This is a genomic window from Acinetobacter sp. YH12131 (assembly GCF_013418635.1).
GTDB lineage: Bacteria > Pseudomonadota > Gammaproteobacteria > Pseudomonadales > Moraxellaceae > Acinetobacter > Acinetobacter towneri.
This window is the reverse complement of sequence record NZ_VPBQ01000014.1, coordinates 1-57,671: the sequence shown is the minus strand read 5'-3', so window position 1 is coordinate 57,671 and position 57,671 is coordinate 1. Positions and strand designations below refer to the sequence as shown.

Below are 57,671 nucleotides of genomic sequence, written 5' to 3'. Positions count from 1 at the left end.
CTCAACCAACATCATCTGATGGTGCCATCAAGTTCTACCACCGCTAAGGCAATCAATTACACTCTAAAGCGCTGGCAAGCCTTAAGCCGCTATTCAGATGATGGTAATCTATCTATTTACAATGATTTGGTGGAGAACCAAATGCACCCTTGGGCTTTAAGTCGTAAGAACTGGTTGTATGTTGGATCACTGCGCAGTGGTCAGCGAGTTGCTAACATCATGACATTGATCCAGTCAGCAAAGTTGAATGGTCTAGATCTGTATGCCTATTTAAATGGTGTACTGCAAAAGTTGCCGACATACAAAGTGATCCAAATTAAAAGATTGGCATAGAGTTTAGAGGATACTTACAAATCAATGGTATCGCCAAGTTGATCGTCATCATCTTTAGCTAAAACGGTCTTTAGCTTATCATTTGTGGCTAGACGCAACAGCATCAAATATCTAGCTTAAGAAGCATCTCAGAGTAAATTTTTACAACAAAGCTAATAAGCTTAGGCTATTTTAATAGTTTTCATGATCCGCTGCTTTATACAAAGGCTATAAAAATATTTAGTAATTTTTTATCTAAATTACTCTATATACTTAAAACTTGGTTGATCTCCCTATCTTAACCACACCATTTTTTGAGCACTGAAAAACTTTTTTCTGCAAAAATATATGAGGAACAACAAAAGTGTAAAATCTAAAAATAATATCTATTCTTTTAACTATTTTTCATTCAGCTATACACACAGATATTTTGTATCCAATTTTCTTAGTACTTGAATTCTTCAGTGATACATTAAAAAATGTGTAGCAAGTTGCTACACTTTTCCTTAGACAAGCTCTTTACCAAAAATATCATTCAGCCTATCACGAATACTTTGTACAAATTCCGGATTATTTTTTAGTTTATGCTTCATATTACGTTTAAAGTCATTCAAGCTCATACCAACTTCAGCAAAATCCATTTGGAATAAAGTGTCATTAATAACAATATTTGCTTGAGAGTCAGTGAGACAACCAATTTTTTTAAACCACTTCTTGAACTGCGAATACTTTTCATCATTATTAAAAATGTACCAGGAACGTACATTCGTATCGAATTTTGCCCCCAATTCTTTTACTAATGCATTCTCTTCAAATGGAACATCAAGATAAATTTTTTCAATTACAGCAGTTTCATTTAGTGTTTTATCAGTAATACGCTGATGCAGTTTAAAATTCACCCCCACAATTGGGCGCCCTTTTTTTATGGTTTCATACTCTAGTTGTAGATCTGTATTTTCGTTAATTTCTGCAACTATTTTATCTAATACATAGCGTCTAAAATCTACCCAGCGATCATATTTAGTTTCATTAATATCAATCAGAGCTTTCAAGTTTTCTAAAAGCATTGGGACTTCATAACTCTTTTGGCTTGCGTACTTGAATTCATTTTTAATGAAATACGTATAAAGACTCATACTAGCAACAGAATCCAAGGCAAACAGATGTTTCAATTGATAGGTGGTGAAATTCCCCCCAGCCAACTGCGTGAAATACGGTAACACCTCACTGGTAAAACGAATCTGAATGGCATTTTTAGAATCATCTTCCCATCTTAACTCACGGATAATAGGAACGACAGAATGTACTTTTTTAGTCTTTCTCTTACCATCATCAGTAGGTTCCTCAATAATAAAATGAGCCACCCTAGATGAAAGTTCTTTATAAATCCGGTCTATTGCAACATTAATCGAATTGCGTTTATTCAATCCTAGTAAATCTGCCAAATCATCCTTATACAGATAAATATAGGTTTGTTCTGTGATTTCACCATTTACCCTATTTTTCTCACTATAATTTGCAACAGCCATTGCATATAGGAGCGCCTTATATTCATTGGCTGATAACTCAATTGGGCGAATTAAGCGGTTACTAGTGCTAACAACGCCATTATGACGAATATTGCCTATACAGTAAGGAATATGATTCAATTCTTCTTGCAATGATTCTGATTCTGTCATAACCGTGATATTTATATATTTAATTCTATTTTTATATACAAAAGTGGAAAAACTTTCAAGACTTTCACCACAAGAATCTAAGAGTGGAAGGCTTGTCATCAGAAATATGCATTTTTGACGATTTATTGTCCTTAAAGTGGAATGAAATATATTATTTCCACCATATAGTGACAGACCTTCCACCTTTAGCTCTAAACTAACAGTTCAAAATACCCATTTTCACTTATTTCTTCCAAATTTAGGTATGCTATGTCAGATAGAAACCTAGATGTGACAAGGCTTCCACCTTTCATTAGATTTGAAAGGTATAAATGAATAGATAATCATCAGGAAATATCCAATAAAAAAAATTTATCCACAGGGTGCTAACACATAGTGACAAACCTTCCACCCTTAAAGATTGTTTAGCCAACTTTATCAACAAATTAAGTATTTATTTTTGCAAGAGTTTTTTAAAAAATATAACCTTTTTAAAAATAGTAGTGACAAACCTTCCACTCTTGTGACAAACTTTCCACTTTACGGTGACAGACCTTCCACCTTTGAGTGACAGACCTTCCACCTTTGAGTGACAGACCTTCCACCTTTGAGTGACAAACCTTCCACTTTACGGTGACAAGCCCTCCACTTTTAAACTTATAAGCATTTGTTTTATATAGCAAAAAAACAGTCTTAATTATTAATTAGCTAAATAAATAATTATACTAATTATTAATTAAGCTAGCTTATTTAAAAATTAGTTTTTTAAGTTGTTTTACACCTAAATAAATAAGATTTATAAATTTAAAAACTATAGTATGATGAGTGAAAGTTATTTATATTGTTAAACATTCAAATACGGAAGCATCTGACACGTATGTCTGCAAAAATTATTACGGTTGCTAACCACAAAGGTGGATGTGGCAAAACAACGACCGTTGTACATCTAGCCTCTGAACTTGCAAATCTTGGCAATAAAGTTTTAGTCATTGATTTAGATCCTCAAGCAAACGCAAGTTTACACATTGGGATCCAACATCCAAGCGAAATTGTTGTTACTTCAGCAGAATTACTCGTTGGTGATATTTCATTATTAGCTGATGCATTACAAGAAGAAACAAACTTTGAAAAAGTATCATTAATTTATGGCTCATTAAATTTAGGAAAAACTGAAGACCAGCTTAAAGAAGAAGCTCCTCGTCCTTCAGAAGAATTAAGCATCAAGCTAGAACTGTTAAAAGATCTTTACGACTTCATATTAATTGATTGCCCACCTAGTCTTAAACTATTAACCAGTAATGCCTTAGCATCATCAACACATGTCATTATCCCTATCGAATCTGGATCACAATATGGACTGTATGGGGTAACAGATCTTTTAAACCATCTTGAAAAGATAAAACGTATTAATCCAGATTTAGAGCTTTTAGGCGCTTTACTGATTAAACATGATGAACGTCAGAATGTTTGTAAATTGATTCGGGATGAAGCTTTAAAACAGGTTGGAAAAATTTTACAAACTACCATTCCTCAAAGTACTAAAGTTAATCAAGCAGCAATTCTGCAACAGCCACTTTTGAAAGTAGAAAAAAATTCAAAAGTACGTAAGGCTTTTGAAAGCCTTGCTTATGAAATTGTAGCGAAAGTTTAAACCTGAGAGTATTATGGCAAGCACTAAAGAGCTTTTAGCTCAAAAATTGAAACAAAATACAGAAAAACATCAGCAAGCACAGAAAGACAATATTAAAGAGCTAAAAGAATTTAGACGTAATGTTCCTATTGAGGATATCAGTCGCAGTCCCAACCAACCGCGTAAAGTATTTGAAGATTCTCAATTAAAAGAACTGGCGGATTCTATTAATGAAATCGGCCTTTTGCAGCCCATTACAGTGCGTAAACTTGATAATCTGAAATATGAACTGATTGCAGGCGAGCGACGCTTACGGGCGCATCAATTACTCGGCAAGTCGGTGATTGAAGCCATTATCATTGATGCTAATGATGAAGAAGCATCTTTGTTAACCCTAGCTGAAAATTTAAAGCGTCAAGATCTGACAGATTATGAAATTTTTATTGGTTTGAACTCACTTGATGAAAAGTTGAAGAAGAACAAGCAACGTTTAGCTAATTCATTGGGTTTAAATCGCGAAGATATGTACAAATATCTATCGTATGAAAAGCTGCCTAAAGCAATGTTGAATGACCTGGATTTGGAGCCAGGTCTAGTCGGTCGTACTGCTGCAACAGCGTTCAAGAAATTTTTATCGGATCATATAGAGCAACTTTCGGAGGCGGAAACAGCTTTACTCGGTGCTTGGGAGAAATTAAAAGAAAAAAAACTGGAGCAAAGCAAAGTTACTTCTTATGCTGAAAAACTATTGAGTCAAGATCCAGAAAAAGTAACCACGACATCAGTGGTAAGAAAAATCGAATATGATGGTAAGGTTGCTGGAAATATCAAACTGAATCAAAAACAGCTCAATATCTCTCTTAAAATTTCAGAAATTGATGAAGCTAGTCTTTTACAACTAGAAGATTTTTTAAAACAGCTTATTCAGAAAAGTGAAAAAGTGTAGCAACTTGCTACACTTTTCAGTTTGCTCATAAAACTCTCACACTTACGTGAGAATTTTTTATAATTATCACATGCGAAAAATTATACCACCCAAACTGAAATTGATATGGTTACGCTAGAAGAGTTTATTCCTAAAAATTATCTTATACGTAAAATAGACAAAGCGATTGATCTCAATATCATTCATGAACGTGTCGCGCATCTATATTGTCCCGATAAGGAGACTGTTGAACGAATTTTGCCGTTGCAAAATAATTACAGGGTCTCTGTTATGCAAGTAACGCAGCAATGTTTACTGTCAGTTACAGCACAAAACTTGAAGAAAATCGCCTTGCACTTATCGAAGTTAATTTTTATTGTATTTTTTAGCCATCAATACGCTTAAAAATAAATCACTATGAATAAGCGATAGAAGTTTAGAAAATACCCCCACTTTAACGATCGCTAAAGTGGGGTTTGTGATTAGTCTGAAAAGTGTAGCAACTTGCTACACTTTTTTAATACTTAAATTGTACGACAAGAAATGACGTATCAATACTTACACACGAGCGTATTATTGGGTACTATTGGTTTAACTAAAACTAGATAACCTATTCATTGCAGGACAATTCCATGGCACGTACTCCAAAGCAAACCAAACAAGAACCCATTGAGGTCATTCTTTGGAAAGCTGCAGACAAACTTCGTAAGAACATTGATGCTGCTGAGTACAAGCATGTAGTCCTTGGTTTGATCTTCCTCAAGTACATCTCTGACTCATTTGAAGCTCACTACAACCTATTGGTTGAAGGTGAGGGAGAGTTTGCAGGAGCTGATCCTGAAGATCGTGATGAATACACTGCATACAACGTCTTCTTCGTTCCTGAGATCGCACGTTGGTCATACCTGTTAAACCAAGCAAAGCAAGTCACCATTGGTAAGATTGTAGACGATGCAATGGAAGCCATTGAGAATGAGAACCCTCAGCTCAAAGGTGTACTACCTAAAGTCTATGCACGTCAAAATCTCGATCCTACGAGCCTAGGTGAGCTGATAGACCTCATTGGTAACATTGCCCTAGGTGATGCAAAAGATCGCTCTGCCGACGTTTTAGGACACGTATTCGAGTACTTCCTAGGTGAGTTCGCTTTAGCTGAAGGTAAGCAAGGTGGGCAGTTCTACACGCCTAAATCCATCGTGAGCTTATTGGTTGAAATGCTAGAGCCATACAAAGGACGTGTATTCGATCCTTGCTGTGGTTCAGGTGGTATGTTCGTACAGTCTGAGAAATTCGTAGAATCGCATCAGGGTTTAGTGGACGACATCTCCATCTATGGTCAAGAAAGTAACCAGACAACTTGGCGTTTGGCCAAGATGAACTTAGCCATTCGTGGCATTAACTCAGAGCATGTGAAATGGAACTCTGAGGGTTCATTCCTGAATGATGCACACAAAGACCTGAAAGCGGATTACATCATTGCTAATCCACCATTCAACGTCTCTGATTGGAGCGGTGAGCAGTTAGTGGGTGATGCTCGTTGGTCTCTAGGTACACCACCTGCAGGCAATGCGAACTTCGCATGGATGCAACACTTCTTGTATCACATGAGTCCTAAAGGTCAGGCAGGCGTTGTGCTTGCTAAAGGTGCATTAACCTCTAAGACCAGTGGTGAAGGTGAGATTCGTAAAGCCTTGGTTTCAGAAGCCAATGTCATCGACTGTATTGTGAACCTACCTGCCAAGCTGTTCCTGAACACACAGATTCCTGCTGCTTTATGGTTTATGCGTCGTGACCGTGTTAACTCAAGCCAATACCAAGATCGTAGCAATGAGATTCTGTTCATTGATGCTCGTAACCTAGGTCATCTGATTAACCGCAGAACCAAAGTCTTGTCTGATGAAGATATTAAGCTCATCACAGACACTTACCACAATTGGCGTAACAAGGGTGGTGAGTATGAGGATGTTGCAGGCTTCTGTGCATCTGTACCACTTGAGAAAGTCGCTGAGCTTGATTATGTACTGACGCCAGGTCGTTATGTTGGTTTAGCTGATGATGAAGATGAGTTCGACTTCAAGGTACGCTTTACAAGCTTAAAGGCAGAGTTTGAAGCACAGCTTGCTGAGGAAGCCAAGCTAAACCAAGCCATTGCTGAGAACTTAGCAAAGGTGGTTGTATGAGTGAGTGGCAGGTTGGGCGATTAGATAGCTTCTTTACCCTAAAACGTGGTTATGACTTACCAAAGCAATCTCGTGTTTCTGGTAGTGTTCCCATCATTGCTTCTTCAGGTTTTGCTGATTTTCATAATGAAGCCAAAGTAAATGAATCAGGTGTTGTGACGGGCCGATATGGAACCATTGGTTCAGTTTTTTTCAGTGATGTACCATTTTGGCCATTAAACACATCTCTTTATGTAAACGACTTTAAGGGGAATGACAAAAAGTTCATCTACTACTTTTTGCAAACATTGGATTGGGAAAAATTTAGTGACAAAAGTGCGGTGCCTGGAGTTAACCGTAATGATGTTCATCAAGAAGAGATATGCTTTCCGTCTCTCCCTGAACAAAAAGCCATAGCCTCAATCCTTTCATCATTAGATGACAAGATCGACTTACTGCACTGTCAGAACAAGACTTTGGAAGCCATGGCTGAAACACTGTTTCGTCAATGGTTTATTGAGGAAGCGAAAGAGGATTGGGATGATTTACTAGTAAGTGATATAGCTACTCATATCAAAGACAATGTGAACCCATCAAAAGATCCTCTTAAGACATACTATCATTTTAGTTTGCCTGCTTTTGATTCAGGAGAAAAGCCTACTATTGAATTGGGTGCGGAAATTCTGAGTAATAAGTACAGAGTATGTGAGAACTCAATTTTAGTCTCAAAGCTGAATCCAAGAGTGCCTCGTATATGGTTATTAACTGATGTCAAAGATAATTATGTATGTTCAACAGAGTTTCAGAATTTGAAGCCTAAAGTAGGATCTCATTTAATGTTCTTGTATAGCTTATTCAATTCAAGAGATGTTATTGATGAATTAGCAATGAGTGCTTCGGGAACCAGTGGCAGTCATCAAAGGGTTAAGCCAGAAGATATGTTAAATATCTCTTTTAAGACTCCAAGTTTAGACTACCTTGAAGAGTATTCGCTGTTGATTACTCCTTCGATGCAAAAGGTTTCATCTAACAAGAAGCAAATCCAAACACTTGAACAACTACGAGATACCTTGCTTCCTAAGCTGATGAGCGGCGAAGTCAGAGTCCAATACCAAACAGAAGAAGTTGCATAACATTTGAGGTGAAGTCATTTGATGGCTTCACCTTTTTTACATTCAGGGGGCTGAATTGAATAAAAAAATTATAGGGGCAATCATTGCCTTAGTCGTAGTGATCTGTGGCTACTTGTATGCTTCGCCATACATTGCCATCAATAACATCAAGAATGCTGCACAAGTAGGTGATAGCGAAAAGGTGTCCAAGTACATCGACTATCCAAGTGTGCGTCAGAGCTTCAAAGATCAAATGAATGCCATGATGATGAAAGAGATGGCAACCCATAAAGATGATGGTTTCGCAGCACTAGGTGCCATGCTTGCATCTACCATGGTAGACAAGATGATTGATGGTTTTGTCACACCTGAAGGGATGACCATGATGATGCAAGGCAAAGACCTTAAAGATGCAGCACATTCATCACAGGGAGCATCAACAACAGAAACCAAAGAAGAAGATCAAGCAGAGTACAAAACTCGCTATACCTCATTCAGTGACTTTGAGGTTGTGATCCAACATCCAAATGATTCCAAAGCCGTCACTGTCAAAATGGTTCGTGATGGTTTGAGTTGGAAAGTGAATAAGATCGCTGTGCCGATGGATTAAGTAAAAGAGAACAAAGAGGAAAAACAGAATGATAAAGCGCATGATTCAAATGGGATTTGGCTTGATTGCTGTAGTTAGCTTTGCTGCAACCGTTCAAGCAGCACCGGCTAAATTCAATCATAGCGGCATACAAAAAGGTAAAGTCATAGAAACCTGTTATCACTCTCCTTGTTCAGTCGCCAAGTTTGTCTCTTACAAACAACTGAATAAGACAGCGACTGAATCCAAGATTCAAGTCACCTTGCTGGGCGGTAGTCGTGAGTGGGAAGCCAAGAAAATTGACTGGAATAGATCGCCACATAAAGTCACTGTGAATTGCTCATACCAACGACCAACAGTTCAGATTGGTTCACAAAAGACTCTGATTCCACTCAATGATGGTTTAGGTGTTCCTGGAGTACTGATGGTAGATGCTGAACTCTATCTATATGTTTGCCATAAGTTTGAGGGCGCTATTGAGAATGCTGTGCAGAAGTATGGCTATAACGTGCAGGACGATGAATAAGGTTTCTTAGCTTTACATCATATAAAAAATTAATGAGTCCAGGTTATATGGATAAGTTTAGGGGGAAATAATCAAGTGACTAAGATGACCGAATCAGACATTGAGCTGATGGCGATAGAGCAACTAGAGGGATTGGGCTATACCTATGTGTATGGACCTGAGATTGAATCGAAGGGCACTAACCCTCTACGAAGCTATAAGCAGGTCATCTTGGAAGACAAAGTGCTTGATGCATTACAACGCTTAAATCCTCATTTAAGCCAAGACAAATGTACTGAAGCACTAAAGCAAGTCACCAATATTCAATCCCCTGATCTACTCAGTAATAACCAAGCATTCCACCGACTGCTCACTGAGGGCATTAACATTGAGGTGAGCAAAGAGGGTAACACTCAAGGTGAGTATGCTTGGTTGATTGACTTTGAGAATCCAACCAATAACGAATTCCTTGTCGTCAATCAAGTAACCATCAAAGAAGATCGCTGGACAAGACGACCAGACATTATCTTGTATGTGAATGGCTTACCCTTGGTGGTCATTGAACTCAAGAATGCAACAGACGAGAATGCCACTGTAGAAGGCGCATACAAGCAAATACAGACCTATCAAAGCCAAATCCCTAGCTTGTTTACCTACAATGCTTTCAACGTCATCTCTGATGGTTTAGAGGCGAAAGCAGGTACTGTCTCAGCAGACTACAGTCGCTACATGGCGTGGAAGACAAACAATGGTCAAACCAAAGCCAAGAAGACACAAGCACAGCTAGAAGTCCTGATTCATGGTTTACTGAATCCAGTCACACTACTCGACATGATTCGACACTTCATTGTCTATGAATCAACGAAGCACGAGGATACCAATGGCTTAATCACCATTAAGACCATCAAGAAGATGGCTGCATATCATCAGTACTATGCAGTGAATGCAGCAGTCCTCTCGACTATTCGTGCGTCTGCAGTGAACTCGGACTCGAAATCAGCAGAAGTTGCCATGCAACATCAAGGTAGAAGTAAGCTCGAATTGGTACAGCAACAAGCAGTCGGTGACAAGAAAGCCGGTGTGGTATGGCATACCCAAGGCTCAGGTAAGTCTTTGTCTATGGTTTTCTACACAGGCAAGATTGTCTTGGCTTTGGATAATCCAACAGTCGTTGTGATCACAGATCGTAATGATCTAGATGATCAGCTCTTTGGTACATTCGCTGCATCAAGCCAACTCCTTAGACAAACACCACGACAAGCAGACAGCCGAGAAGAACTCAAAGAGTTACTCAAGGTGGGTTCAGGTGGCGTGATCTTCACCACCATCCAAAAGTTCCAACCGGATGATGGCACTAGCGTCTACGAGCAACTGTCAGACCGAACCAACATTGTCGTGATTGCAGATGAAGCACATCGTTCTCAGTATGGCTTTAATGCCAAGGAAGTCGATGTCAAAGATGAAGATGGCAAGGTTGTCGGTAAACGTACTGTCTATGGTTTTGCCAAGTACATGCGTGATGCACTTCCTAATGCTACTTACCTTGGTTTCACAGGAACACCAATTGAGAAGACGGATGTAAACACACCTGCAGTCTTCGGGAACTATGTAGATATCTATGACATCTCGCAAGCAGTGGAGGATGGTGCAACTGTTCGTATCTTCTATGAAAGCCGCCTAGCTAAGATTGCCATCAGTGAGGAAGGCAAAGAGCTGATTGAAGACTTTGATGACCAGTTTACTGAAGATGACTTAAACCAAACTCAAAAAGAACGTGCGAAGTGGGCAAGAGTCGAAGGTTTGATCGGCAGTAAAGAACGTATCAAAGCCATTGCAAAGGACATCGTAGAACACTTTGAGCAGCGTCTTAAAGCCAATGCAAACCAAGGCAAAGGCATGATCGTCAGCATGTCTCGCAGGATCGCTGTAGACCTTTACAACGAGATTGTAAAGATCAAACCAGAGTGGCACAGTGATGATCTGAATGATGGTGTAATCAAAGTTGTGATGACTGCCTCAGCTTCAGATGGTGAGGTGATTGCTAAACATCACACTACCAAGCAACAGCGCCAACGCTTAGCAGATCGTATGAAAGACAATGATGATAAGCTCAAACTCGTTATTGTTCGTGATATGTGGCTGACTGGTTTCGATGCCCCAAGTATGCACACCCTTTACATCGACAAACCAATGAAAGGTCACAACCTCATGCAAGCGATTGCACGAGTCAACCGTGTCTACAAAGACAAGGCTGGTGGCTTGGTTGTGGACTATCTTGGTATCGCATCTGACTTGAAAGAAGCCTTATCGTTTTACTCAGAAGCAGGTGGTAAAGGTGATCCTGCATTGGTGCAGGATGAAGCTGCAACGATCCTGCAAGAAAAGCTAGAAGTGCTTGATGGCATTTTGCATGGCTTCAACTACCAAGAGTACTTCACTGCAGATACTTCTCGTAAGCTCAACATCATTTTAGAAGCGGAAGAGCATATCCTTGGTGTAGATCAAGGAGAAGGGAAGACTCGCTTCCTGACAGCAGTCACAGCGATGTCACAGGCATTCGCATTAGCTGTACCTCATCCACATGCTATGGAAGCTGCACCAGTGGTGGCATTCTTCCAAGCAGTCAAAGCACGTCTTGCTAAGTTTAGTGATGGTACAGGCAAGATTTCTGGCTTAAGTAATGCTGAGCTTGAAGCCAAGGTAAAGCAAACCATTGACCAAGCTCTAGTCACAGAGCAAGTGGTAGATATCTTCGATGCTGCAGGGATTCAGAAACCAGATATCTCGATTCTCTCTGATGAGTTTATGCAGGAGATGAAAGACTATAAGCATAAGAACATTGCGCTTGAAACACTTAAGAAGTTACTTGGTGATGAGATTAAGGTACGAGAGCAACGCAGTGTCACCCAAGGTAAGAAGCTCATGGATATGTTGAGTTCAGCAATTAAGGGTTATCAGAACAAGGTACTTACTGCAGCAGAAGTCATTGATGAACTGATCAAGTTAGCTAAGACAATTCAGGAGTCAGACAAACTGGCTGAAGAACTCAACCTGACTGAATACGAATATGCGTTCTACTCAGCAGTAGCAGACAATGACAGTGCTCGAGAATTGATGCAGAAAGACATATTGAGAGAACTTGCAGTCGTACTCACTGATTCTATTCGTAAGAATGTGACTTTGGATTGGACGATCAAGGAAGCTGCTAGAGCAAAGTTAAGAGTCATCGTGAAGAGATTGCTGAAGAAGTATGGCTATCCACCTGATATGGCTTTATTGGCTACAGAAACTGTATTGGAACAGGCTGAGCAGTTGGCTGAAGAGCTTTCCAGTTCAAAAGAATAGGGTACAGATAGTGTTCAAAAAGACCGCTATATTAACCATAACCAAGGGGGCATTTTTACACTGCTGCTAACAAGGACAACCCTTCACTTATACTAGCTCAAAACTGATCTGACAGTTCCCCGTTTTTTATTGTGCCTGTCAGGTTAAATTTGGGCTAAATTCTTATCAGCCCAAATTCGTTTTCCATTAAGTAAAGTTTCAAATGGGCTTCCTGTTTGACATCTTTTGGGAATAGTTTCGGATATTTTGTTGTTCTAACTTTTCATGATGCTGTTGAATTTAGTCCAGATCTCATAAAACATTGTATAACTGAAACGCTGGAAAACCTATTTAGCAAATTTGGGGTGTAGTTTCCACTTGAAATAATTCAATTAAAAATAAATGTATGTATTTTATTTATTTTTTGATATATTTCAGTTTAACCTAAAAACGACTAGTGATAGTTATAAAAAGTTGTGCTTAGAAGAATCTTTATTATTTTCAGAGGTTTACTTATGAAAAAGTTAGTAATCTTATTATCAATGTCGACGGTTTTTTTATCAGCTTGTGGTAATAAACATGACAAAATGGTTGGCTACTGGCAATTAGAAAATGTGCAAGGAAAGCGCATTATGCAAATTTTTAAAGAGGGTAAAGATAGTTATATTCTTAAAGAAAATGTGGTTGCTCGTAGTAATGTGGTGAATGGTAAAGAGGGAAGTTCTCTCGTATTGGAAAAAAAAGATGATACTTTAGCGGTTAATAATGGTTTAGCTGCTATGCCCTTACATTTATCTGATGATGGTCAAACATTACGTATTTCTAAAAATCAGTACAAAAAAGTAGATGAAAATTTTGTCAATAAAACAATAGAAAATATTAAAGTGTGTCATGAAATTGAAACAGAATATCGGACTAAAGTTAAAGAACTACCTATTTTTACTCGTGACCCTGCAATTCAAGAGCAACGTAAAACGTTGGCTGAGTCAACTACTAAAAAAATGCAAGCCATTGAAGATTGTAAATTTGGTATCTACTGATAATTACACTATTTAATGAGGGTGTAAATAATTCTGTGTAAATGTGGTTTTAAAAATACTTGGTTACACGTTCATCAAACATGATACTAAAACGATTCATGGCAGCTTTCCAATTCTGAATGGGCATCGTCCATTTTTTGCTTGCTGCCATAATCGCTAAATATACCACTTTTTTCACAGATTCATCGGTTGGGAAGATTTTTCTTTTCTTGGTGGCATGGCGAATGACACTGTTCAAGGATTCAATTGCATTGGTGGTATAAATCGCCTTGCGAATGTCCATTGGATAGGCAAAGAACGTGTTGAGATTCGACCAGTTGGCAAGCCATGATTTACTGATTTGAGGATATTTATCGTCTCACTTTTGACCAAATTCATCCAGGGATGACATACAATCGATACAGCGCATCATTATTATTGAAAATGGTGCCATGATGAATAGGGTATTTGATTGGTATATGCAGTTGCCTCTTGAGTGGCAGTCGAGCCTGTTTGTCTATCGTGGGCATGGGGCCAACATTAAAACAGTAGTTAAATTATTAGAACAAGTATCGGATAACTGCTTGTTGGCATTTTATGGTGATCTTGATCCGTATGGGATTAATATTGCCTCTCATTTTTATAAAATACGTCCTTTAGCCCTGATTGTGCCTAGTATCTGGCAGGAGATCACAGTCACTCATATCGACAACAATGTGAATAAATTCTTGAAGCAGATCGTTCAGACTAGGGATATTGCATTTGATCAAGCTGAACCTTTGATTTTAAGAGAGCTATTTCATCATGTTGATCCTAGCCAAAATAATGGACAGTACTTCCCTCTAAAGATAACGTAACGTTAACTTTGGAGATCCAAGAAATGGCCAAACGTTTTAATCCCAAATTTAAACAGCAAGCAATTGATTATGCACTTTCAAACTCACACGAGCCTACAGCTGCAATCGCCCAGAAATTAGGTGTGGGTTATTCAACTTTAGACAAATGGATTCGTGAAGCCAATCCAGTGGGTTCAAGCAAACGTCAACTTTCACCAGAACAACAGCGGATATTGGAATTAGAGAAAGAAGTCAAACAGCTTAGGGAAGTCAATGACATCTTAAAAAAAGCGCATGTGTACTTTCTGACAGATCATGCCAAGAAAAGTACACGGTAATTCAAGATCTGGATGTGAATGAAGTCACTGTATCTTCTGTCTGTAAATGCCTGGGTGTCAGCACTTCAGGCTATTATGCCTGGCGAAAGCGCCAGACCAATCTAGCGCAGAAATATAATGATTTAAAAGCCGTATATTGGCAGCATCATGCACGATTGGGTGCACCTTCATTGGTACATGACATGCATGATTTAGGTTACAGCATGAGCGAACGAACCGTTGGAAGAATGCTTAAAAAGCTTGGTTTACGTAGCAGGATTGCACGTAAATACAAGCATACGACTGATTCAAACCATCGTTTGCCTACAGCACCTAACTTGTTAGATCGTCAATTTACGGTCAATGAACCCAATAAGATCTGGACAACAGATATTACCTATATCCGTACTAAGCAAGGTTGGCTGTATTTATGTGTGATGCTGGATCTATTCAGCCGTCGTATTGTCGGTTGGCAAACCAGCTATCGAATAGACCGTCAATTGGTATGTGATGCGTTTCATTATGCAATGGCTCGTCAGGGGTATCCAATGGGTGTCATGGTACATTCGGACCAAGGCTCACAGTACTGTAGTCGTGATTTTAGGGCGCTATTATTGACGAATAACTGCGTTCAAAGTATGTCACGCAGGGGAAACTGCTGGGATAATGCAGTGACCGAAAGCTTCTTTCATACATTGAAAGTTCATGTGGTCCATGGCAGTGTATTTGCCACTCGAAAAGAAGCGAATGCTGTCTTGTTTGACTATATTGAGATTTATTACAATCGAATCAGAAGACATTCTGCAAACGGCTGTTTAAGCCCAGAAGCCTTTGAACAGAAATATTTCAAGAATTTAGAGGGATTTGTTGTCCACGATACTGTCTAGGATCAAAAACTAGATCACCTACCTGTATATCTTCGATTTTTTTCCAAATTCTCCGTGGTAAATTTAGATCCCTCTGTACACGCACTAGAGTACCCGCAATAAAACACCCAGTAAGTGCTGGTATTTCTTTCAATTTATCACCCATAAAAAATGTCCCCTATTATTTGTTAATGATAATGTATGACTGTTAATTTTTTATCGTTCAAATTCTATTCTATTTAACATAATGGGCGTTATACGAAATTTTCAAAAAAATACAATAAAAATGCGAGCTTAAGGCTCCCATTTTTGATTTTTGTGTGTTATTCACCAATTAAAATGTCTATGCGATAAACCATTTAAAATGTCCTGTTTTTAACTGCAAGAGTCAAGAACAGGATTTAAATTTCTTTGTTCATTGCTAGCTTTCTGAGCTTTACGACTCGGCATACTTTTCTTGGCACGGGAACGTTTATTCTGTTTTTCCAACTCTTCATGCTGTTGTTGGATATGGGCCAGAACTGCGCCTAACCGTTTATTCTCAACCACTTCATTCTGCTGCAGTCCAGTCAGTTTATTGAAGATACTGTAGTTGATCTTCCGTCCTTCATACATGATCGCAACAGTGCCATCCGGGTACTCCAGAAATGAAATGTATTGTCCAACTAATTTCTGGTTCAATTCAGTCGGTTCAAGCATATAAATACATTTGTCATACGTCAGGGTTAGATTCTTGGTGACCTTACGTGGTTCCTGCCAGGTAAAAATATCATCCAGTTCAAGATCAGATTCGGTTAATGGTCGATGTAAATTCTTTGAGTTACGCGCACACTTGGCGAACTTCTGATTGAACTGCTCAATGAAGCAGGGTAGCCAAGCATTGGCTTCAGCAATCGAACTGATGCCTTCCAGACGCATCTCTTTGATCAGACGATCCTGAAGTGTCCTGTTAGCACGTTCCACACGTCCTTTGGCCTGTGGTGAGTTGGCAAAAATAATATCGATGTTTAACTCATTCAGAATCCGCCCAAATTGCGTGATCTTGCTGTCTTGGCTCGATTTCTGATTCACTCGGAATACTGAGTGTTTATCGCTATAAAAGGCCAAAGGCTTGCCATATTGCTTAATGTAGGCTCTCGTGGAAAGCATATAGTCGAAGGTCGTTTCAGCCTCACAAAAGCGCAGATGCAACAGCTTTCCAGTGGCGTCATCGATATAAACCAGCAAACAGCATTTGGCGGATCGTCCTTCAAACCAGTCATGATAGGAGCCATCAATCTGGATCAGTTCACCGAAGCAATCACGGTTATATCTAGGCTGATATGGACGTTTCAGACGCTTGGATCGCGGAATCCAGAGCTCATTGGCAGTCATCCAGCGACGAACTGTTTCCACAGGAATATTCAGCTCAAACATGCTGCTGAGCTTCTCATGCGCCAAGGTGGGCCCAAAGCCCAGCAGATGTTCAGAAATAATGGAAAGGCACTTTGCTTTTAACAAGTCATCATGGCGACGATGGCCAGGTTGACCACGACTGGCATGAGCCAGACCTGAAACACCATCTTGATTGAGCTTCTGCAATAACCGGGTAATTTGACGGGTGGAAAGATTCAGGATTTCAGCAGCACGGACTTGGGTAATACGATGATCTCGAACGTCTTGCAGAACCGCAAGACGTTGAATTTCTTTGTCAGACATAGTGATCAGCATCTATATTTCATATCCAGTCCATGATGGTTAAATCATCATAAACTAGACATTTTTATTGGTGAGAATACAGACACTTTAAATGGGTTCTAACATTTCGATTTCGTATAAGGTGTATTATGTTAATTTTAGGGGAACTTAATTCTATAGGTGATACCAATGGACAAAAAGATAGAAGATAAAACTAAAGATATTAATGAAAAAATTCAAAAATTGGATTTAGCTATCCAAGAACTAATAGAAACTACAGACAATTTTTTTATTAATGATAAGTACTATGGAATTGAATGCGCTTTTATTTTAGACCATGCACTAAATATTAAAATGCACTTTTTCAACAAGTATCCAGCATTTGCACCACCTCACTTACGAGGAGTAGAAAATTATGATCGAATTATACATATTAGAGAAAATAATCCTGAAGATAAGCTAGAACAAATTTCTCCTCTTAAAGACTAAATTTTCTAATCTCGTACTTAGAATCCCCTACCATTTAACATAATGGTGGTTATACGAAATTTCAAAAAAATACAGTAAAAATGGGAGCTTAAGGCCACTGCTGTCCCATAAATATAACAAGTGTTAGCAGCAGTGTAAAAATAACCCTCTAACGGCATTTTAAAACTGACCCCCTTGGTTAATATAGCGGTCTTTTTGGACTGCTCAACATGTTAACTTTGGAGCAAGCAGTGACCATCCAAATTCTTCATCAACAAGGTAAATCCATTAAAGCCATTAGTCGTGAACTTGGGGTATCCAGGAATACCGTACGTAAATATTTACGGCAAAACACCACACCTCAGTATCGGCGTACACAACCTAGAATAAGTATTCTTGATCCATATAAACCCTATTTGCTTGAACGTGTAAATGCAGCTCATCCTGAATGGATTCCTGCCGTTGTGCTCTATAAGCAGATTTTAGGGTTTGGATATCCAGGAAAGATCAGGATATTGAGGGAATATCTTGCAACATTAAAACCCGTTGCCAAATCAGAACCCGTCATTCGTTTTGAAACCCAACCTGGTCAACAAATGCAGGTTGATTTCACCACGATTCGACGTCACCATACGACTTTGAAAGCCTTTGTGGCCACATTAGGTTATTCCAGAGCAACCTTCGTGAAATTTTATGATCATGAACGGACGGATGCATGGATCGATGGTCTGGAAAATGCATTTCAGTTCTTTGGGGGCGTACCTCAGGAAATCCTGTTTGATAACGCTAAAACGATCATGATTGAACGGGATGCCTATCAGGAGGGGCAGCACAAATGGAACCCCAAACTGCTCGATTGTGCCAAGAAATATGGCTTTCGCCTCCCGCGTATGTAAACCCTACCGCGCACAGACCAAAGGCAAAGTTGAACGCTTTAATGGATATCTCAAATCAAGCTTTATTGTGCAATTGAAAGCAAGCCTTAAGACTTCAGGCTTATTGTTGGATGTTGATGTTGCTAATGCCCACATTGGTCGGTGGTTGCATGAAACCGCCAATCAGCGGATTCATGCAACCACGCAAGAAAAACCAGCTGTTCGACTGCAGCAAGAGCAGCAAAGATTCGCGCCATTACCGCAATCAAATACGGTTTCCAGCATTGTGCCTGTTACAGCGGCACCGCATGTGATGCCCTACGAGAGTTTGCAGCATCCATTATCAGTATATGACCAGTTGCTGGGAGTTTCCTGATGAATCTGCAATTGGCGGAGTGATTTCTCAAAATGGCAAGTTGATGACAATTGTTCCGCTGGATGAACAACTTTTGGTTGAGGCACGTATTTCACCGCGAGATATTGCTTTTATTCATCCTGGGCAAGATGCACTGGTGAAGATCACCGCGTATGATTATTCTATTTATGGTGGGTTGAAAGGAAAAGTTTCTATTATTTCTCCAGACACCTTGAGAGATGAAGTTAAGCAAGATCAATTTTATTATCGAGTGTATATTCGAACGGATTCAGGAAAATTGATGAATAAAGCAGGCAAACAATTCAGTATTACTCCTGGCATGGTTGCAACAGTCGATATTAAAACAGGGGAGAAAACGATCTTAGATTATCTAATAAAACCATTTAATAAAGCGCAAGAGGCTTTAAGAGAAAGGTAAGCGTCCGCTGAACCCCACACTCTTTGAGTGGAACGTTCTTTAAAAAAACGTTCCACTTTATTGAATATTTATCAATACCGCATAGCTCGATGCAGGGTGCTATCTTCAGATATCTTATTTAACATAAAATGAAGTTATGCGACTTCAGAATGACCTAATACTTGAGAATAAATATGACCCAAAAAATACTAGATCGATTTTCTTCACTAATAGAAGAAGGTGATTCAATCTATCAAAAATGTGAAGCCGCTGGATCTGGTTATAATCCTGAATTACAATCAGCTTTTATCGAATGGCAAATGAAATCTAAAAATATATTAAGCATTACTTGTGGTGAAAAGTCACATTATTTGTCTCAGTTTGATAAAAATCTTAAAGCAGGAATGGGGGATACAAGAAAAGCAATATTAAATCGCGTGATTCCAATTTTAAGAGCGGCAGAAGATGATTTAAAAAATGGTTTTCTAATCACAATCAAAAAACTAATTCAGTCAGAGGTTTTTGATAGTGAGTTGGATCAAGCACAGCATTTCCTTGATTCAGGTTATAAAGTAGCTTCTGCTGTCACTGCTGGTGTAGTTTTAGAAACAGCAATTAAAGAATTAGCTAAAAATAACGGAATTGATATTTGCCAAGAAGGTACTACTAAACCTAAAAAACTTGATGCTCTTAATTCTGAATTAAAAAATGCTAATATCTATAGTGCTCTTCAACATAAGCAAGTTTTAACTTTGGCACATATAAGAAATAAAGCTGCTCATGGGGAGATTGAGGAATTTAATGATAACGATGTACAGAATATGATCCGAGATGTTGAAAGATTCTTACTTGAATATGCTTCTTAATACAACAAAAAAAGAGTCCACGTTATCTAATGGTGGACTCTAGTTCCAAATTTGAGACTAATAGAGTATCTATTTTCCAGATATTGAAATCATAGCCACGCAGACTTGCGTAGGTTTGACTGATACGCAAGTCGAGTAGCGGTCTGATTTCCGCATAACTTATGTTATGTTACTTGGGATACACTTGACGGTAAGATAATTTATTATTGCAACCGTCAAGTGCAGCACCAACGATATTATTGTAGGGTGCTGTGTTTAGATATCCTATTTAACATAATCAATATTATACGAAATGCTTTTGTAACTCCAAAATAGAAATGTCCGGTTTCTCCAAAGTAAAAATGTCCGCTTTTAGAATATGCGCTGTTGCAATTTTCTTAGCGGACGGTTTGATATGTTGGTGTCTATGTCGGATAAAGAACTTAAACGATTGTCGGTCTTGCAAGAAATCTGTGATCAACGCATAACCCAGCCCCAGGCTGCTCAGCTACTTCATATTTCAGAACGTCAGATCAGACGTTTATTGCAAAAATACAAAACTCAAGGTCCAACTGCATTAGCCCATGCTGCACGTGGCCAAATCAGCAATTCCAGGCTTCCTGAAGAGCTCAGACTCAAGTGCCTCAATCTGGTCGCTGAACAATTCCATGGTTTCGGACCCACTTTAGCGCATGAAAAGCTCACCACCGTTCATGGCTTTGATATTTCAGTTGAAACACTGCGTTCCTGGATGATTGCAGCAGATCTGTGGATTCCTCGCGCCAAGCGCCTGAAACGCCCGTATCAGCCTCGTTACAACCGGGATTGCTTTGGTGAACTGATCCAAATTGATGGCTCACACCATGACTGGTTTGAAGGACGCGCTGCTAAGTGCTGTTTGCTGGTGTTTATCGATGATGCGACAGGAAAATTGCAGCATTTACGCTTCTGTGAATCAGAATCAACCTTTGACTATATGATTTCAACACGTTTATATGTCGAACAGCACGGTAAGCCTTTAGCGTTTTACAGCGACAAACATTCAGTCTTTAGAGTGAATCAAAGCAGCAAGAAAGACACCAAGATTACCCAGTTTGGACGTGTACTCAGCACCCTCAATATCGATATCATCTTCGCCAATTCACCACAGGCCAAAGGCCGTGTAGAACGGGCGAATAGAACGCTTCAGGACCGTCTGATCAAAGAAATGCGCTTGGAAGGCATCTGTTCGATTGAGCAAGCTAATGCCTGGCTACCCTGCTTCATTGAGCAGTTCAATCAGAAGGTCGCCAAGATGGCTTTTAATCCTAAGAATCTACATCGGCCTATCACTGAAACAGCCGAAGAATTAGATGATATTTTTACTTGGCGTGAACCCCGCAGAGTCACCAATAGCCTGACGATTACTTATGATAAATGCGTATATCTCCTGGAAAACACCGAAGAAAATCAAAGGTTGATCGGTAAGTATCTTGAGTTCCTGGAATACCCGGATGGTACTGTAGCCCTCATGCATGATGGCCGAAAGATCAATTACAGCCTCTTCGATAAATTAAGTCAGCTGAATCAGCGAGAGATTGTTGAGAATAAACGGTTGAGTGCTGTTCTGAATCATATCCAACAACAGCATGAAGAACTGGAACAGCAAAACAAACGTAATCGTTCTCAAAAGATGCCAAGCAGACGTGCACAGAAAACAGCGATTGAACAACGAAATCTAAATCCTGTGCTTGACTTGGAAATGTCCATATAGGACATTTCTATTTGGTTATTAGGTAGGACATTTCTACTTGGGAATAACAGCTTTTTAAATTGTGTTATAATTCCATGTGTTGATACTAGTTTTATAGCCCATTCACCCTCGAATGGGCTTTTTTTATGATTGTTCACGTTCCACGATCAATAACTGAACAATGTTCCACAGTTTTATTTAATGTTGCTGAACAATCAATGGATACCAGTAAAGCCCTTTAGGTCTTCTGTTGCTTCAAATATAAAGTCTCTACGATCAAGGATTAGACAATCTTTATTGTGTCGTCTGATTGATCTTGTGGCTTTGCTAATATCATGGCAATCCCAAGATTTGGGATAATACTTTATTAAAGAACGGACAATCTTGTTTTTATATTCTGAGTTTTCTATAATCTTAATTATGTTACATAATCAAGATTGATAATAAAAATGACGCAAAATAAGCATGGTGGTGCACGCAAAGGTTCTGGCCGTCCTTTTGTCTATAACGAACCGACCAAGGTCATTCGGGTGCCAGAGTCTCGTGTATTGGAAATCAAGAAATACCTGAAAAAAAATGACACTCCAAAGTTTAACGATATTTCCTCTATTAGATTGCTTGAGACAAAAACACATTATGAGATTCCTGTTGCTTTGCAAAAAGTGGCTGCAGGCTTCCCTTCCCCTGCTCAGGACTATATCGATAAGACCCTTGATCTAAACGAGTTTCTTATTCAAAACCAACAGGCAACCTTTATCGTTGAAGTGGAATCCTTATCCATGCGTGATGCAGGGATTGATCTGAATGACAAGCTAATCGTTGACCGTAGTATTGAAGCCAAGCATGGGGATATTGTTCTGGCATTGATTGACAATGATTTTACGATTAAACGTTTGATGATTGAGGGTAATCAATGCTGGTTACAGGCGGCTAATCCTGATTTTGCTGATATCCATTTGAAAGATAATCAAACCATGCTGATTTGGGGTGTGGTTACCAGTGTGATCAAGAAGTTCAGATGAGCAGTTACGAGCGGATTTATGCCCTGATTGATATTAACAACTGCTATGTCAGTTGTGAGCGGGTATTTAATCCCAGTCTAAACAATAAACCTGTGATTGTGCTCAGCAATAACGATGGCTGTGCTGTGGCAAGAAGTAATGAAGCCAAAGCGCTGGGCATCAAAATGGGCGTTCCTCTCTTTCAAATACAAGATATTGTTCAGCAACATCAGGTCGTGGTGTTATCCAGTAACTATGCTTTATATGCTGAAATGTCCAAGCGTTTTCATTCAATTTTGGCTAGTTTTGTTGCGCCACATGAACAGGAAATCTATTCAATTGATGAGTGTTTTTTAGACCTGACCAGTTATGCACAAAATTTTGACTTAACTCAGTATGCGCATCACATGAAACAACGATTGTTGGATTGGATTGGCTTACCCGTCTCGATTGGTATCGGTCGTAGTAAAACCGAAGCCAAAATGGCCAACCATCTTGCCAAAAAAAGACAGGGTTTCAAGGGTGTGTGTAACTTACTCAATATGGATTTCCTAGATCAGGAAATGCTTTATTCAGACATTGAGGTCGGTGAAGTTTGGGGCGTTGGTCGTAAGTTAGTTAAAAAACTAAATGCCATGGGAATCTATTCGGTGCTAGATTTAGTGATGCAAGATGCTCATCGCATGGCGAGCCTTTTTTCTGTGGTAATGCAAAGAACAGTATTGGAGCTGCAAGGTGTTTCTTGTATGCAGTTAGATGATGCCCCTCCCCCCAAACAGCAAATCATAGCAAGTCGTTCATTTGGTGAAAAAGTTACCGAGCTAGATGATCTCAAAGAGGCTATGGGCAAATATGTACAGGATGCAGTCATACGTTTACGAGCAGACGCTTCCTTATGTGGATGTGTCATTGCTTTTGTGCAATCGAATCCTTTTGATTCAAAGGTTCCCTATTACAGTAAATCGTTGGCTTTTGAGTTTCCTGAACCGACGGATTGTGTTTTGGATCTGATTAAAACAGCCATGCAACTGCTGGAACACATTTATAAATCTGACGTGAAATATAAAAAGTGTGGTGTAATTCTGACGGATTTAATTGCTAAGCAGCGCTTTACTCCTGACCTGCTGACAGACCACAGCCAGCGTGAAAGTAATGAAAGCCTCATGCAGACTTTAGAAGCGGTAAAGGCGAGATATGGGAAAACTAAATTAGCTGTTGGCAGCTGCTACTTACCACAACGAAAGTGGTCAATGAACCGTACTCATTTGACCCAGAACTATTTTAGCTGGCAGGGATTATTAAAGATCGGCCATTAAATTCATTAGCCCCACCTATTTGGTTTAAGTCAGCTTAATGAAGAACTCGACACATAAGCCGACACAGGCTTGATCTTCAGTCAACCATTTAACAACGTAAGTATGTTGTTTGGGATCCATGTAACACCTATAGAGGAAAAGGTGGTTAGTAATAAAACTCTGCTCAAGCAAATTTATTGGGTTAACTGTCAGTTTTCACCATCTCATGTCCTTTATTTCTAGAACATTCTAGACTTTTCTCGACCTAGAATTTTTATTCTTTAAAGGTGTCATTCAACGCCTGTTGCACAGCATCAATACGTAACTTACAGGCTTTATAGGCAGTCATGGACTCTTCAACGATCGCCATCAGGTTATCAATATCCGGTTCTTCCTGAGATTCAAGAAATTCGGCATTTTTCTTGAGAATTTCATAACCTTTCTTGAAACTTAGTTCTTCATTGTTCATGTGCGTTTACCTGTGTCACGGTGGCATCAATGGTGCCATCCTTAAGTTCAATCTGTAATTCCTGGTCAGTAATCTGCTGGATGGAACGGATAGCTTTGCCTTGGCTACGGACAATTGCATAGCCCTTGGCCATCACATTACGAGGATTCTGTAGCAAGGTTTCCCTCATCAATGACTCCACCTGCTGTGAAGCTAGTTTAATCTGTTGTTGAGCAAGATACTGAGTATCACTTTTAAGCATATCAACGCTACGCTGGGCTTCATTGATCTGGTTCTGTGTCAGAGTTTTGATAGTTTTCAGATACTGATCACTCTGGCTCTGGTAGGTGATCAACTGGTGCTGTGACAGTAGCTTGATGGTCTGCAAAGCAGTACTAACTTCATTGACTCGCTCCACAATCAGGTTACGGATCCCTGCGATCACTTTACTCGGGGTATCAAAGGAACGGTGTGCAATTTCATCCAAAATAGTGCGGTCTTTCTCGTGGCCAATACCGACCCAGATCGGCACAGTTCTTTTACACAGCAGTGCGGCCAGATCATAATCATTCAGGTAAGCTAGGTCATTCACGGCTCCGCCTCCACGGATGATCACAATAAGGTCTGGTGCTATCGAGTAATCTTGAGCCCACTGTCTTAAGGCACTACCCAAAACCTGAATGATGCTGGCAGAAGCCGTATTACCCTGAAAAGTTGCTGAATGATAAACGAAATGACAGACACCAGCCTGAGCCAGGGCATCCGCATCTTTTTTAAAGTCACCTAACCCTGCAGCATTTTCCGGTGCAATGACCAAGACATTCTGAATATCAAAGGGTACCGGCAACTGTTTATTGTTATTGAGCAGGCCTTCCTCAGTCAGTCGCAGCAGAATCTGCTGATAGCGTTTGGCGATGTCTCCTAGAGTAAAGCTAGAGTCGATATCTTCGATATTGACCGAGAAGCCATATTGCGGATCAAATCTAGCTTTGACCTTGATCAGTACATTCAGGTCTTTCGACAGTTCAATACCACTTTCTCGTTCAAACTTTAGAATTATTTTTTGTGCCGTAAATTTCCAAATGGTGCCTTTACAACTAGCGATCACCTTATGGCTTTCTTCATCTTTCTCAGCCAACTCAAGATAATAGTGACCGCCTTTAATACTTAAATTACGGATCTCAGCCTTGACCCACACTGCCCCATCAAAAGTCAGCTGGATGACTTCCTGTACAGTGGCAAGGTATTCACTAAGGCTGAGTTGTTGACGTTCTGACATGATGTAAAGGATAGCTAAAATATAAGGAGGTAAGATTTAACCCAATATTGATCAATTCTACTGCAAATCAGATGAGTTTATTGCAATTTTGAGAAATGTATAAGTTCTTCTTAGACACCTAGAGTGATCATTGAGATTTTTAGTTTAATTATACTTTTATATTAAAATAGATATATAATCAATAAAATCATTATATTTTACTATTTTAATAAAATTATGAAGCAATACTGTACACTGCAAATCTACCAAGACTATGAATGGCATGACTGTGCTTTGGTTGAGGTTACGGATGATCAAAATGCTGGATGGCAGGCAGCTACACGTACATCATATTTGTTCGAATATGCTATTTCATATATGGATCTAAGAGATGGTCATGCGCTTGCTTATGACTTACCGGTGAACGTCCAAAATAGATTGGAATCAACTTGGCCAGCATTTCTTATGGATCTATTACCTCAAGGATACGGTCGCAAAGAATTACTAAGACAGCTTGATTTTTCTGAGAATGTTCAGGAACAAGCGGACTGGGCGCTTTTAAAAGCAGGCGCAGGAAATCCAATTGGGAATCTGCGAGTCAAAGAGGCTCATGAGTGGTTACAGAGTCATTTCCCAAAGCTGCAAAATCAGGGATTTAGCCTAAGCAAAATTATTGAACGTAAAGAGAAGTTTATTGAATCGCTCGCATCTTATGGACTTTTTATTGCCGGTTCATCTGGTATTCAGGGTGAGTGGCCAAAATTGTTGTTAACACAAGGTTATGATGATCTTTTCTATCTAGATCATACTCTTCCAGATGATCAAGTTAAGCAGCATTGGTTGGTTAAATTTAGCCGCGGCAGTGATCAAAATTTGAATAAAATCCTGATGAACGAAGCTTTGTATATGAAAGTCGCTCAGTACTTGCAACTACGTGTACACCGGGATCTTGAGCTACATGGCAAGACTTTGTTTATTCCAAGATTTGATCGCAAAGTAATTAATGGCAAAGTTGAAAGAATTGCTCAGGAAAGCCTTGCATCTCTAGGTGGGAAGGCGGGCTTTGGGGTTAGAATGACCCATAATCAAATATGTACCCTGCTTATGGAGGCTTGTACCGAACCAAAGCAGGAAGTATTTGAGTATTTGAAGCGTGATCTCGCAAATGTTGCCTTAGGCAATAAAGATAACCATACTCGCAATACAGCAATCCAACGCTTCAATAATGGTAAAATTCAGCTCACACCATTATTTGATTATGCGCCAATGTGGTTACATCCTGATGGTATTGCACGTACTACTCGTTGGGAAAGAGATGATCATGGTGGTATGCCACTTTTGAGTTCTGTGATTGAGCAGATAGCTGAAAGCACTTCGATTGATCCACAAGAAATTAAAACTTTATTAATTGAACAGTTACCAATTTATCGGGGACTGTTAGAAAAGATGCAGGCTCTTCAAGTAGCGGATGAAATTCTGGAAAATAGCCAATATCGAATAATCAATATTTGCCAGCAGTTGGAGGAGATCAGCCATGGATAAACGTTTTAAACCATTGACCCCTATTCAACAAATGGAAAAAAGACTATCTGTGCTTGAAACCATCAATAATCATCCAGACTGGTCTTTTTATCAAGTTGCTCGATTTATTCGAACAGAGCTACATTTAACACTGAATGATATGGCTAAAATTACTAAGATTGCGCCACAGACACTGCAAAAAATGGAGCAACCAGGGAGCAATCCTACTTTGAAATCCATGCAGAAATTACTCGATACTTTCGGTTTACAATTACAAATAAAAGTTAAATGATTTTTAATTCTGAGCCATCGGTTTTTCTAAAATCTTATCCGTTTAAGGATACAAAGAGGAAATAAACAGGCTCTAGGTTGTTTTATGATTATTTTTAGACAAACGACTCCAAAACCTTATGTAGCAAGGGTTTTGTCTCTACAGTAATTAATTTGTTTTTGAAAAAATGGAGTAGAGTGTTTGAAATATGAATAATCGAATTCGGTTTCTGTAAGCACAGTAATTTCATCTGCATGTGCTTTATATTCATCTATATTTTCGAGTAATTCATCCTCTGAGAATGGGAGTTTTTTTTGATTTTCAGTGTCGTTCATAGAGTCATATCCTGAGAAGTTATTTAGATCATCATAAACCAGACATTTTTAATGGTGAGAATACAGACACTTTAAATGGTTTCTAACACAAAAAAGGGAGCTTATAGCTCACTGCTGTCCCATAGTTTGATTTAAATAAAAAAACCTGAGTCTGAATCGTTAAAATATAAGTGCGAACCAACACTTTAACGACCAAGGACTCAGGTTTTGTCATATCAGAATACCGTATTTCATCAATTGATTAAACCCATACTCCGACAAGATTTTGAACGTCTTGTTCAAATACATCATGTCGGTCAGAAATTTAGAGCCGCTTCAAGATGGGATCAGTTCATTGCCATACTGATGTCTCAACTTTCCTGCAGACAAAGTCTGCGGGATATTCAATCTAATCTAGAGTGTCAACAAGAAAAGCTGAATGCTCTCGGAGCAAAGTCTATCACCCTCGCAGTACACTGGCTCGAATCAATCAGGAACAGCCTGCAGCCTTGTATGAACAGCTATTTTACACCTTGCTTAAATCTTATGAACACTCAAAAGTAGCTCATAAATTCCGCTTTAAGAATCCCTTATATTCCCTGGATGCCAGCCATATTGATCTGTCATTTTCCTTATGTGAATGGGCCAAAGTGCATGAATCCAAAGCCAGCATGAAACTTAGCGTTGGCTTAAATTACAGCAATACCATTCCTGAATTTGTGGCGCTTGGGGATGGCATTGAAAATGATATGGTACAAGGCAGAGCATTCAAATTTCCTGCTGGCAGTATTGTCGTATTTGACAAAGGATATATTGATTATCAATGGTTTGCCCAATTGACTCATCAAAAGGTCAGTTTTGTCACCCGATTGCGCCCAAAGACAGTTTATCAAGTGAAATCTAGCCGCAGCGTATTAGCATCTAAAGGTATTATTGCGGATGAATGGATTGAATTAAGTAGTGCTTATGCAAAGAAAAGAGGTGCTCCCAAATTATTAAGACGTATAGAATTTTATGATACCGATAAGAACAGGACGTTTGAGTTTCTGAGTAATAACTTTCATCTGGCAGCATTAACGATTGCTGCAATTTATAAAGACCGTTGGAAAGTGGAGCTGTTCTTTAAAGCACTTAAACAGAATTTAAAATTAAAGTCATTTCTAGGCCGAAGCCGTAATGCCATACAAACTCAAATTTGGATCGCGTTAATCGCCTATTTGCTGGTGAGTTTCGCTCAACATCTGGGGAAAGAAGGCTGGACAGTGCAGCGCTTACTCAGAATCATTCAAGTGAATTTGTTTGAAAGAAAAACGTTAAAAGCTTTATTCTCACCCGATAAAATCCCCATTAAACAAGAGGAAGCTTATTTAAGCTTCCTCTTGTGAAAAATTGTGGGACAGCAGTGGCTTATAGCTACCTTTTTTATCGTTACACATTAAATCCTATATGTTTTCCTGTTGGAAGCTCCACATCAATACGGAGCTTACCACCCATTGCCTCAACATACTTTTTCATGGTTGAAATCTTTAAATCATTACCACGATTTTCAATTGCTGAAAGTGATGGCTGTTTTATTCCCAAAGTTTCAGCAAGTTCTTTTTGGGAAATCTCTAACTCTTCTCGAATAAGATGGAGCTGAGTCTCTAACAGTAGCTCATCAGCCATTTTTTTAATACGTGCTTGGCTCTCTGGAGAGCGACTAACCAATAATTCCTGTAAGGTTTTAGCCATTAGATTGTTCTCCTAGGGTTGAGAGATGAAGTTCGTATTGCTGTTCTGCAATGTCCAGCATCTCTTTTATAGAAACGCTTTTTACCGCCTTTATCACCGATGCAAAGCACAATGGCCTGTCGTAATGGATCAAATGCAAAAAAGGCTCTAAGTGGTTTACCTCTATGCTGAACGCGTAGCTCTTTCATATTGGTAAATTTAGAGTCATACACGGTATCCACTAAAGGGCGACCTAAGCTAGGTCCCTGCTGCTGTAGAACGACCAAAGCTGCGAGGACTTTCTCTTGTGTTGATTCATCTTGCTGCTCAAGCCACTCATTAAACAGATCTGTTGTGATGACTGTCCACATATCACAACCAAAATATAGATTATAGTCTATATTTTATAGTGAACTTAGTCAGTTTTCAAATGGTAATAAAAAACCCCGACATCCTGTCGGGGTTTTTCGTGTTTGGTTGCAAGGTATAACTTCTGTCGTACCTAACCATCCTTGTGCTGATCTTTCTTATTCTTGTTGTTTGGAGCTTCCTGCTTTCCTTGACTACATCATAAGAAATAAAGCTTTGATCAGCTAGAAGCAGATTCCTTAAATTACTGTACGTCAAAGCGTACAAAAATGGCTTAAAAATAGCCCCAGAGTTATCCCCATAAATTGTGGATTTTTTTCAGGTTGAAAGCCTTATAGATTGTAGGTGATTTTCTGTTTTGAGTGTTTTTTGAGCAAAAATGTTGGCAAAAAATATCAAAACCGCTCATAAAAAAGCCGACTTGTTTCAAAATCGGCTTTTTGTGCATTTTTAGATTTTTCTGGTTTTATTAAGTATCTGATATTTATATTAATATACAAGTGTATTGCGTATAACCACCATTATGTTAAATGGAATAATTTTTATATATTTAGAAGTGAATCAAAGGAATTTGTTTATAATACTTTTAATATAAGTTACTTACGATTTTTTTCATTAGAAAAGGTAATAATATGTCCACAGGTAAAATTGAAAGAGTTGAACAGTCTAATCTGTTAAATCATGATGCTAATTCAAAATGGCTTCCAATTATTAAAAATCTAAATCCTATGAATGCTATTTCTGAAGCTTATGCCAAAACTTTAGCTTACCGAATTGAAGTGAAACGATTAGATGCTGAAATTACAAGAGTTAATAAACAAGCTGAAATTGCCTTAACTGCCATTGATAAGACATATCAGATAAAAATGGAAGAATTAAGCCATCGAAGAATTGCAATAGAAGGATTTTTTAAAACAGTTCAAGATGAATTACATAATAAACATCTAGAACGAGTAGAAATTTTAAAAATGGCTCAAAATGCACAAAATGCAGCTTTTGACCCTAAATATACTCTTGATGAGAAAAAAATGTATTCAGAAATGCTGATGCAATTGACTGCACAAATCCCTCTTCTTGGTCAAAATGCAAGTGTAGAGTTGGCAAATCTGGTTCAAGCTCTTCCTAAAGTAGAGATCGCATCAAAGTTATTGGAAAATTAATATGTGGTTTATTGTCCCTATTGTTGCTCTAGGTGCAGGCCTAGCATATTTATATAATTCAGTTACTGAGGAAGAAAAACAAGCAGAGGCATCTTGGCAAAGGAAACGTCAAGAGGTTGAACGAACTTTAGATGATCATAATAGAAATATTCGAAATTATTTAGAAAGTAATAGAAGCATATATGAGTATCATAAGATGGTAGATTATCACTATTCTTCGGTACAGATTGCCAATGTTGCTTATGATTTGATGAATAATTCTAAGACTTCACTTAGAGGAATTAATAACCTAATTACAAAGACAAATAAACATAGGAGTGATCTTCAGAAACAAATAGAAGCAGCAAAGGAGGAAGGTAATAAGAACGTGCTTTTTGAAAAAATAGAAGAGATTAAGGTAGTAAATGCTATACGAAAAACGCAATTCGAAGAAAGGGATACTATCAAGAAACAAACTGAAGAGTTTTATCAAAAAGTTAAAGAGTTGAATAATCAAACTTCTAATATTAAAAATAAAATAAAATTAAACTGTGGGCAAAAAGGTCGTGATTGGTATGAACGATTGGAAATGAGAAAGAAGCTGAGAGCATAATTAATATTAGTTAAGATTTCCTAAAATTAACATAATACACGTTATACGAATTCCCAAGGCATGGCTTTTAGTCATGCTTTTTTTATCAAAAGAGTATACCTGAATGATAGCGAGCCAAATCGCATACAATATCTATCATTAGACTTAATGCAATAATTAAATGATAGTATTATCATTAATCTAATAGAATTAAGATTAAATGATAGAAATGAATACACGTATTTATCTACGAGCTTCAACTAAAGATCAAGATGCAGAAAGGGCTTTGCAGATTCTTCAGGATCTAAACCAAAACTTGAATTTGGGTGAAACCATTGTGTACGTGGAAAACTATAGTGGTACGAAGTTAGACCGACCTGAATTGAATAAGCTACTGTCAGAAGCAAATCAAGGTGACACATTGTTAGTTGAAAGTATTGACCGCTTATCACGCCTAACCCAACGAGATTTTCAAGAGCTGAAGCGCAGGATCCAGGAGAAGGGACTTCGTTTAGTCGTAGCAGATCTTCCTACTACCTACCAAATGATTCAAACCAGTGACAGCATTACTCATTCAATCTTGGAACTCATCAACAATATGTTGATTGATCTTCTGGCAACAATGGCCCGCCTAGACAATGAGAAACGTATAGAACGTATTAAGCAGGGCCTGGCACGTTCGGGTTACAAACCAACAGGCAAGAAGGCAAATGAGGCTAAACATAAACGAATAAAAGAATTGCTAGTAGTTGGCAATATGACTAAGGAAGAAATTGCCAAAGCAGTGAATTGTGGAGTTGCAACTGTCTATCGAGTTGCTAAAGTTATCTAAAAGAGGCTTATCTCAACGCGCCCCCAATGGGGCACCGCTGCATTCAGGTTTGTTACTTCACATAAGAAATTTTATGTTAAATGATTGTTAGAAATGCCCCTTGATCGAGGCATTTTCTATAAAGAATACTAAAAACTAATTAAAGCCAACCAAGTTTCAAAACAAGGCAGTTCTCAGCAATCATATTTTTAAATTATATAACTCCCAACTGAGCTTTTGCTCCAACGATAAGGCTTTCATTTTGAGTTTCTAAGGCAAATAAACCATACATCAAAGGAGAGGCCGCTGCTCTTTCTAAAGTCTGTTCATATAGTTTATTCCAAACTTTACCCCCTAGTTTTTCATACTCGATGATTAGAGTTTTGAGGCTTTCTTCTCCAAACAAAGTTACATGCCCAGCAAAATCAATCGCTGGGTCATCTATATGGGCTGTTGACCAATCAATAACGCCTGAAACAGCTCCATCCTTTGAAGCTAGTACATGCCCAGCATATAAATCGCCATGTATAAATTGGGTGAAATCTGCCCATAGAACATCATTATCCAACCATTTTCTGTAGCGGGTTTCCAATTGCTCACTTATACCAATTTCAGATTTTACTAACTGCAAATTGTTTGCTATTTCAGGTCTTAAATCTGAAGGTTTCATAATTTTCAAATCATTTTCCCGAACTTCTTTTTCAGGAATACTATGGATTTCAAATAAGGTTTTTGCCAAAGATGTTATGTATTTCGGGCTATCTTTGTCCATATTCCAAATTATTTCATAGGTTTCAGCATCCAAATTTAAAACAGGATTATCTTTAAGTATGGGATAAGCCACTAATTCTGTAGATGAAATTCTCCAATCAGGAACCTCTACAGAAAGATGTTTTTTTACCAATTCTAAAATGCGTTTTTCTTTCTTGATTTGTTCCCTCATGCCATCACGACGAGGAATACGCAGCAACCATTGTTGCCCCTTTGTATCAAGAGCAAAAACGACCTTAAAATCAATGCCCATTTCATTGAAATTCATTTTGTCCGTAAGCAACAAGCCGTGTGCTTCAGCAAGTGATTGAATATCTTGAATTGTCATTTTTAATTTCCTTTAAAGAGTTCAATAATTAATGTTCGGATTAGATTGGCTATCATTAACAATCTCTCTCAAAAGTCTTGATGATTTTGTGGTCTTTGATCTCGTAGATAATGTCAGCAATATTATCGACCAATTGCTTGTCATGAGATACGAAGATAATAGTTCCTGCATAGGACTTCATCATTGTTTCTAATGCGGCAATACTTTTTAGGTCAAGATAGTTTCCTGGTTCATCCATAAGCAAAATATTATATTTTCCTAAAAGCATTTTGGATAAAAGCAGTTTGATGATTTCACCTCCCGATAAGTCGGATAAGTTTTTTTGAATATCATTCGCTCCGATCCCCATTGAAGCCAATACTGCACGAATTTCCGCAACTGTGTACTCGCACTCTTCCTGCATAAAGGAGAGCACAGATTTATGCGTGTTAAATTTATATCCTGTTTGTGTAAAGTAGCCAATTTCAGCTTTTGGAGATATGGTTAATCCATCAGCACGTTCTGATATCATTTTTAACAAGGACGTTTTCCCTGTTCCATTCGATCCAGTTATAGCGACTTTAGCGCCAAGCGGTATTATAAAGTTAGCGTCATCAAAGATAGTACGGCTACCAAATTTTAAGCTCAGACCATCTGCCGTAATCGGGAACTTATTGTGCAGTTCTAGGGCTGAACTTTGACGAAAACGAATAGAACGCAAATGCTCTGGTGCTTGAATATCTTCTAATGCAGCCAAACGCTTTTCCATACTCTTAGCTGCCTGATACAGTTTTCTTTGCTTGGTGCCAGTCATTTTTGCATGCCCAAGTCGTCCAGCACTTTCGGTAGAGTTTTTGGATTTTTCTCCTTTTTTCTTATTGTCTAATCGATTAGCTTGCTGGCGTTTTTCTTGCACAGCAGATTCTAATCGCTCCCGTTCCTTCATCATCAGCTCATATTCTACGGCTTGGTGTTGTCGCTCTTCTTCTTTTTGACGCAAGTAATCCGAGTAACCACCCCAATATTCCGTAATTTTACCGTCTTTTAACTCCCATATCTTGTCTACAACCATATCAAGAAAATATCGGTCATGACTGATAACAAGTAATGCTCCATCAAATGCTTTAAGTTGACCAATAAGTAGATCTATTCCATTGAGATCAAGGTGGCTGGTTGGTTCATCCGCTAGAATGCCATGTACTTGTTGGGAAAATGCGGCAGCAATTTTTGCACGAGTTTCCTCTCCGCCACTCATTGTGTCGTTTTGTACATTGGAAACACCAAGGCGAGATAACATTGCCCGGTCTTCGACCGTTTCTATTTCGATTCCGCCCAGTTGGCTGATATGTGCAAAATCACCAAAACGCTGTAATGTCGCTTCGGCTAAAACAATTTCGCCATTAAGTACTTTGAGTAAACTACTCTTTCCTGCTCCGTTATCACCCACAAGACCAATACGGTCATAAGAGTGAATTTCCAATTCATCAATATCCAAAACATCACGCCCAGCATAATCCAAGCGTATGTTTCTCGCTTTAATAATTAAACTCATTTTTATTTACTCCTGTTTAGCTCTTGAAATTTTTTATGCAGCAAACAGGATTTAGGTGAAAACAAAAGCTAGCATCACAGTGTCCTCCCAAAAAAAAAGCTATTCATCCACAGGGTGGACAAATAGCTAGTCAATTAAGTTATAACTGGAAACTATGCACTAAAAGCATACTTATAAATTAAGCATACTTTTACTTTATATATCCGCATATATTCTTAAAGACACAACAAAAGCCCACCATTATAAAATAGTGTCACTATGCAAATAGTTGTGTCTTAACGAATGCGGATAGAATGCATAAACTTACCTAAAAAATAAAATTCAGTTTTATGATAACTTTACTGTTAAAAGAAGTCTAGACAACCTTGTTTTATGCTTGGATATAAGGCTTATTTTAAAAGGTGAATTCAACTCATAAGTGCAACGCTTGATTGGGTTTGGGAGGCAAGCTGCGGTAGCATCTTAGCTTTTCAATCCGGCAAGATTAGAGAAGCACTATGAGAAACTACTCACAGCTCACCCGTGAGCAAAGATACCAGATTTCTGCGCTGTTCAACACAGGCCATTCAGTAACAGAAATTGCTAAAGAAATAGGCAAGCATAAATCGACCATCAGTCGGGAGCTTAGACGCAATGGTAGCAAGCAAACTTACTGCCCAAAACGAGCCAGCAAGCTTGCTAACGTGCGCCATAAACTCAAGCCAAAGTACCGAATCAACCCGTTGATATGGGAAATGATAAAAGAGTTACTTCAGAAAAAATGGAGCCCTGAACAAATCAGTGGCAGGTTAAAGCGTGACCAGGTTTTTAACATAAGCCACGAGACTATTTACCAGTACATTTACGCAGATAAGAAGCACGGTGGTAGTCTGTACAAGTATCTTCGTCGCAAGAAGAAGTATGGCCACCGCATTGGAGGGAAGTCCCCTAGAGGCCAGATACCGCATAGGGTTTCGATTAGTGAGCGTCCCTCTGTTGTGGATAAAAAAGAGCGCATTGGAGACTGGGAAGCAGACACAATAATCGGCAAAGGCCATAAGCAGGCCATAGTTACTTTGGTGGATAGAGTGGCTAAAATAGTTCGTATTGCGAAGGTTGAAAACAAGACCGCTGAGGGCGTTAAAAACGCGATTATAACGCTACTAAGGCCTTACAAAGGGCTGATACATACCATCACGGCGGACAATGGTAAAGAGTTTGCCCAGCACCAAGAAATTGCCCAAAAACTTGATACCGATTTTTACTTTGCCACCCCGTATTCTTCTTGGGAGCGCGGACTAAATGAAAACACAAACGGCCTTATACGGCAGTACTTCCCCAAGGGAACCTCATTTACAGAGCTAACCGACAAAGACATGGAAAAAGTAATGGACGATTTAAATAGTAGACCACGAAAAACGCTTGGCTTTAGAACGCCGAATGAAGTATTTTACGAGCACTTGGTGGCGTTGCACTAATGAGTTGAATCTAGGAAATAATAGTAGTGAAGATTTTCTAAAATTAACATAATACACCTTATACGAAATAAAAATGGGAGCCTTAAGCTCCCATTTTTTAAGTAATTTTTTCAAATAAGGCTTGGGTGAGCATCTAAAATTCGAATCAATGTAGCTGCTGGTCCAGTTGGATAGCGTCGTCCCTGTTCCCAATTTTGCAGGGTACGGGGGCTAATATGTAGACGTGCAGCAAATTCATTTTGGCTCAAGCCAGTTTTTTCACGTACTTCTTTAATATCAGGCAATTCGAGTTCTGTAACTCGGCTTGCTTTAACTTCTTTACGTTTGATAGCTCCAGCTTCTTTGATTGAAGCAACCAAGTCATCAAATAAGTTGTTATCCATGAAATTGCTCCTTCACGAGTTGGTGCAGAATGGCGGTTTCCTTATCTGTTAAATTATCTTTTACTGATTTTGGATAAGCCACTAAGAAAAAGATCTGATCATCCTCGGTGACCCAATAATAAATCACCCGTATCCCACCACTTTTCCCTTTGTTACCTTGAGCACAACGTACTTTGCGAATACCACCGCCATTCTTGATTAGGTCACCTCTATCAGGCTGTACCAAAAGATCTTGCTGAAGTTGACGATATTCCTCATCAGATACAAGGTCTTTAATTTGCTTGGTAAAGATGCTGGTTTCAATAAATAACATGGACTCTTTATACGTCAATGGCGTATTTGAATTTTAGCAGTTTCCATAACAAAAAACGAGAGCTGGTAGATCTCGTTTCGCATAACAGCCATTATGTTAAATTGTAGTAAGAACTTTAATGCGATAGAGCAGAATGTATATGCAAAATAAGCTTGATAACATTATTCAAGAATTAAAAGAACTATCTGGGAATAGTCGTCTAAACATAGAACTACCTGATGATATTTTCATATCTGCTTATGAACGAAAAATAGGTTTTATTTTTCCAAAAGATTATAAAAAAGTTTTGAAAGAGATTAGCAATATCTTTTATGGAACAATTGAATTAGCGTCTCTTACAGATGAGAAAGAATGCTATCGAGGGCTATCTCAGATATTAAATGATGCTAGGGAGCAAGGTCTGCCAGAAGATTGGCTACCTATTTGTGAAGATAATGGTAGTTATTATTGCCTATCTCCTAATCATAAAATTAGATATTGGACAGCAGATGGATATAGCGATGAGCAGTGGGAAGATTTAGCAGATTGGATCAAGCAAGTTTGGATAGATGGAAATTAAGAATTTCTAAAATTAACATAATACACCTTATACGAAATTAAAATGTAACTCCAAAATAGAAATGTCCGGTTTCTCCAAAGTAAAAATGTCCGCTTTTAGAATATGCGCTGTTGCAATTTTCTTAGCGGACGGTTTGATATGTTGGTGTCTATGTCGGATAAAGAACTTAAACGATTGTCGGTCTTGCAAGAAATCTGTGATCAACGCATAACCCAGCCCCAGGCTGCTCAGCTACTTCATATTTCAGAACGTCAGATCAGACGTTTATTGCAAAAATACAAAACTCAAGGTCCAACTGCATTAGCCCATGCTGCACGTGGCCAAATCAGCAATTCCAGGCTTCCTGAAGAGCTCAGACTCAAGTGCCTCAATCTGGTCGCTGAACAATTCCATGGTTTCGGACCCACTTTAGCGCATGAAAAGCTCACCACCGTTCATGGCTTTGATATTTCAGTTGAAACACTGCGTTCCTGGATGATTGCAGCAGATCTGTGGATTCCTCGCGCCAAGCGCCTGAAACGCCCGTATCAGCCTCGTTACAACCGGGATTGATTTGGTGAACTGATCCAAATTGATGGCTCACACCATGACTGGTTTGAAGGACGCGCTGCTAAGTGCTGTTTGCTGGTGTTTATCGATGATGCGACAGGAAAATTGCAGCATTTACGCTTCTGTGAATCAGAATCAACCTTTGACTATATGATTTCAACACGTTTATATGTCGAACAGCACGGTAAGCCTTTAGCGTTTTACAGCGACAAACATTCAGTCTTTAGAGTGAATCAAAGCAGCAAGAAAGACACCAAGATTACCCAGTTTGGACGTGTACTCAGCACCCTCAATATCGATATCATCTTCGCCAATTCACCACAGGCCAAAGGCCGTGTAGAACGGGCGAATAGAACGCTTCAGGACCGTCTGATCAAAGAAATGCGCTTGGAAGGCATCTGTTCGATTGAGCAAGCTAATGCCTGGCTACCCTGCTTCATTGAGCAGTTCAATCAGAAGTTCGCCAAGATGGCTTTTAATCCTAAGAATCTACATCGGCCTATCACTGAAACAGCCGAAGAATTAGATGATATTTTTACTTGGCGTGAACCCCGCAGAGTCACCAATAGCCTGACGATTACTTATGATAAATGCGTATATCTCCTGGAAAACACCGAAGAAAATCAAAGGTTGATCGGTAAGTATCTTGAGTTCCTGGAATACCCGGATGGTACTGTAGCCCTCATGCATGATGGCCGAAAGATCAATTACAGCCTCTTCGATAAATTAAGTCAGCTGAATCAGCGAGAGATTGTTGAGAATAAACGGTTGAGTGCTGTTCTGAATCATATCCAACAACAGCATGAAGAACTGGAACAGCAAAACAAACGTAATCGTTCTCAAAAGATGCCAAGCAGACGTGCACAGAAAACAGCGATTGAACAACGAAATCTAAATCCTGTGCTTGACTTGGAAATGTCCATATAGGACATTTCTATTTGGTTATTAGGTAGGACATTTCTACTTGGGAATAACATAAAAAATGGAGCCTAAAGCTCCATTTTTTAATAACTTTTTTTAAATTGCTAAGCGTAAATTCAGTGCTTTTACAACTTTAATCACAGTATCAAAACTAGGGTTAACATCACCAGAAAGTGCTTTATAAAGACTTTCTCGGCCTAAGCCTGTATCTCGTGATAATTGAGCCATTCCTTTAGCTTTTGCAATGTTACCTAAAGCCTTTGCAATGAATGCGGCATCGCCATTAGATTCTTCAATACATGCTTGTAAGTAAGCCTGCATATCATCCTCTGTTTTAAGATGCTCAGCACTGTCCCATTTGCGAAGTTTAATAGCCATTTATAGCTCCTCCTCTAAATCTTGTGCCAATTGCAGGGCAAGTTTTATATCTTTACTTTGCGTAGACTTATCTCCGCCTGCTAAAAGAATAACAACCCTTTGCCCTTGCTTGCAGTAATAAATCCTATAGCCTGGCCCAAAGAAGAAACGTAATTCAGAAACACCTTCACCGACCGGCTCAGTATCTCCAAAGTTTCCATCTTCAACCCGATCAATTCGGACTTGTATGCGTCTTTTTGCCTGCTGGTCTTTTAACTTGGTGAACCAGTCATCAAAGACTTCAGTGGTATATATTGAGTACATAAGTAGAATGTATCCTATAGGATACATTTATGCAAGAAATAAACTTGATATTTGGGGCTCGAAACGGTGAATTTCGTATAACCGCCATTATGTTAAATGAATGATAATTGACATTTTGTTCATTAATACTGATATGCAACGAATTTTATTATATGTCACCCCTCAATTACAAATATAAATGACTGCTCGTCTAATCATCTCCATTACACAATTAAATGTTAAAATGCATAGCTACTTCATCTAAGATAAAATATATGTATCCAAATCTACAGCACAGCTTCGAAAACAGCGTCATTCTCGTTGTAGAAGATGATTATGATATTGGTGACATTCTTGAAAAATACATAAAAAATGAAAACATGCAGGTCATCCGTGCATTGGATGGACAACAAGCTTTAGAGTGCCTAAAAGCCAACTCTATCGACCTGATTCTCCTTGATATTAAATTACCCAAACTAAATGGCTGGGAAATTCTACAAATCATCCGTCAAACAAGTCATTTACCTGTCATTATGCTGACTGCCTTAGATGATCAAGTGAATAAGATCATGGGGCTAAAAATGGGTGCTGATGACTTTATTATTAAGCCATTTAACCCAAACGAAGTGATTGCACGAATACAAGCCGTACTTAGACGAAGTACAAGCCAAAATATGGAAATAACTAATATTATTCGTTATAGAAATATTGAAATTAATCCAGATCATCATCAAGTTTACATTTCAAATGGTCAAAGAAATCAGTTGCTCAACCTTACGTTAACTGAGTATAAGATACTGTTTTTGATGGCAAAAACACCGAATAAAGTCTTTACACGTAATGAATTGATCCAAAACTGTATGCCTGAAAGTGATGCTTTAGATCGCACTGTAGATAGCCATATCAGCAAATTACGCAAAAAACTTGAAGAAAATGATGTAAATGGCTTATTAATCAATGTCCGTGGCGTGGGGTATCGCTTAGATCAAAATCATGAAATTTAACTTTTTTAAAAATTCTGTTGGAATTAACTTCCAGTTTATTATCATGATGAGCCTATTCAATTTAGGCATTACGCTGTTATCTTTCATGATTGGCTATTTTGTTTATAGCTGGGCGATAAAAATAGGTTTTCTAAATACACAAGTTATTAATTCAAATGAATTTTCAGTTACCTCCGTTGACTTTATCTGGCTGTTTTTAGTGCTATTAACAGGCTTTTTTCTTTCTACTATCCTCGCCTTTAAATATGGAAAACGCTATACACAGCCAATTAGTGATTTAGCAGATGTTATTCAACAAATTCAACAAGGCAATTTAGCACTCAGAATTAAACAGCCACATCATGATATTCCACATGAAATCAAGTCTCTTATTGAGAACTTCAATGAAATGGCAAACCAACTTGAAGTATCAGTTAAGAATTCAACTGTTTGGAATGCTGCAATTGCACATGAATTACGAACACCTGTGACAATATTACAAGGTCGCTTGCAAGGTATTGTCGATGGTATATTTATTGCCGATAAAGCTTTACACCTAAGCTTATTGAACCAAGTCGAAGGCTTATCTTACCTTGTGGAAGATTTACGGACACTGACACTTATTGAAAATAAACAATTACGATTAGAACTAGAAAAGACCAATTTAAAAAATAGTATTGAAAAATGTCTGCAGATGTTTAATGAACGGTTTCATGTTAAAGGTTTAACTATTGTTTTAAATTTGACGGATAAATTGGTTTGCGTTGATATAAGAAGGATGGAACAGGTCTTTATTGCATTGTTCTCTAACTTTCTAAGATATTCGAATGCTGGAAAAATAAATATTACATCTGTAACCACAGCAGAACATTGGGTATTGACGTTTGAAGATGAAGGTCCTGGTATTGATGAATCGCATCTTAAACACCTGTTCAAACCCTTCTATCGACAGGAAGACTCTAGATCATGTCTAGATGGCGGTACTGGATTAGGCTTGGCAGTGATTGATGCAATTATTGAAGCACACCAAGGTCATATTTATTATTCTAAATCCAAAAACTTAGGTGGCAGCTGTTTTACTATTCAACTAAATCGTAAGACATCAACTCATTTATAATGTGTTAAGTTCAGATTAATACGGCTTAATTTAAACCATAAATTTAAGATAAATTGATGTCTGAACTTAACCATTCTGTTTGATGATCCTCAAATAAATTTCATCACAATGAATTCTCATCTCGATATTTAGCTAGCATAAAAAATACCACAATGGAGAGTATCCCGATGATAATCCCTGCTGTTAATAATAAATTAACATGAGCTGAACTGAAGGCAATTTTACCTGCGTTAATCAATGCTGTACCTTGTTCAACGGGTAACTGGCTCGCCACTAAATAGGTATCACCAATCGAAAGTCTGGCTTTTTCTGCTAAAACAGCAGTTAAATCTGACGGCACTTGAAGATGACTGCCAAATATATAGGCCATGAAAACACCAAATAAAGTAATACCTAGTCCTGTACCCAGTTCATAACCTGTACTTTCAAGTGAACCTGCCGCACCGCCCTTTTCTGCAGGTACTGAGCCCATGATCGCAATGGATGAAGCTGTTAAACCAATACTCAGTGTTAATCCAATCGAAGCTAAAATAAAGGGAACGATGATTCCCGGATGATGAAAATCTGAATAACTCAAACTGACCAACGCAATTGCTGCCAATATTAATGACATGGTCGCAACCAGACGGAGTCCAAATTTATTGGATAAAAAACCAGCAATAGGCCCGCCAATAGCGGCCGCAACCATAATCGGAACCATAAAAAGACCGGCTTGCAGCGGTGTTAAACGAATGACATATTGCAGCTCCATTGCCAAAGTTAACTCAACCCCTGCCAAAGCGCCTGCAGCAACCATTGCCATAATAATGCCGGCTAAAATAGCAGGACGTGAAAATAGCGAAAGATCTAGCATCGGCTGAGGAGAATTCAGCTGTTTGCGTACAAATATGGTTAATAAGCCGATAGATAAAACGACCAAAGGCAAGACAATCAACAACGACTGTTTACCGCCTAAGCCTGCTTTTAGTGCATATACAAACGAAATCAAACCGACAATCAGCAATAGCGCTTGACCAAATGCCCAATGTCCAGGGGTTATAGCTTCTTTTCGGGACAATAAGAAATAGCACATTGGTGCGACAACCAGCATGATTGGGACGTTAATCAGGAAAACTGAACCCCACCAGAAATATTCTAACAATCCCCCACCAATGAGCGGTCCAATGGCGGCACCGGCTGATCCGATTGTGCCCCAAATACCCAGCGCAATGGCACGTTCGCGACTGTCTTCGAAGGTTCTGCGAATAATACCCAATACACAGGGCATAATCATGGCACCGCCTAATGCTAATAAAGCACGTGCGGCAATCAGCATAGAAGCCGTTTGGGAAAATGCCGCAAGGACTGAGGCAATTCCAAATATAACCAAGCCAATCAGCAGAATCTTACGATTGCCGACACGATCAGCCAAAGTTCCCATCGGAACTAAAAGTCCAGCCATAAGTAATGGATAAATATCAATAATCCATAAGACTTGGTTACTTGTGGCACTCAGCGATTGGGTTAATGAGGGAACCGCAACATGCAGTACAGTCATATCAATCACAATCGGCAGAAATGCAAGCACGACAGCGAGCAATATCCACCAGCGTTTCGGATCAAGATTGGTAGCTTTCATGATTAAACCTATATTGATGGTTTATTAAATCAATTCTGAAATAAAGATGTAAATGAAAGATTTGTTGTGGGCTAAACTCGTTAACCCACAGCTTTTATTCTCAGTTTTGATGCTTAATGTGCCGCTTTACGTTTCGAGAATTTCTCAACCATGCTCATGACGACAATAAAGAAAATCGGTACAAAAATAACAGCTAGAATTGTTGCGCTGATCATGCCGCCAAAGACGCCTGTACCAATCGCTTTTTGAGTTTCAGAACTAGCGCCACTGGCAATGACTAAAGGAATAACGCCACAGGTAAATGCCAAAGATGTCATTAGGATTGGACGTAAGCGCAATTTAGCGGCTGCAACGGTTGCCTCCACTAAACCCATTCCTTCTTCTCTTAGTGCTTTTGCAAACTCAACAATCAAAATAGCATTCTTTGCAGATAGACCAATAATCGTGATCATGCCGACCTTAAAGAAAATATCATTTGGCATACCACGTAACATTACTGCTAAAAAGGCGCCAATCAACCCTAGAGGGACAACTAGCATCACAGAGAATGGAATTGACCAGCTTTCATAAAGCGCTGCCAAGACAAGGAAAACGACTAACATCGACAACAGTAATAAAAACAAGGTTTGTGATTCCGACTGTTTTTCTTCTAGAGAAATCCCAGTCCACTCATAACCCACACCTTTCGGAAGTTGTTCAATCAAATTTTCCATCTCAGTCATGGCTTGTCCTGAAGATATACCTGCTGCTGGACTGCCAGAAATACTCAATGATGGACGACCGTTGTAACGATTGTATTGTTGTGGGGAATGTTGCCAAATTGGAGTAATTATTTCAGACATTGAAACCAATTTACCGCTTTGACTGTTCACCTTAATCTGAAGAATATCTTCAATACTCATGCGTGATTTGGCATCAAGTTGCACAATGACTTGCTGCATACGGTCATGATTTGGAAAATCATTGATATACATCGAACCCATTGAGGTTGAAATAATATCGGTCACATCACTGAAATTAACACCTAATGCCTGCAATTTATCTCTATCAATTTTAAGCTGTACAGAACTGCCATCTGGCAAACCTTCAGGATAGACCTCCGCCACGATTTTACTTTGTGCTGCTAATGCTAAAAGCTGATCTTGTGCTTCTCTTAAAGCAGGCATGCCAATATTGCCACGATCTAATAATCTCAGTGAAAAACCAGATGAGTTACCCAATTCATCAATTGCTGGTGGTAACACAGACATGGTTTGACCTTCTGAACTTTCAGCCATCGCTATATTGGCATTATTCACGACTTCTTGTGCCGTAATAGTACGCTCTTCGAATGGCAATAGATTGGTAAAATACATCGCTGTATTCTGACCAGATCCACTAAAACCAAAACCTAAGACCGCCATATTGTCTTTAATCCCCGTTTCTTGGTCTAAATAATTTTGAAACTCAGCAACGACTTTACGGGTACGTTCTTGAGTTGCATCCGCAGGAAGTTGAATCGAAGTCATAAACCACCCCTGATCTTCTTCTGGCATAAACGCAGTCGGAACGTGTTTAAAACTAAAAATCAGCACAATGACAATGCCTAAGAAACATAACATTGCGAGGGTTTTATGTTTAATTACTTTAAATAAACTGCGTTCATAGCGATTGTTCAGCTTCTCAAAACTGCGATCAAACGATGCAAAAACACCCTTTTTCTGATGGTCTTGATCAATCGGTTTTAACATCGTTGCACATAACGCAGGGGTTAATGTCAGTGCAAGGAAAGCTGAGAATAAAATTGAAACCGACATGGTAATGGTGAACTGACGATAGATAATCCCCACTGAGCCTGACGCCAATGCCATCGGCAAGAATACAGCGGCTAACACTAAGGTGATGCCAATAATCGGATTGGTAATTTCCTTCATGGCTTTAGATGTGGCTTCAACTGGAGATAAGCCTTCTGTCGCCATAATGCGTTCAACATTCTCAATGACCACAATCGCATCATCGACAATAATCCCGATCGCAAGCACCATACCGAACATGGTCAGCACATTAATCGAAAAACCAGCAAGCAGCATGACTGAGAATGTGCCAAGCAATGCAATCGGTGCAACAATCGCCGGAATTAAGGTGTATCGAACATTGTGTAAAAAGATAAACATGACAATAAAAACTAATGCCATAGCTTCAAGCAATGTCATGATTACTTTTTCAATCGAGATTTTTACAAAAGGTGCAGTGTCGTAAGGTATAGAGAATTTCATACCATCAGGCAGTGCTGAACCTAACTGTTCAATTTTCGCTTTAACACCTTCTGCAGTCTTGACAGCGTTGGCACCAGGACTCATTTGTATCGCCACAGCTGTAGAGGCTTTGCCATTTTCTAAAATCGCAAAGTTATACATCTGTGCCCCGATTTCGACACGAGCGACATCCGACAGTCGAACATTGGCGCCATTTTGTTGAGCACGTAAACTAATTTTCTTGAATTGCTCTACAGTTTCTAATTGACCTTGAGCAGTTAAAGGAATAGTAATTTGTTGCCCCGTCAAAGCAGGAACATCACCAATACGACCTGGTGATATCGGCAAGTTTTGGTTTTGGATGGCTGTATTCACATCTTGAATACTCAATCCATAAGAAACCAAACGATCTGGATCGACCCAAATCCGCATGGCTTTTTCAGCACCAAAATTTTGGACTTTACCAACACCGTCAACCCGCTTTAATTCTTCAATCACATAGCGAGTCATATAGTCACTGACATCAATTTCACTATATTTGCCATTCGGTGAACTTAAGCCCACCATCATTAAAAAACCAGACGACGCAGCATCGACCATCAGCCCTTGTTGTCGCACTGTTTGAGGTAAGCGTGACTCAATGGCTTTAATTTTGTTTTGCACATCAATTTGTGCAAGTTCTACATCTGTACCTGGTTTAAATGTTGCGGTGATTGTTGCTGTTCCAGAACTATCTGAACTTGAACTGTAATAAAGTAAGTTTTTGACACCTGACATTTCCCGCTCAATCAAGGTCACAACACTATCATTCAATGTTTTTGGCGTAGCACCTGGATAGATTGCCGTAATACTAATCTGTGGTGGCGCAACACTTGGGAATCGTGCAATAGGTAACTTGGGGATGCTTAGTACACCCAACAGAATAATAAATAAAGCAATCACCCATGCAAAAATAGGACGCCTAATGAAAAATTGGGACATTATTGCTGTCCTCCATTTTCCTTAATATTTGTAGGTTGCCACTGCTTAATTTTTAATTTTTGCTCAGGCTGTATACGATCAGCCCCTTCAACAATGACTTTCTCACCTGCTTGTAACCCTTGTTTGATCACATAGTTATTTTGATAACGTTGACCAAGCTGAACAGGCTTGCTTTGCGCTAAACCTTTTTGATTAACAATCGTAACATTGGCTTTACCACTAATATCATGTTGAATCGCTTGTTCTGGAACTAGGAGCGCATTTTCAACTTGAGCTCGGCTCATATTGACTCGAACATACATGCCTGGCAAAAGTTTTTGATTTTCATTATTGGCTAAAATACGGATTGTGACATCACCCGTATCAGGATCAACTTTAGTATCCGAAAATAGGATTTCACCTGTAACGTTATAAGGTTTACCCTGACTATTTAGGATTTCAACCGTATGTTTGGTATTTGACACGTCACCTTGCTGTAAAGCTTCCTGTAGTTTTTCATAATCACTAATTGATTGCTTTACATCAACATAGACTTTATTAATCTGTTGTATTACGGCCATTGCATTAGTATCACCTTGACCAACTAATGCACCCTCAGTCACTAAGATTTCACCAATCGTTCCCGAGATAGGGGCTGTAACAGTCGCATATTTAAGATTAAGTTGTTGTCTGCTTAACATGGCTTGCATTTGCGCCACATCGGCTTTTGCTTTTTGATAATCTGCTTCGGTATTGTTGTATTCCTGCTGACTAACCGCATTTACTTTTACTAATTCAGTGTAGCGTTTTAACAGCACCTGCAAACGTGTCACCTCAGCTTGTGCACGGTTTAAAGTGGCTTGATTGCTTTTTACATCTGCCTGAAATATTTCAGAATTCAATTTAAAAAGCGGTTGACCTGCTTGCACATAAGAGCCTTGCTTAAAAAGTACTTTATCAACAATTCCACCTACTTGCGGGCGAATTTCAGCAATACGGTAAGCGACAACACGGCCTGGAAGATTTTCAATTAAATTCATGGAATGCGGTAATACCGTGATGGTACTGACAACCGCTGGTGGCATTTCTGTTGGGGACTGTTCAGCATCTTTGGCTTGTGTACAGCCGATTAAAAGTACAGTTGTAATAAGTATTGAACCTATTAAATGATAATGTGTTGACATGCTTTTTCAGAGGGGGGGTTTTAGATACTACTATTTTGAAATAGCAGTGTTTATGAATTGCTGATGTTGTGTGGAGATTGTGTGGAGATTGTGTGGAGAGATTAAAAGATTTATTTTTTAATGACACGCTTAAACAGCGTGGCTTGTAAATTAGTATAAATAATTTTGTTGTTCTACAATTTTGATCGTATCTTAGTTTTTTCTCATAGTTCATGAACTTTAAAATTCTAAACCAAGACTAATATTTATATAAGCAATTGAAAATACAATACATAGTTTCTTTATACACTTATGAAGTGAACTTTAGGTGAACATAAGTTAAATAGAAATTTTTAATTAGTTCAGCACAAACGTACAATCTTTAAGGCCTATAACTCGATACCGTTCTCTCTTTGATGTTTATTGCTATCTAATTGAGTGAACTCTGTGGAAATATTTCTTTATACATTAAGCGTTATGTATAGCCCAGGCCCTGTAAATTTTATGGGGCTAAATTCTGGCCTTACAGGTCAATTAAAAAAGACTATAGGATTTTACCTAGGCATTGGTTTCGCCATGTTGATCTTATTCGTATTGTTTGGCTATATAGGTGAAGCTGTTATTCCACATGGATTGATTCATTATATTGCTTTAGCGGGTGCAATTTATACATTCTACTTGGCTATAAAAATGATTAGGGCGAATGTAGAAACAACTCAACAGCAAGAAAGCCATCTAACATTCTTAAATGGCTTATTTATTCAGTTATTAAATCCAAAAGCCATTCTCGTCATTCTACCTGTTACGACAATTATGTACCCTGCAGCCAAAATCACAGGAATCATGATCTTGATAGTTTCTTTACTGATTTCACTTGGTGCTGTTGGCGCACCATTCACCTATGCTCTGGTTGGAAAAGTATTAGGCAACAAAATTGCTAATCCTATCTGGTTTAATCGGCTAAATAAGCTGATGGGTATACTCTTGATTTTATCAGGGCTTTTTATGTTCAAAGATTTTCTTAATGGAATAAATCTGCTGTAGGACAAATTAGCCGTTCAAATCGAACGGCTATCTTTTAATATTTATCATTTTCCATTGAGTGGGAGTTAAACCAAATGTTTTTATAAAATGTCTGGTCATATGACTCTGATCAAAAAAGCCTGCATTTAAAGCAGCATTAACAATAGACTCCCCTTGAGCAAGGTAGAACTTAACTGTTTCTAAGCGACGCATGATCATATAACGGTGTGGGCTAGTTCCAAATAATAATCGGAAATCACGAGAAAGGCTCCAGCGGTCACGATCAGCATGTTTCTCTAAATCTGACAAACTTAAGTTTTCATGTGGATACGCCAAAATACACTCACGCGCTCTCTCTGCTGCCTTGTAGTCAAATTTTTTGTTTTGGTTAGATGAAGTATCTGAAATTTCACACAGTGTAGTTGCCAAATCAAATAGAGCATCTTCCTCTTCTAGGGTATCCATATAATTATTTATATTATTTAGAAAGCTATCCATTGCCCTAAACAGGCGAATATCATTACTTAAGCCATGTCTGATAAAAGGCAAAGGTTTACCCTTTAAAATGGTTTGGATCATCGCTGGTTCGATGTAAATCATTCTATAGCGATAGCCATCTAATGTTCCTGATTCACCATCATGCTTTTCATCCGGGTGTAGAACCATAGTCATGCCTGGCAAGCTATGTTGCAATGTACCTTTGTAATGAAAGTTTTGAACTCCGGAAAGAGTCCTGCCAATAGCATAAGTATCATGTCGGTGAGGTTTATAAGCATAATTGGAAAGAAATGCTTCAATTCTTTCTAATTTATGATTTTGAGTGGGGGATCTCACAATCCAATTATTTCCACTGGAGAAATCAGGCATAATTGATGGCCAATTTTTCGTAGATTCTATTGTAGATTATTTTTCACTTTTCCTAAAATTAACATAATACACGTTATACGAAGTTGAAATGAAAAATGGAGCTTAAAGCTCCCTTTTTTACTAGTTTTTTTTAAATTGCTAAGCGTAAATTCAGTGCTTTTACGACTTTAATAACAGTATCAAAGCTTGGATTTACATCGCCAGAAAGTGCTTTATAAAGACTTTCTCGACCTAAACCAGTGTCTCTTGATAATTGAGCCATTCCTTTAGCTTTAGCAATATTACCTAAAGCTTTTGCAATGAATGCCGCATCACCATTAGATTCATCGATACAGGCTTGTAGGTAAGCTTGCATATCTTCTTCTGTTTTAAGATGTTCAGCACTGTCCCATTTGCGAAGTTTGATAGCCATTTACAGCTCCTCCTCTAAATCTTGTGCTAATTGTAGGGCAAGTTTTATATCTTTACTTTGCGTAGACTTGTCTCCGCCTGCTAAAAGAATAACGACCCTTTGCCCTTGCTTACAGTAATAGATCCTGTAGCCAGGTCCAAAGAAGAAACGTAATTCAGAAACACCTTCACCTACTGGTTCAGTATCTCCAAAGTTTCCATCTTCAACCCGATCAATTCGGACTTGTATACGTCTTTTTGCCTGCAGGTCTTTTAACTTAGTAAACCAGTCATCAAAGACTTCAGTGGTATATATTGAGTACATAAGAGTAATGTATCCTATAGGATACATTCATGCAAGAAATAAACTTGAATGTATGGGGCTACAACAGAATTTCGTATAACCACCATTATGTTAAATAGATAGCAGTTGGGAGATTATTTATTCTTTCAATAGACAAAAACTTGCGGAATTTTTCTTAATTTGTAATCCTTGCGGCCAAGGGTGTCTAGCGTAGCTAAGACAGGTATTCGTTATAGTCGGGCCGCTATAATACGGATGACGAGTGCCTGTATGTTTAACCTAAATATCTTTAACAAGATCTCTAGCGAAGTATTGACCATCAAAAATGATCTTGAGCTGAATTCTGAAAATCAACTGATAACTAAGTATAAGACTTCTACTTCTGAAGATTATAAACAGGCTATTGTTTTGATTTTTAAAGAACGTGGCTATACACGTTTGGAAATAGGTCAATTACTTGGGGAGCCAAAAGCTTCATAAAATACCGATTAAACAAAGCTTGGATATAACATCCAGGCTTTATAAAAAAGTACCTAGCTGTTACCCTTGTCCTGATTTTTTTACTCTAAAACGTTCTTTCATCTTATGACACTTACGCCACCTTAAGTTTATTTATCGTCTTAAATCTGTAAATAACTCATCACTGTCTAGTGATGTGGTGTAGTCGTTTGTGTGTTGTATATATCACATCACTAGCCTATCTGAAAAATTAAAAAACAGGCTATGTTTATGTTATCTAATGTCCGAGAACAGTGGTTCTCTAACATCCGTGGGGATGTACTTGCCGGATTAGTCGTCGGTCTTGCACTCATCCCTGAAGCCATCGCATTTTCAATTATTGCAGGTGTAGATCCTAAAGTTGGTCTATACGCATCCTTCTGTATTGCCGTCGTGATTTCTTTCGTAGGTGGTCGTCCTGCCATGATTTCAGCAGCCACTGGTGCAATGGCGCTGCTTATGGTCACATTGGTCAAAGAGCATGGGCTTGAATATCTGCTGGCAGCAACAATTTTGACAGGCGTGATTCAAATATTGGCAGGCTATTTAAAGCTCGCCAAGTTAATGCGGTTTGTATCTAAATCTGTGGTTATTGGATTCGTAAATGCGTTAGCGATCTTAATTTTCATGGCTCAATTGCCTGAACTGATTAATGTGACCTGGCATGTATATGCTTTTGTTGCTTTAGGTTTAGCAATTATTTATCTATTCCCTCTGGTTCCCAAATTAGGAAAATTACTCCCTTCTCCACTAGTCTGCATCATTGCAATCACATTATTGGCAATCGCTTTAGGAATTGATGTACGGACCGTGGGCGATATGGGGTCTTTACCTGACACACTTCCAATGTTCTTGATTCCAGATATTCCTTTGAATATTGAAACATTGATGATTATTTTGCCTTATTCAGTCGCACTGGCGGCTGTAGGTTTACTTGAATCGATGATGACAGCAACTATCGTGGATGAAATGACTGATACGCCAAGTGATAAATATCAGGAATGTAAGGGACAAGGGATTGCGAATATTGCTTCTGGCTTTATGGGTGGCATGGCCGGTTGTGCAATGATTGGTCAATCTATGATTAACGTAAAATCAGGTGGCCTTACACGCTTATCAACATTCTCTGCGGGCATTTTTCTTCTTATTCTGGTTGTATTTATCAGCGACTGGCTCAAAGTGATTCCAATGGCTGCATTGGTAGCGGTAATGATAATGGTCTCTATCAGTACCTTTGAATGGAGTTCTGTCACTCAGTTAAAAGATAATCCTAAGAGTAGTAATATCGTCATGATTGCGACGGTGATTGTAGTTGTTGCTACGCATAACCTGGCTTTGGGTGTGTTAACAGGCGTATTACTTTCAGCCTTGTTCCTGGCGAATAAACTTGAAAATGATATCCAGGTGACAGCATCTTTTGAAGGAATGGCCCGTTTATATGAGTTGAGAGGTCAGATCTTCTTTAGTTCTTCTGAAAAATTCATGCAAGGTTTTGACTTTAAAGAGGATGTAAAGGAGGTGATTATTGATTTGACCCATTCTCACATTTGGGATGTAACATCAGTCGCCATGCTTGATTCTGTTGTAAATAAATTTCAAAAGAATGGTGCGAATGTCACAGTACGTGGTCTAAATGAAGCCAGTTCGATCATGATTGATAAGTATGGGACACATGCCAGAATTTAAGTTTTAAAAATTCTATATTTATATAGAATTTCTAAAATTAACATAATACACCTTATACGAATCTAAAAATGGGAGCCTTTAGCTCCCATTTTTACTATATTTTTAAAGTTTTAAGCGTGTTGTACTGTGAGTTTTAAGCCTAAAGCATTTACTACACGATTAATCGTATCAAAACGTGGTGCTGAATCCTGACGTAGGGCTTTGTAGAGTGCTTCACGCCCAATCCCTGCTTCTTTAGCGATTTGAGTCATGCCACGAGCTTTAGCAATAACACCAAGTGCATGGGCTAATTCAGCTGGATCATTTTCTTCAAGAACCATATTGAGATACATCACAATGTCTTCTTCAGTTTTGAGCGACTCAGCCATATCAAAACTTGGTAAATCAGCGACTTTAACCATTTTAATCCTCCAATGTTTTCGATAGTTTGACTGCCCGATCGATGTCTTGTTGTTGAGTTGATTTATCTCCACCACCAAGCATTACAATCACAACGTCACCATGTTGGATGTAATACATCCTCCATCCAGAACCGAAGAATTCTCTCATTTCCCAAACGCCATCTTGGAGAGGTTTAATGTCTCCCCAGTTTCCACGTTGAACCTTATCTAATCGACGATTCAGGCGGATACGGGTCATATTGTCTTTAATGCCATCCAACCATTCATCAAATTCTGGAAGACGTTTAATTTCAATCATGAGGATTCCTTATCTTCTCACTATATTGTATTCGATCGAATACAATATGCAAGTAATTTATACGAACATCCATTAATTTCGTATAACACCATTATGTTAAATACATAATTTTTTTGGTTAAAATTTAAACTTTTTTACTGTTTTTCAGGCAAGATGCATATTTTTTTGAAGCCATACTTTCCTTGTCAGATGTTCAAACATTTTAAGGAGAAAGCAATGACACAAACAGCGAATGATCAACGTGCTACAGTAAAAAATCCTAATAATATTCAACATGCGCAGAATCAGGACAACCGTAGCCGACAATTGAATCCTAATCATAAACCTACGAAATCTAAATAAGGATGAAAACTATGAGCACAGCAGGTTGGCCTAGTACTACTGGAAATCCATCAGGTGGTGGCCGAGACAATAATCCACCTCGTAAATAAAAATTTATTTATCTTGTAATATCAATTCAGAAGGCCAAAGATATTGGCCTTCTGAAGGATATTTCTTCAGGAAGGCTTCCCATATCACGATAAAATCTTCTGATGTAGCTAACGTAGAAACGCTGGCTGTTTTTTGAAAATGTTTATAATAAAAGTCTTGCCAAAAATATATTAACCATAGGCCAGCTATGGCATTAATACTTTCAAACCACTTATCTTCTGGAAGTTCATTTTTCAGGAATAAATAATTCTCTTCTGAGACTTGTTCATAAATTTCATCATTTTTAAACTCACCATAAGGTAGACCTAGGAACTCATAGACTTCATTCAAGTAGCATAGTCTTCTGTTTTCTCTAACTTTTTTAATTAGTTGTATAAATTCTTTAATTTGTTCATCTTCGAGAGAAGGATCTAACCATTGCTCAAAACCATTAGTTGGAGGAATAGTCTTCAGAATCTCGACTTTATGTCCTTTTGTTGCTTCAAACTTTGCATTTATCTTTAAGATAAATAAAAGAAAATCTGTAAAAGTTTTTGATGGGAAGTATGGTCGTTTATTTTTAAACTTAAACTTTAATGCTTGGTTTAGTGAGATTGATTGGAATCCCCACTTCTTAGAAATTAAATGATCTAAGTGAATTAAAATTAGCAGTATATTGACGCCAGAATTTCTAAGCATCTCATGACTAATAATATTCTTTAAATCACCGTTAAAGCTAAAGTTATTTACCAGAAAATCATGTAGTTTGCAGACATCTTCATATAAAAAATTATTTTTTTCTAATTCTGAAAATAGCTTTATATGCTCATTCCAATAAAAAAAATCGTTATTCTTAATTGGATATAGTTCTAAGATTTTTAAGCAGTATGCAAAATTATAGTTTTCTTCATCTACAGCTAAAGAAGTTGCTGAATTAAGTACGAAAAACCCCATTTCTGAAGCAAATTCGGATTTAATTTTAACTTTAGCTATTTCATCATTTTTAAATGGAACATTAGTATATTTTTTCTCAATTTTACCTAGTTTCTTAGCCAGGTTTTTATCCATATTTTTCAATATTAAACAGTAGAATTCTAAAGGATTCATGGATGCCCTAATTTTTTAAAAAATCTAAAATTAACATAATACACCTTATACGAAATGCGTTTGTAACTCCAAAATAGAAATGTCCGGTTTCTCCAAAGTAAAAATGTCCGCTTTTAGAATATGCGCTTTTGCGATTATCGAAGCGGACGGTTTGATATGTTGGTGTCTATGTCGGATAAAGAACTTAAACGATTGTCGGTCGTGCAGGAAATCTGCGATCAACGCATAACTCAATCCCAGGCTGCTCAGCTACTTCATATTTCAGAACGTCAGATCAGGCGTTTACTGCAAAAATACAAAGCTCAAGGCCCAGCTGCATTAGCCCATGCCGGTCGTGGTCAAACCAGCAATTCCAGGCTTCCTGAAGAACTCAGGCTCAAGTGCCTCAATATGGTTGCTGAGCAATTCCATGGTTTCGGACCCACTTTAGCGCATGAAAAGCTGACTACCATTCATGGATTCGATATTTCAGTGGAAACCCTGCGTTCCTGGATGATTGCAGCCGATTTATGGATTCCTCGCTCCAAACGCCTGAAACGCCCATATCAGCCTCGTTATAACCGGGACTGTTATGGTGAACTGATCCAAATTGATGGCTCACATCATGACTGGTTTGAAGGAAGAGCCCCTAAATGCTGTCTATTGGTGTTTATCGATGACGCCACAGGAAAATTGCAGCACTTACGCTTCTGTGAGTCAGAATCAGCCTTTGACTATATGATTTCAACACGTTTGTATGTTGAGCAGCATGGTAAGCCTTTAGCCTTCTACAGCGATAAACATTCAGTCTTCAGGGTGAATCAAAGCAGCAAGAAAGACACCAAGATTACGCAATTTGGGCGCGTACTCAGCACCCTGAATATCGATATTATCTTCGCTAATTCACCACAGGCCAAAGGCCGTGTAGAACGAGCCAATAGAACGCTTCAGGACCGTCTGATCAAAGAAATGCGCCTGGAAGGCATCTGTTCGATTGAACAAGCGAATGCCTGGCTACCCTGCTTCATTGAGCAATTCAATCAGAAGTTTGCCAAGATGGCCTTTAATCCCAAGGATCTACACCGGACTGTCACTGAAACAGCCGAAGAATTAGATGATATTTTTACCTGGCGTGAACCCCGCAGAGTCACGAATAGCCTGACGATTACTTATGATAAATGCGTATATCTCCTGGAAAACACGGAAGAAAACCAAAGATTGATTAGTAAGTATCTTGAGTTCCTGGAATACCCGGATGGTACAGTCGCGATTGAATATCAGGGAAGAAAAATCAATTACAGCATCTTCGATAAATTAAGTCAGCTTAACCAGCGAGAGATTGTTGAGAATAAACGTTTAGGTGCAGTTCTCAATCATATTCAACAACAGCATGAAGAATTGGAACAGCAAAACAAACGTAATCGTTCTCAATCTATGCCAAGCAGACGTGCACAGAAGACAGTAATCAAAGAACGAAATCTGAATCCTGTGCTTGACTTGGAAATGTCTGTATAGGACATTTCTATTTGGTTTTAAGGTAGGACATTACTACTTAGGAATAACAGCGTTATAATTCTCTATAGAAATCAATGCTGTAGTTTCTAGTTGATAGCCCATCTTCCCCAAGGTGGGCTTTTTTTATGATTTTTCACGTTCCACGCTTATTATTTAATCAAAAGACCTCTTGCGAAAGTATAGTTTATCTAATTTTTGAATTGGCTAAAACCTCATAAAATATAGCTTTTGGCTGCTTAAAATTTGACTAACGCAAGAATTCTAAAGTTTCTCAACTTTGATTAGCTCAAATAAATACCATTTCTCTTTTTCTAGGTCTCTTTAAATCACGAATTATGTAACTATAGAGTATAGCCTAACGGAACAAAATAAAGTCTTAAAAAGCAACTCAAAAACCGTATTTATAGACTTAATATTTAATTTCGGTACAATATGTATTTAATTATCTAAACTCTAACGGTACAGAATGCCTAATCAGGTCGGATATATTCGAGTCAGTTCAACTGAACAAAATACTGAACGTCAATTAGATGGAATCAGCCTGGATAAGACCTTTACTGAAAAGGCAAGCGGTGGTAGCCGTGAACGTCCTCAGTTAAATGCAATGCTCGACTATCTGCGTGAAGGTGATACGGTGCATGTTCATAGTATTGATCGTCTGGCACGTAATACAAATGATCTGAACGAAATTGTGAATAGTCTGAATGATCGTGGTATAACCATTATTTTTCATAAAGAGAATTTGACCTTCAGTCATGATGTAGCACAATCGGCAATAAATAAACTCATGTTTCAGATGCTTGCTGCATTTGCAGAGTTTGAACGCTCCATGATCCGTGAGCGTCAAAAGGAAGGAATTGCAAAAGCCAAAGCGAAGGGCTTATATAAGGGAAGAAAGCGGAAGGTTGACTATGTTGAAATACGAAAAGCAATGGCTGAAGAAAATTCAACATTTAGAGGTGTTGCAGAAAAGTTTAAAGTAGGGATAGCAACAGTACAAAGAGCTTTAAAAGAAGAAACTAATAATCAATAAGGTTGATTAATGAAGACGCTTAGATATTCAAATTTAGAAAAGATCATGACCATTTATACTGAAATTTCTACTTATATTACATTTCATAATGCGACTGGTTTAACAGATATAAATAAATCAATGGAAGATTTTTGGGCACTGTTGCAAAGTTAGCGATGAGGCAGCCTTTTGTCTTATTCAAAGGCCTTACATTTCAAAAACTCTGCTTACCAGGCGCATTTCGCCCAGGGGATCACCATAATAAAATGCTGAGGCCTGGCC

General features: G+C 38.5%; 52 protein-coding genes and 8 pseudogenes (1 of these 60 running past the window's edge). 36 read left to right on the top strand and 24 right to left on the bottom strand.

Annotated elements, in window-relative coordinates:
• A pseudogene (locus FTU66_RS10495) lies at nucleotides 1–333 on the top strand (IS66 family transposase) (its annotated part extends 779 nt beyond the left edge of the window); the annotation flags it as partial.
• Nucleotides 334–818: 485 nt separating this feature from the next.
• Here the strand turns inward: FTU66_RS10495 and FTU66_RS10490 are convergent.
• Nucleotides 819–1,991 carry a replication initiation protein gene (locus FTU66_RS10490; RefSeq protein ID WP_094069347.1) on the bottom strand — a complete coding sequence of 391 codons (1,173 nt, stop codon included), beginning with the start codon at nucleotides 1,989–1,991 and terminating at the stop codon, nucleotides 819–821.
• Nucleotides 1,992–2,847: 856 nt separating this feature from the next.
• Here FTU66_RS10490 and FTU66_RS10485 point away from each other — a divergent pair.
• The 9 genes from FTU66_RS10485 to FTU66_RS10445 all read left to right on the top strand — a co-directional run bounded on the left by FTU66_RS10485 (nucleotide 2,848) and on the right by FTU66_RS10445 (nucleotide 13,254).
• Nucleotides 2,848–3,621, top strand: a complete 774-nt coding sequence (locus FTU66_RS10485; RefSeq protein ID WP_094069344.1) for a ParA family protein — start codon at nucleotides 2,848–2,850, stop codon at nucleotides 3,619–3,621.
• 13 nt (nucleotides 3,622–3,634) lie between these two features.
• On the top strand, nucleotides 3,635–4,546 hold the full coding sequence (locus FTU66_RS10480) for a ParB/RepB/Spo0J family partition protein (RefSeq protein WP_070153141.1): 912 nt from the start codon (nucleotides 3,635–3,637) through the stop codon (nucleotides 4,544–4,546).
• Between the two features lie 105 nt (nucleotides 4,547–4,651).
• Nucleotides 4,652–4,930: a hypothetical protein gene (locus FTU66_RS10475; protein ID WP_070153138.1), complete on the top strand. Its 279-nt coding sequence runs from the start codon at nucleotides 4,652–4,654 to the stop codon at nucleotides 4,928–4,930.
• A 227-nt stretch (nucleotides 4,931–5,157) separates the two neighbouring features.
• Nucleotides 5,158–6,705, top strand: coding sequence for a class I SAM-dependent DNA methyltransferase (locus FTU66_RS10470; RefSeq protein ID WP_154320136.1), 1,548 nt, complete (start codon nucleotides 5,158–5,160; stop codon nucleotides 6,703–6,705).
• Complete coding sequence (locus FTU66_RS10465) at nucleotides 6,702–7,817, top strand: restriction endonuclease subunit S (protein ID WP_104915058.1); 1,116 nt, start codon at nucleotides 6,702–6,704, stop codon at nucleotides 7,815–7,817. The genes FTU66_RS10470 and FTU66_RS10465 overlap by 4 nt, the downstream gene beginning before the upstream one ends.
• Nucleotides 7,818–7,872: 55 nt before the next feature.
• Complete coding sequence (locus FTU66_RS10460) at nucleotides 7,873–8,406, top strand: DUF2939 domain-containing protein (protein WP_167846516.1); 534 nt, start codon at nucleotides 7,873–7,875, stop codon at nucleotides 8,404–8,406.
• 28 nt (nucleotides 8,407–8,434) lie between these two features.
• Entirely contained in the window at nucleotides 8,435–8,911 is a 477-nt protein-coding gene (locus tag FTU66_RS10455; protein ID WP_070153126.1) for a hypothetical protein, read from the top strand.
• A gap of 84 nt (nucleotides 8,912–8,995) precedes the next feature.
• Nucleotides 8,996–12,235: a type I restriction endonuclease subunit R gene (locus FTU66_RS10450; RefSeq protein ID WP_218944576.1), complete on the top strand. Its 3,240-nt coding sequence runs from the start codon at nucleotides 8,996–8,998 to the stop codon at nucleotides 12,233–12,235.
• Between the two features lie 494 nt (nucleotides 12,236–12,729).
• Nucleotides 12,730–13,254, top strand: coding sequence for a hypothetical protein (locus FTU66_RS10445; RefSeq protein ID WP_154320138.1), 525 nt, complete (start codon nucleotides 12,730–12,732; stop codon nucleotides 13,252–13,254).
• A 49-nt stretch (nucleotides 13,255–13,303) separates the two neighbouring features.
• Here the strand turns inward: FTU66_RS10445 and FTU66_RS10440 are convergent.
• Nucleotides 13,304–13,612 (bottom strand): annotated as a pseudogene (locus tag FTU66_RS10440) (transposase); the annotation flags it as partial.
• A 31-nt stretch (nucleotides 13,613–13,643) separates the two neighbouring features.
• Between FTU66_RS10440 and FTU66_RS10435 the strand changes: the two are divergent.
• Nucleotides 13,644–14,090 carry a Wadjet anti-phage system protein JetD domain-containing protein gene (locus FTU66_RS10435; RefSeq protein ID WP_228291712.1) on the top strand — a complete coding sequence of 149 codons (447 nt, stop codon included), beginning with the start codon at nucleotides 13,644–13,646 and terminating at the stop codon, nucleotides 14,088–14,090.
• 23 nt (nucleotides 14,091–14,113) lie between these two features.
• Nucleotides 14,114–15,273 (top strand): IS3 family transposase gene (locus FTU66_RS10430; RefSeq protein ID WP_154320140.1). Its coding sequence is split into 2 segments (ribosomal slippage): nucleotides 14,114–14,348 and nucleotides 14,348–15,273, totalling 1,161 coding nucleotides; the frame shifts between segments, so codons are not numbered across the junction.
• A 354-nt stretch (nucleotides 15,274–15,627) separates the two neighbouring features.
• On the opposite strand, the gene FTU66_RS10425 is transcribed toward FTU66_RS10430, so the two are convergent.
• Entirely contained in the window at nucleotides 15,628–16,962 is a 1,335-nt protein-coding gene (locus FTU66_RS10425) for an ISNCY family transposase (protein ID WP_103254392.1), read from the bottom strand.
• A 156-nt stretch (nucleotides 16,963–17,118) separates the two neighbouring features.
• On the opposite strand from FTU66_RS10425, the gene FTU66_RS10420 reads away from it, so the two are divergent.
• The 7 genes and pseudogenes from FTU66_RS10420 (at nucleotide 17,119) to FTU66_RS10390 (ending at nucleotide 23,939) form a co-directional block, all read left to right on the top strand.
• A complete protein-coding gene (locus FTU66_RS10420) occupies nucleotides 17,119–17,418 on the top strand; it encodes a hypothetical protein (RefSeq protein WP_179989178.1) in 300 nt (99 codons plus the stop codon).
• A gap of 209 nt (nucleotides 17,419–17,627) precedes the next feature.
• Nucleotides 17,628–18,648: pseudogene (istA, locus tag FTU66_RS10415) on the top strand (IS21 family transposase).
• Nucleotides 18,649–18,661: 13 nt separating this feature from the next.
• Nucleotides 18,662–19,066 (top strand): annotated as a pseudogene (locus tag FTU66_RS10410) (HlyD family efflux transporter periplasmic adaptor subunit); the annotation flags it as partial.
• Between the two features lie 173 nt (nucleotides 19,067–19,239).
• The gene (locus tag FTU66_RS10405; RefSeq protein WP_179989177.1) at nucleotides 19,240–19,911 is read left to right on the top strand and encodes a DUF4145 domain-containing protein; all 672 of its coding nucleotides are present in this window, start codon (nucleotides 19,240–19,242) and stop codon (nucleotides 19,909–19,911) included.
• Between the two features lie 406 nt (nucleotides 19,912–20,317).
• Complete coding sequence (locus FTU66_RS10400) at nucleotides 20,318–21,643, top strand: ISNCY family transposase (RefSeq protein ID WP_180112772.1); 1,326 nt, start codon at nucleotides 20,318–20,320, stop codon at nucleotides 21,641–21,643.
• A gap of 428 nt (nucleotides 21,644–22,071) precedes the next feature.
• Entirely contained in the window at nucleotides 22,072–22,644 is a 573-nt protein-coding gene (locus tag FTU66_RS10395; RefSeq protein ID WP_179994476.1) for a LexA family transcriptional regulator, read from the top strand.
• On the top strand, nucleotides 22,641–23,939 hold the full coding sequence (locus tag FTU66_RS10390) for a Y-family DNA polymerase (RefSeq protein WP_179994477.1): 1,299 nt from the start codon (nucleotides 22,641–22,643) through the stop codon (nucleotides 23,937–23,939). Before FTU66_RS10395 ends, FTU66_RS10390 begins: the two co-directional genes overlap by 4 nt.
• A 253-nt stretch (nucleotides 23,940–24,192) precedes the next feature.
• Here FTU66_RS10390 and xseB read toward each other — a convergent pair whose 3' ends face one another.
• Together xseB and xseA are read right to left on the bottom strand one after the other, a co-directional pair.
• Nucleotides 24,193–24,387, bottom strand: a complete 195-nt coding sequence (gene xseB, locus FTU66_RS10385) for an exodeoxyribonuclease VII small subunit (protein ID WP_001058302.1) — start codon at nucleotides 24,385–24,387, stop codon at nucleotides 24,193–24,195.
• Nucleotides 24,377–25,645 (bottom strand): exodeoxyribonuclease VII large subunit, encoded by a 1,269-nt coding sequence (gene xseA, locus FTU66_RS10380; RefSeq protein ID WP_179994478.1) that lies wholly within the window; start codon nucleotides 25,643–25,645, stop codon nucleotides 24,377–24,379. The genes xseB and xseA overlap by 11 nt, the downstream gene beginning before the upstream one ends.
• Nucleotides 25,646–25,861: 216 nt before the next feature.
• On the opposite strand from xseA, the gene FTU66_RS10375 reads away from it, so the two are divergent.
• Nucleotides 25,862–27,166, top strand: a complete 1,305-nt coding sequence (locus FTU66_RS10375) for a type II toxin-antitoxin system HipA family toxin (protein WP_096902800.1) — start codon at nucleotides 25,862–25,864, stop codon at nucleotides 27,164–27,166.
• Entirely contained in the window at nucleotides 27,159–27,437 is a 279-nt protein-coding gene (locus FTU66_RS10370; protein ID WP_000361155.1) for a helix-turn-helix domain-containing protein, read from the top strand. Before FTU66_RS10375 ends, FTU66_RS10370 begins: the two co-directional genes overlap by 8 nt.
• 116 nt (nucleotides 27,438–27,553) lie before the next feature.
• Here FTU66_RS10370 and FTU66_RS10365 read toward each other — a convergent pair whose 3' ends face one another.
• Nucleotides 27,554–27,751 (bottom strand): hypothetical protein, encoded by a 198-nt coding sequence (locus FTU66_RS10365; protein WP_096902802.1) that lies wholly within the window; start codon nucleotides 27,749–27,751, stop codon nucleotides 27,554–27,556.
• Nucleotides 27,752–27,958: 207 nt separating this feature from the next.
• On the opposite strand from FTU66_RS10365, the pseudogene FTU66_RS10360 reads away from it, so the two are divergent.
• Nucleotides 27,959–29,115 (top strand): annotated as a pseudogene (locus FTU66_RS10360) (IS4 family transposase).
• Nucleotides 29,116–29,158: 43 nt separating this feature from the next.
• Here FTU66_RS10360 and FTU66_RS10355 read toward each other — a convergent pair.
• Nucleotides 29,159–29,461, bottom strand: a complete 303-nt coding sequence (locus FTU66_RS10355; protein WP_096902794.1) for a helix-turn-helix domain-containing protein — start codon at nucleotides 29,459–29,461, stop codon at nucleotides 29,159–29,161.
• Nucleotides 29,454–29,811: pseudogene (locus FTU66_RS10350) on the bottom strand (type II toxin-antitoxin system RelE/ParE family toxin). Before FTU66_RS10350 ends, FTU66_RS10355 begins: the two are co-directional and overlap by 8 nt.
• Before the next feature lie 630 nt (nucleotides 29,812–30,441).
• On the opposite strand from FTU66_RS10350, the gene FTU66_RS10345 reads away from it, so the two are divergent.
• The 3 genes from FTU66_RS10345 (at nucleotide 30,442) to FTU66_RS10335 (ending at nucleotide 32,372) form a co-directional block, all read left to right on the top strand.
• The gene (locus tag FTU66_RS10345; RefSeq protein ID WP_180009346.1) at nucleotides 30,442–30,969 is read left to right on the top strand and encodes a hypothetical protein; all 528 of its coding nucleotides are present in this window, start codon (nucleotides 30,442–30,444) and stop codon (nucleotides 30,967–30,969) included.
• Nucleotide 30,970: 1 nt separating this feature from the next.
• On the top strand, nucleotides 30,971–31,561 hold the full coding sequence (locus tag FTU66_RS10340; RefSeq protein WP_180009344.1) for a hypothetical protein: 591 nt from the start codon (nucleotides 30,971–30,973) through the stop codon (nucleotides 31,559–31,561).
• 199 nt (nucleotides 31,562–31,760) lie between these two features.
• Nucleotides 31,761–32,372 carry a recombinase family protein gene (locus FTU66_RS10335; RefSeq protein WP_015060246.1) on the top strand — a complete coding sequence of 204 codons (612 nt, stop codon included), beginning with the start codon at nucleotides 31,761–31,763 and terminating at the stop codon, nucleotides 32,370–32,372.
• Nucleotides 32,373–32,565: 193 nt separating this feature from the next.
• Here FTU66_RS10335 and FTU66_RS10330 read toward each other — a convergent pair whose 3' ends face one another.
• Both FTU66_RS10330 and msr(E) read right to left on the bottom strand, forming a co-directional pair.
• On the bottom strand, nucleotides 32,566–33,450 hold the full coding sequence (locus tag FTU66_RS10330) for an Mph(E) family macrolide 2'-phosphotransferase (RefSeq protein WP_000155092.1): 885 nt from the start codon (nucleotides 33,448–33,450) through the stop codon (nucleotides 32,566–32,568).
• Between the two features lie 55 nt (nucleotides 33,451–33,505).
• Nucleotides 33,506–34,981 (bottom strand): ABC-F type ribosomal protection protein Msr(E), encoded by a 1,476-nt coding sequence (gene msr(E), locus FTU66_RS10325; RefSeq protein WP_000052512.1) that lies wholly within the window; start codon nucleotides 34,979–34,981, stop codon nucleotides 33,506–33,508.
• 497 nt (nucleotides 34,982–35,478) lie between these two features.
• Between msr(E) and FTU66_RS10320 the strand changes: the two genes are divergently transcribed.
• The gene (locus FTU66_RS10320) at nucleotides 35,479–36,438 is read left to right on the top strand and encodes an IS30 family transposase (RefSeq protein WP_180006246.1); all 960 of its coding nucleotides are present in this window, start codon (nucleotides 35,479–35,481) and stop codon (nucleotides 36,436–36,438) included.
• 110 nt (nucleotides 36,439–36,548) lie between these two features.
• Here FTU66_RS10320 and nadS read toward each other — a convergent pair whose 3' ends face one another.
• Both nadS and FTU66_RS10310 read right to left on the bottom strand, forming a co-directional pair.
• Nucleotides 36,549–36,821 (bottom strand): NadS family protein, encoded by a 273-nt coding sequence (gene nadS / locus FTU66_RS10315; RefSeq protein WP_000369781.1) that lies wholly within the window; start codon nucleotides 36,819–36,821, stop codon nucleotides 36,549–36,551.
• Nucleotides 36,814–37,134 carry a type II toxin-antitoxin system RelE/ParE family toxin gene (locus tag FTU66_RS10310; protein WP_000897307.1) on the bottom strand — a complete coding sequence of 107 codons (321 nt, stop codon included), beginning with the start codon at nucleotides 37,132–37,134 and terminating at the stop codon, nucleotides 36,814–36,816. The genes nadS and FTU66_RS10310 overlap by 8 nt, the downstream gene beginning before the upstream one ends.
• 139 nt (nucleotides 37,135–37,273) lie before the next feature.
• On the opposite strand from FTU66_RS10310, the gene FTU66_RS10305 reads away from it, so the two are divergent.
• The gene (locus FTU66_RS10305; protein WP_001180106.1) at nucleotides 37,274–37,693 is read left to right on the top strand and encodes an SMI1/KNR4 family protein; all 420 of its coding nucleotides are present in this window, start codon (nucleotides 37,274–37,276) and stop codon (nucleotides 37,691–37,693) included.
• Nucleotides 37,694–37,843: 150 nt separating this feature from the next.
• Nucleotides 37,844–39,169: pseudogene (locus FTU66_RS10300) on the top strand (ISNCY family transposase).
• 90 nt (nucleotides 39,170–39,259) lie between these two features.
• Here the strand turns inward: FTU66_RS10300 and FTU66_RS10295 are convergent.
• Together FTU66_RS10295 and FTU66_RS10290 are read right to left on the bottom strand one after the other, a co-directional pair.
• The gene (locus FTU66_RS10295) at nucleotides 39,260–39,541 is read right to left on the bottom strand and encodes an addiction module antidote protein (RefSeq protein WP_000985609.1); all 282 of its coding nucleotides are present in this window, start codon (nucleotides 39,539–39,541) and stop codon (nucleotides 39,260–39,262) included.
• A complete protein-coding gene (locus tag FTU66_RS10290; protein ID WP_000286964.1) occupies nucleotides 39,542–39,844 on the bottom strand; it encodes a type II toxin-antitoxin system RelE/ParE family toxin in 303 nt (100 codons plus the stop codon). It lies immediately after the preceding gene.
• 254 nt (nucleotides 39,845–40,098) lie between these two features.
• On the opposite strand from FTU66_RS10290, the gene adeR reads away from it, so the two are divergent.
• Nucleotides 40,099–40,827 carry an efflux system response regulator transcription factor AdeR gene (adeR, locus tag FTU66_RS10285; protein WP_032073130.1) on the top strand — a complete coding sequence of 243 codons (729 nt, stop codon included), beginning with the start codon at nucleotides 40,099–40,101 and terminating at the stop codon, nucleotides 40,825–40,827.
• Complete coding sequence (adeS, locus tag FTU66_RS10280) at nucleotides 40,817–41,923, top strand: two-component sensor histidine kinase AdeS (protein WP_180112771.1); 1,107 nt, start codon at nucleotides 40,817–40,819, stop codon at nucleotides 41,921–41,923. Before adeR ends, adeS begins: the two co-directional genes overlap by 11 nt.
• 103 nt (nucleotides 41,924–42,026) lie before the next feature.
• Here the strand turns inward: adeS and FTU66_RS10275 are convergent, their stop codons facing one another.
• From FTU66_RS10275 to FTU66_RS10265, 3 genes are all read right to left on the bottom strand, one after another.
• Complete coding sequence (locus FTU66_RS10275; protein ID WP_032073148.1) at nucleotides 42,027–43,541, bottom strand: MFS transporter; 1,515 nt, start codon at nucleotides 43,539–43,541, stop codon at nucleotides 42,027–42,029.
• A 113-nt stretch (nucleotides 43,542–43,654) separates the two neighbouring features.
• On the bottom strand, nucleotides 43,655–46,759 hold the full coding sequence (locus tag FTU66_RS10270; protein WP_270915313.1) for a multidrug efflux RND transporter permease subunit: 3,105 nt from the start codon (nucleotides 46,757–46,759) through the stop codon (nucleotides 43,655–43,657).
• The gene (locus FTU66_RS10265; RefSeq protein WP_032073150.1) at nucleotides 46,756–47,919 is read right to left on the bottom strand and encodes an efflux RND transporter periplasmic adaptor subunit; all 1,164 of its coding nucleotides are present in this window, start codon (nucleotides 47,917–47,919) and stop codon (nucleotides 46,756–46,758) included. Before FTU66_RS10265 ends, FTU66_RS10270 begins: the two co-directional genes overlap by 4 nt.
• Nucleotides 47,920–48,345: 426 nt before the next feature.
• Between FTU66_RS10265 and FTU66_RS10260 the strand changes: the two genes are divergently transcribed.
• On the top strand, nucleotides 48,346–48,942 hold the full coding sequence (locus tag FTU66_RS10260; RefSeq protein ID WP_074163998.1) for a LysE family translocator: 597 nt from the start codon (nucleotides 48,346–48,348) through the stop codon (nucleotides 48,940–48,942).
• A gap of 27 nt (nucleotides 48,943–48,969) precedes the next feature.
• Here the strand turns inward: FTU66_RS10260 and FTU66_RS10255 are convergent, their stop codons facing one another.
• From FTU66_RS10255 to FTU66_RS10245, 3 genes are all read right to left on the bottom strand, one after another.
• Nucleotides 48,970–49,788 carry an AraC family transcriptional regulator gene (locus tag FTU66_RS10255; RefSeq protein ID WP_032073151.1) on the bottom strand — a complete coding sequence of 273 codons (819 nt, stop codon included), beginning with the start codon at nucleotides 49,786–49,788 and terminating at the stop codon, nucleotides 48,970–48,972.
• A 130-nt stretch (nucleotides 49,789–49,918) separates the two neighbouring features.
• The gene (locus FTU66_RS10250) at nucleotides 49,919–50,200 is read right to left on the bottom strand and encodes an addiction module antidote protein (RefSeq protein WP_000985610.1); all 282 of its coding nucleotides are present in this window, start codon (nucleotides 50,198–50,200) and stop codon (nucleotides 49,919–49,921) included.
• Nucleotides 50,201–50,503, bottom strand: a complete 303-nt coding sequence (locus FTU66_RS10245) for a type II toxin-antitoxin system RelE/ParE family toxin (RefSeq protein WP_154320144.1) — start codon at nucleotides 50,501–50,503, stop codon at nucleotides 50,201–50,203.
• A gap of 249 nt (nucleotides 50,504–50,752) precedes the next feature.
• Here FTU66_RS10245 and FTU66_RS10240 point away from each other — a divergent pair, with 249 nt between their 5' ends.
• Entirely contained in the window at nucleotides 50,753–50,962 is a 210-nt protein-coding gene (locus FTU66_RS10240; protein WP_004976362.1) for a hypothetical protein, read from the top strand.
• A 249-nt stretch (nucleotides 50,963–51,211) separates the two neighbouring features.
• On the top strand, nucleotides 51,212–52,666 hold the full coding sequence (locus FTU66_RS10235) for a SulP family inorganic anion transporter (protein ID WP_026438532.1): 1,455 nt from the start codon (nucleotides 51,212–51,214) through the stop codon (nucleotides 52,664–52,666).
• Nucleotides 52,667–52,776: 110 nt separating this feature from the next.
• On the opposite strand, the gene FTU66_RS10230 is transcribed toward FTU66_RS10235, so the two are convergent.
• Together FTU66_RS10230 and FTU66_RS10225 are read right to left on the bottom strand one after the other, a co-directional pair.
• Nucleotides 52,777–53,067 (bottom strand): addiction module antidote protein, encoded by a 291-nt coding sequence (locus FTU66_RS10230; RefSeq protein WP_004969304.1) that lies wholly within the window; start codon nucleotides 53,065–53,067, stop codon nucleotides 52,777–52,779.
• A gap of 1 nt (nucleotide 53,068) precedes the next feature.
• Complete coding sequence (locus tag FTU66_RS10225) at nucleotides 53,069–53,365, bottom strand: type II toxin-antitoxin system RelE/ParE family toxin (RefSeq protein WP_004647749.1); 297 nt, start codon at nucleotides 53,363–53,365, stop codon at nucleotides 53,069–53,071.
• Nucleotides 53,366–53,581: 216 nt separating this feature from the next.
• On the opposite strand from FTU66_RS10225, the gene FTU66_RS13660 reads away from it, so the two are divergent.
• Nucleotides 53,582–53,707 (top strand): hypothetical protein, encoded by a 126-nt coding sequence (locus tag FTU66_RS13660; protein WP_004969301.1) that lies wholly within the window; start codon nucleotides 53,582–53,584, stop codon nucleotides 53,705–53,707.
• 93 nt (nucleotides 53,708–53,800) lie between these two features.
• On the opposite strand, the gene FTU66_RS10220 is transcribed toward FTU66_RS13660, so the two are convergent.
• Nucleotides 53,801–54,883 carry a hypothetical protein gene (locus FTU66_RS10220; RefSeq protein WP_004969299.1) on the bottom strand — a complete coding sequence of 361 codons (1,083 nt, stop codon included), beginning with the start codon at nucleotides 54,881–54,883 and terminating at the stop codon, nucleotides 53,801–53,803.
• A 168-nt stretch (nucleotides 54,884–55,051) separates the two neighbouring features.
• Here FTU66_RS10220 and FTU66_RS10215 point away from each other — a divergent pair, with 168 nt between their 5' ends.
• Nucleotides 55,052–56,377, top strand: a complete 1,326-nt coding sequence (locus tag FTU66_RS10215) for an ISNCY family transposase (protein WP_179989167.1) — start codon at nucleotides 55,052–55,054, stop codon at nucleotides 56,375–56,377.
• Nucleotides 56,378–56,843: 466 nt separating this feature from the next.
• Nucleotides 56,844–57,410, top strand: a complete 567-nt coding sequence (locus tag FTU66_RS10210) for a recombinase family protein (protein ID WP_006581699.1) — start codon at nucleotides 56,844–56,846, stop codon at nucleotides 57,408–57,410.
• A 186-nt stretch (nucleotides 57,411–57,596) separates the two neighbouring features.
• Here the strand turns inward: FTU66_RS10210 and FTU66_RS10205 are convergent.
• A pseudogene (locus FTU66_RS10205) lies at nucleotides 57,597–57,671 on the bottom strand (IS6 family transposase); the annotation flags it as partial.

Coding starts and splice junctions, on each gene's coding strand:
- adeS (WP_180112771.1), top strand. CDS start 40,817: ATGAAATTTAACTTTTTTAAAAATTCTGTTGGAATTAACTTCCAGTTT.
- FTU66_RS10480 (WP_070153141.1), top strand. CDS start 3,635: ATGGCAAGCACTAAAGAGCTTTTAGCTCAAAAATTGAAACAAAATACA.
- FTU66_RS10295 (WP_000985609.1), bottom strand. CDS start 39,541: ATGGCTATTAAACTTCGCAAATGGGACAGTGCTGAGCATCTTAAAACA.
- FTU66_RS10305 (WP_001180106.1), top strand. CDS start 37,274: ATGCAAAATAAGCTTGATAACATTATTCAAGAATTAAAAGAACTATCT.
- FTU66_RS10405 (WP_179989177.1), top strand. CDS start 19,240: ATGACCCAAAAAATACTAGATCGATTTTCTTCACTAATAGAAGAAGGT.
- FTU66_RS10490 (WP_094069347.1), bottom strand. CDS start 1,991: ATGACAGAATCAGAATCATTGCAAGAAGAATTGAATCATATTCCTTAC.
- FTU66_RS10455 (WP_070153126.1), top strand. CDS start 8,435: ATGATAAAGCGCATGATTCAAATGGGATTTGGCTTGATTGCTGTAGTT.
- FTU66_RS10220 (WP_004969299.1), bottom strand. CDS start 54,883: ATGAATCCTTTAGAATTCTACTGTTTAATATTGAAAAATATGGATAAA.
- FTU66_RS10370 (WP_000361155.1), top strand. CDS start 27,159: ATGGATAAACGTTTTAAACCATTGACCCCTATTCAACAAATGGAAAAA.
- nadS (WP_000369781.1), bottom strand. CDS start 36,821: ATGGATAACAACTTATTTGATGACTTGGTTGCTTCAATCAAAGAAGCT.
- FTU66_RS10450 (WP_218944576.1), top strand. CDS start 8,996: ATGACCGAATCAGACATTGAGCTGATGGCGATAGAGCAACTAGAGGGA.
- FTU66_RS10235 (WP_026438532.1), top strand. CDS start 51,212: ATGTTATCTAATGTCCGAGAACAGTGGTTCTCTAACATCCGTGGGGAT.
- FTU66_RS10330 (WP_000155092.1), bottom strand. CDS start 33,450: ATGACAATTCAAGATATTCAATCACTTGCTGAAGCACACGGCTTGTTG.
- FTU66_RS10210 (WP_006581699.1), top strand. CDS start 56,844: ATGCCTAATCAGGTCGGATATATTCGAGTCAGTTCAACTGAACAAAAT.
- xseA (WP_179994478.1), bottom strand. CDS start 25,645: ATGTCAGAACGTCAACAACTCAGCCTTAGTGAATACCTTGCCACTGTA.
- FTU66_RS13660 (WP_004969301.1), top strand. CDS start 53,582: ATGACACAAACAGCGAATGATCAACGTGCTACAGTAAAAAATCCTAAT.
- adeR (WP_032073130.1), top strand. CDS start 40,099: ATGTATCCAAATCTACAGCACAGCTTCGAAAACAGCGTCATTCTCGTT.
- FTU66_RS10255 (WP_032073151.1), bottom strand. CDS start 49,788: ATGCCTGATTTCTCCAGTGGAAATAATTGGATTGTGAGATCCCCCACT.
- FTU66_RS10215 (WP_179989167.1), top strand. CDS start 55,052: ATGTCGGATAAAGAACTTAAACGATTGTCGGTCGTGCAGGAAATCTGC.
- FTU66_RS10400 (WP_180112772.1), top strand. CDS start 20,318: ATGTCGGATAAAGAACTTAAACGATTGTCGGTCTTGCAAGAAATCTGT.
- FTU66_RS10340 (WP_180009344.1), top strand. CDS start 30,971: ATGTGGTTTATTGTCCCTATTGTTGCTCTAGGTGCAGGCCTAGCATAT.
- FTU66_RS10425 (WP_103254392.1), bottom strand. CDS start 16,962: ATGCTGATCACTATGTCTGACAAAGAAATTCAACGTCTTGCGGTTCTG.
- FTU66_RS10470 (WP_154320136.1), top strand. CDS start 5,158: ATGGCACGTACTCCAAAGCAAACCAAACAAGAACCCATTGAGGTCATT.
- FTU66_RS10240 (WP_004976362.1), top strand. CDS start 50,753: ATGTTTAACCTAAATATCTTTAACAAGATCTCTAGCGAAGTATTGACC.
- FTU66_RS10390 (WP_179994477.1), top strand. CDS start 22,641: ATGAGCAGTTACGAGCGGATTTATGCCCTGATTGATATTAACAACTGC.
- FTU66_RS10345 (WP_180009346.1), top strand. CDS start 30,442: ATGTCCACAGGTAAAATTGAAAGAGTTGAACAGTCTAATCTGTTAAAT.
- FTU66_RS10465 (WP_104915058.1), top strand. CDS start 6,702: ATGAGTGAGTGGCAGGTTGGGCGATTAGATAGCTTCTTTACCCTAAAA.
- FTU66_RS10225 (WP_004647749.1), bottom strand. CDS start 53,365: ATGATTGAAATTAAACGTCTTCCAGAATTTGATGAATGGTTGGATGGC.
- FTU66_RS10250 (WP_000985610.1), bottom strand. CDS start 50,200: ATGGCTATCAAACTTCGCAAATGGGACAGTGCTGAACATCTTAAAACA.
- FTU66_RS10445 (WP_154320138.1), top strand. CDS start 12,730: ATGAAAAAGTTAGTAATCTTATTATCAATGTCGACGGTTTTTTTATCA.
- xseB (WP_001058302.1), bottom strand. CDS start 24,387: ATGAACAATGAAGAACTAAGTTTCAAGAAAGGTTATGAAATTCTCAAG.
- FTU66_RS10335 (WP_015060246.1), top strand. CDS start 31,761: ATGATAGAAATGAATACACGTATTTATCTACGAGCTTCAACTAAAGAT.
- FTU66_RS10395 (WP_179994476.1), top strand. CDS start 22,072: ATGACGCAAAATAAGCATGGTGGTGCACGCAAAGGTTCTGGCCGTCCT.
- FTU66_RS10275 (WP_032073148.1), bottom strand. CDS start 43,541: ATGAAAGCTACCAATCTTGATCCGAAACGCTGGTGGATATTGCTCGCT.
- FTU66_RS10420 (WP_179989178.1), top strand. CDS start 17,119: ATGGACAAAAAGATAGAAGATAAAACTAAAGATATTAATGAAAAAATT.
- FTU66_RS10230 (WP_004969304.1), bottom strand. CDS start 53,067: ATGGTTAAAGTCGCTGATTTACCAAGTTTTGATATGGCTGAGTCGCTC.
- FTU66_RS10375 (WP_096902800.1), top strand. CDS start 25,862: ATGAAGCAATACTGTACACTGCAAATCTACCAAGACTATGAATGGCAT.
- FTU66_RS10265 (WP_032073150.1), bottom strand. CDS start 47,919: ATGTCAACACATTATCATTTAATAGGTTCAATACTTATTACAACTGTA.
- FTU66_RS10475 (WP_070153138.1), top strand. CDS start 4,652: ATGGTTACGCTAGAAGAGTTTATTCCTAAAAATTATCTTATACGTAAA.
- FTU66_RS10355 (WP_096902794.1), bottom strand. CDS start 29,461: ATGGCTAAAACCTTACAGGAATTATTGGTTAGTCGCTCTCCAGAGAGC.
- FTU66_RS10290 (WP_000286964.1), bottom strand. CDS start 39,844: ATGTACTCAATATATACCACTGAAGTCTTTGATGACTGGTTCACCAAG.
- FTU66_RS10245 (WP_154320144.1), bottom strand. CDS start 50,503: ATGTACTCAATATATACCACTGAAGTCTTTGATGACTGGTTTACTAAG.
- FTU66_RS10485 (WP_094069344.1), top strand. CDS start 2,848: ATGTCTGCAAAAATTATTACGGTTGCTAACCACAAAGGTGGATGTGGC.
- FTU66_RS10320 (WP_180006246.1), top strand. CDS start 35,479: ATGAGAAACTACTCACAGCTCACCCGTGAGCAAAGATACCAGATTTCT.
- FTU66_RS10365 (WP_096902802.1), bottom strand. CDS start 27,751: ATGAACGACACTGAAAATCAAAAAAAACTCCCATTCTCAGAGGATGAA.
- FTU66_RS10310 (WP_000897307.1), bottom strand. CDS start 37,134: ATGTTATTTATTGAAACCAGCATCTTTACCAAGCAAATTAAAGACCTT.